Origin of the sequence: Massilia sp. MP_M2 (assembly GCF_039123635.1) — a bacterium.
GTDB lineage: Bacteria > Pseudomonadota > Gammaproteobacteria > Burkholderiales > Burkholderiaceae_D > Telluria.
In genome coordinates this window covers 1-57,671 of sequence record NZ_JBCHJF010000012.1, presented here as the reverse complement: position 1 = coordinate 57,671, position 57,671 = coordinate 1, and the positions used below count along the sequence as shown (strand labels likewise).

Here is a 57,671-nt window from a genome sequence, read left to right as displayed (position 1 = left end):
AGGCGTTGTTCCAGCAGGCGCGCGTGGTGACCCAGGCCGCGAAACCCGAACGTCGCAGCGGATCCGGCCAGCGTGTGGAGCATCGCCTGCAGCTCGCCTGCCGGCCCGGCCGGGTCGAACCCGGGCGCGCCGGCAGGTGCGAGCTCCTGCGACAACTCGGCCAGGCGCCCGAATGTGGATGGCAGGCGCGCCGCGAACTTGTCATTCAGTTCGGCCAGGCGGGAAAAGAATTGCTGGTCAGCCGGCTGCATCATGGTCGTGCCGGCCTTACTTGGTGCCAAAGATACGGTCACCAGCATCACCCAGCCCCGGGATGATGTAGGCATGTTCGTTCAGGTGCGAGTCCAGCGAGGCGACGTAGACCTTGACGTTTGGATGCGCGTCCTGCACCACCTGGATGCCTTCCGGCGCGGCAACCAGCGCCAGGAACAGAATCTGCTCGTCCTGCACGCCCCGCTTCTTGAGCACGTCGATCGCATGCACTGCCGAGTTGCCGGTGGCAATCATCGGATCGCACAGGATGAACGTGCGGTCGGTGGTGTCCGGCAAACGGACCATGTACTCGACCGGCTCATGCGTGGCGGGATCGCGGAACACGCCGATGTGCCCGACGCGCGCCGACGGCACCAATTCGAGCAGGCCGTCGCTCATGCCGATGCCGGCGCGCAGGATCGGCACCACCGCCAGCTTCTTGCCGGCGATGACCGGCGCATCGATCGTCACCAGCGGCGTGCGGATCTGGCGCGTCGTCAGCGGCAGGTCGCGCGTGATTTCGTAACCCATCAACAGCGTGATTTCACGCAGCAGTTCGCGGAACGTGCGCGTCGACGTGTCGTGCTCGCGCATGTGCGACAGCTTGTGCAGGATCAGCGGGTGGCTCAGGATGAAGAGGTTCGGGAAGCGCGGATCTTGGTTCATGGCGGGGCTCGACACGGTCGATAAAGCTTGAGAGCGAGCATTATCACAGGCACAACGCGGTTTGTCTCAGCTCGGGCCGAAATAATTCTCACTCGCTCGACCGGCCGGCTTTCTTGTCGATCTGGCACGCCAGGCGGCGCGCACACCCGGCCGCAGACCCCGAATGTGTCGCGATGACACAAATCTGGTTGCAATAAGGCATGAATTTTTCCAATAGATATTTTCTACTCGGCAATAATCGGCGACAATACGCACGTGACGGGCCCGCAAGGCACGGCGTCGACTGACGCGTGTACTGGCGCCTGAAAGTGCGCAGGCGCAGGCATGGCTGCGAACGCGCTGTAGCTTGCTCATTCTGATGCAGTACGGAATTTTTCAGTGATAGACTCGTCCGTGGTTTGTTCGCCCGGCACGGATAACAAGATGACATCGGCATGGCATGACCACGCCGCGAAACGAGAGCCCTGACCGACCATGCATACCCATCCTTTTGCAGCCTCCCTTTTGCCGACAGCGCACCTGCCGCCGGCGACGCTGCTCGACGGTCTGCTGGAAAGCGCGGGCGACGCGGTGTTCCGGGTCGCGCCCAGCGGCACGATCCGGGCGGCGGGCACCCGCGCCCAACGCCTGCATGGGTACGCGCCGGGCTGTTCGCTGGTCTCGCTCGTGCACGATGTCGACCAGGCGGCCTTGCGGCACGCCATCGACGGCGCCGCCACGGCGCAGGAAGCGGCGCTGGTCGAAGCCCGTTTTCGCAGCGGCGAGCGTGACGTCTGGTTCGAACTGCGTATTGCCCAGCTGACCACGGGCGACGATGCACAAATCCTCGTGATCGGGCGCGACATGTCGTCCCAGCACGCGACCGAGGAACGGCTGCGCCACATGGCGACCCACGACGCGCTGACCGAATTGCCGAACCGCCTGCTGCTGGCCGACCGCATCCGCGTGGTGATCTCCAATGCGCGCCGCTCGGGCCAGGGTTTTTCGGTCGTCGCGATCGGCATGGATGGGTTCAAGAAGGTCAACGACGGCCTGGGCCACCCGCTGGGCGACGCCGTGCTGCAGATGGCCGCCACGCGCCTGCGCCGGGTCTTGCGCGACAGCGATACGCTGGCACGCGTCGGCGGCGACGAATTCGTCGCCGTGCTGCCAGGCACGTTCAGCGAAGCCCAGATCAAGCTCGTGACCGGGCGCCTGCTGGCCACGCTGCAGTCGCCCTTCGAAACGGGTGGACACACGATCTACCTGGGCGCGTCGATTGGCGTCGCGGTGTACCCGGAGCACGCCGAAGACGAGGTGCGCCTGGTGACGCTCGCCGACGCTGCGCTGTCGCGCGCGAAGGAAACCGGCAAGGGCCGCACGGTGCTCTACAGCCCGCGCGACCAGGGCCCGCCCGCACACGACATCTCTCTTGAGGCGGCCATGTTCAAGGCCGTGCGCGAAGGCGAATTTCTGCTGTACTACCAGCCGATCGTCGACGCCCGCACGCGCGTCATCGAAGGTTTCGAGACCCTGATGCGCTGGAAACACCCGACGCTGGGCATGGTGCCGCCGGTGCGCTTCATCCCGATTGCCGAAAACAATGGCCTGATCAACCTGCTGGGCGCCTGGGCACTGAAGGCGGCCTGCATGCAGATCCGCCAGTTCCAGGAGGTGGCGGGCCGCGAGCTGTACATCTCGGTCAATATCAGCCCGCGCCAGTTTCGCAGCGACCGTTTTCTGGCGGAGCTCGACGACGCGCTGGCGATGTCCGGCGCCCAGGGCCACCAGCTGGTGCTGGAAATCACCGAAGGCACGCTGATGGTCGATCCGGCCCATGCCGAGGCGATCATGGAAAAAATGGTCGAGCGCAACGTGCGCATCGCAATCGACGATTTCGGCACCGGCTACTCGTCGCTGGCCTATCTGAAGCGCTTCCCGATCTCGGTGCTCAAGATCGACCGCGCATTCGTCAAGGACCTGCCCGGCTCGCAAAAGGATGCCGCCATCTGCAAGGTCGTGCTCGACCTGGCGCGGCACCTGAGCCTGGCGGTCGTGGCCGAGGGCGTCGAGACCGAAGACCAATTGACCTGGCTGGACGAACAGGGTTGCCACTATGTCCAGGGCTACCTGACCGGCAAGCCGATGCCGGCCAATGTGGCCGTCACGGCGCTCAAGGAAAACCTCTACACCGCTCTTCTGCCGGCCGACACCCGGACAGGGAAACCATGACCATACCAACCACCACCGCGCGCTCGGCGAAAGCCCAGGCCACCCTCGCCCTGCTGTGGGAACGCATCCGCCGCCAGGGCGACATGCCCGGTTTTACCAAAGCCATCAATGCCATCCTGGCCTCGATGCGCGGCGAAGACGAGCGCGATTTTTCGATGACGCAGACCGTCCTGTCCGACCCGGTGCTGACCCAGAAGGTCCTGCGCCTGGCCAACAGCAGCATGTACGCGGCCTTCGGCCAGCACGTCAACACGATTTCCAAGGCAGTGCTGGTATTGGGCACCGAAAGCATCGGCCATCTGGCGCTGGGCCTGAAACTGATCGAAGAGCTCGGCCGCAGCACGCCCGACACCGAGATCGCGCATATCGAGATGGAAAAAGCCGTGCTGGCCGGAATGGTGGCGCAGCAACTGGCCAGCGGCGCGCAGGTGCGCAATCCGGAAGAAGCCGTCGTGTGCTCGATCCTGCACTCGCTGGGCCGCATGATGATCACCTTCTACATGCCCGAGCGCTGGACCCTGATCCAGGCCGGGGCCGCGGGCGGCGACGACACGGCGGCGGCCCATGACGTGCTCGGGCTGCATCTCGAGGAACTCGGCCGCGCCACGGCCGCCCATTGGGGCCTGCCCGGCAACCTGGTGGCGGGCATGCGCCGCGTCGAACCGGGCGAACGGGGCGAAGGCTTCGCGCACGATGACTGGCTGGCGGCGCTGGGCACGATGTCGACCCGCGCCGCCGATGCGCTGTGGGCCGACGACGCCGCAGGCGCCGACAAGGTGGCCGAACTGGCCGAGCAGTTCGCGCCGATGCTGGGCATCTCCCCGGCCGGCATCCTGGCCTCGATCGACAAGGCCCGGAGCGCAGCGGCGGCCGATTTGTCGATCGCGCCATTGTCCCGGCCGGCCGAGAAACGGGCGCGCCTGGCTGCGGCCACGCGCGACCGCATCGCCGGCAACAAGATCCTGATGGGCGGCGTGGCCGACATGCGCGACGCGGACCTGAACGCGACCGCCGGCCAGATGATGTCGCTGGCGCTGGAAACCATGCACGAGGGATTGTCGTTCTCGCGCTCGTTCGCCTTCGTGCGCAACCGGCGCGAAGGGCGCTACGCGGCGCGCCTGGCGCTGGGCCAACATGCCAAGGCGCTGCAGCCAAGCCTGGTCTTCGACGACACTTACGAGGCGAACGTGTTCCACGCAGCGCTGGTAAGCGACCGGGTGATCTTCATCGAGAACGCGCACGACGCCAAGTTCACAGCCAAGCTGCCCGGCTGGTGGAAAGGCACGCTGTCGGAAGCGCGCTGCTTCATCGTGATTCCGCTGTGCGCGCACGGCCAGCCGGCCGGCTTCATTTACGGCGACTGGGACGACACCTACCCACAGGTGATCCTGAGCCAGACCGAGTTTGCCTTGCTCAACGAGCTGCGCGCACTGGTCGTGCGCACGATCGAGCGGCGCCACCAGATGGACGCGATCGCGACCCGCGCCTGAGCGGGGCGCGCTCGCCGCTGGTTACGTCAAGCGGGGCGTGGCCACCCGCACGTCCCCGCACTGCGCGCGGTGCATCAGCGCATGGTCAATCAGGACCAGCGCCAGCATCGCTTCGGCAATGGGCGTTGCGCGGATGCCCACGCACGGATCGTGGCGACCAAACGTTTCCACCAGCGCCGGATTGCCTTCCTTGTCGATCGAGCGGCGCGGCACGCGGATTGATGAGGTCGGCTTGATCGCCAGCGACACCGTGATGTCCTGCCCCGTCGAGATCCCGCCCAGCACGCCACCGGCATGGTTGCCGATGAACCCTTCTTGCGTCAGCTCGTCACCATGCACCGAGCCGCGCTGCGCCACCGAAGCGAAGCCGGCGCCGATTTCCACGCCCTTGACGGCATTGATGCCCATCATGGCGTAGGCAATGTCGGCGTCGAGCTTGTCGTAGATCGGCTGGCCCCAGCCGACCGGCACGCCACGCGCGACGACGTCGATGCGCGCGCCGATCGAGTCGCCATCGCGGCGCAACGCGTCCATCGCGGCTTCCATGCGCGCCAGCAGTTCGGCGTCGCCCGTGGCGGCAAAGAACGGATTGGCGTGCACGTGTTCCCAGCCCTCGAACGGGACGTCGATGTCGCCCAGCGCGCGCATGCAGCCCAGAAGCTCGGTCCCGTATTGCTCGCGCAGCCACTTTCTGGCAACGGCGCCCGCACCGACCACGGGCGCGGTCAGGCGCGCCGACGAACGCCCGCCCCCGCGCGGATCGCGCACGCCATACTTGTGCCAGTAGGTGTAATCGGCATGCCCGGGACGGAAGCTCTCGGCGATATTGCCGTAATCCTTGCTGCGCTGGTCTTCGTTGCGGATCAGCAGCGCGATCGGCGTGCCCGTCGTGACGCCCTGGTAGACGCCGGACAGGATCTCGACCCGGTCGGGCTCCTGGCGCTGCGTGACGTGGCGCGACGTGCCGGGCTTGCGGCGGTCGAGATCAGTCTGGATATCGGCTTCGGACAACGCCATGCCGGGTGGGCAGCCATCGATGACGCAACCGATCGCGGGACCGTGCGACTCGCCGAACGTGGTGACAGAAAACAGCTTGCCAAATGTATTGCCGGACATGGGTATGGAGGGGTGCGGTTTGATCGAAATGGCATTTTAACAGGCGATCACGCCAGCAGAAACCGACAATCTTCAATCGACCCTCGCCAAAAAATTGCTATCAGGCTATATTTATCAAATTACATCCACCGCTGCGCAATTGCCGATTTCCTTTCCCAATTACAAATGCCTATATACTCGACGTATACATGCCAAGCCCCTCTGGAGACGTAGTACATGCCAGCTTCGACGCCACCGTCCGGACCATCGCAGGATCAGCTCTTGATGGATGACCTTGTCTTCGCCGACGAAGTCGACGTTACCGTCAGCCTACTGCCGCCGTGGCGCATTCTCGTCGTCGACGACGATGCCGATGTCCATTCGACGACCACCTTCGCACTGGACAACGTCACCATGCAGGGCCGCCCCCTGACCTTCCTGCACGCCTACTCGGCCGCCGAAGCATTCGCACTGCTGGGCCGGGAAAGCGATATCGCCGTCATCCTGCTGGACGTCGTGATGGAGCGGGCCGACGCCGGCTTGCACCTGGTGCGCCGCATCCGCGACGAACTGGACCTGCATGACGTGCGCATCATCCTGCGCACCGGCCAGCCCGGTTACGCGCCCGAGATGGAGGCCATCCGTGGCTACGACATCAACGATTACCGCACCAAGTCGGAACTGACTCGTACCAAGCTCTACACTGCAGTAGCCGCCGCCATCCGCTCGTACGAGCAACTCTGCGCGCTCGAAGCGAACCGGGTCGGCATGGAACGCATCGTCGCGGCCTGTGCCCGGTTGATGGCGCTGCACGGCGTGCGCGATGTGGCGTATGGCGTCCTGGCCCAGGCCGCCGAGCTGGTCGGGCATCCCGTCGACGGCGTGCTGTGCACGCGCGAATTTGGTGACGGCACGGGCGCCGGCGCATTCGGCCCGCTGAGGGTGGTGGCCGCCTGCGGCGCCAGCCGCGACCTCGATGGCTGCGAGCTCGGCGCGCAGTACGGGGATCCCCACGTGACCCGCCTCGCGCTGGCGGCCGAGCGCACGCTGGCGCGGCGCACCTGGACGACCGACGACGGCATGCTGACCTTGTTTTTCCCCGGTAAGGCCGGGCGCGATTTCGTGGCCTGCCTGCCGCTCGCACGCGCGGTCAGCGACGTCGAGACACGCTTGCTGAAGGTCTTTTGCGGCATGGTGGCCGTCAGCCTGGACAATTGCGAACTGGTCACCGACCTGAACAAGTCAGCGTTCCACGATCCGCTGACCGGCCTGCCCAACCGCACGCGCATGATCGAACTGATCGACGCCAGGCTGGCCGCCGGGCCCGGCCCCGACCACGACGCCGTGCTGGCCCTGGTCGACATCGACCACTTCGCCGAAACCAACGACGCACTCGGTCACCGCTTCGGCGACCTGCTGCTGGCCGCCGTCGCCCGGCGCCTGGGCACGCGTCTGGCGCCCGGCCCCGCGTCCGGCCCCGCGTCCGGCCTCCAACCGTCCCTCAGCATCGGGCGCATCGGCGGCGACATCTTTTGCGTACTGGGCAGTGCCGAACTGGTGCAGCCGGCCACGCTGCAGACGCTGTTTCTCGATGCGTTCCACATCGACGGGCAGGACGTGCAGGTATCGTCGACGCTGGGCCTGGTTTGCCTGCGTGAGCACGATGGCAGCGGCGCCGATGCGCTCAAGGATGGCGACATCGCGCTCAAGCGCGCCAAGCTGCAGCAGCGCACCGGTCACTGTTATTTTTCGCGCAGCATGGGCATCGAGATTCGTGAGCGGGTGCGCATGATGCATGCGCTGCGCAGCGGCTTCCAGCGCGGCGAACTGTTTCTTGATTACCAGCCGCAGATCGACCTGGTCACCAACCGCGCCACCGGCGCTGAAGCGCTGCTGCGCTGGCGCCAGCAGGACGGCCAGTTGGTCCCGCCCGACCGCTTCATCCCGATTGCCGAGTACTCGGGCCTGATCGTCGAAATCGGCGAATGGGTGCTGCGCCAGGCCTGCACCGAACTGCTGCGCCTGCGCGCAGCCGGCCACACGGCCTTCACGATGTCGGTCAATGTCTCGCAGGTGCAGTTGCGGCACCCGCACTTTCTCGACATGCTGCGCCGCGCGCTCGACGATACGGGCGCGCCGCCCGACTTCATCGAGCTGGAAATCACGGAGTCGATGGCAATGGAAGAGCCGGCCGCGCTGGTCGAAAAACTGGCGCACGTCAAGCACACCGGCGTATCGATCGCGATCGACGATTTCGGGACCGGCTTTTCATCGCTGTCGCATCTGCAGCGGCTGCAGGTGGACCGGCTTAAGATCGATCGCACTTTCGTCACCGAGATTACCGGCTCGGCGCGCGGGGGCAGCATCGCGCAGATGGTCGTGCAGCTGGGCCGCAACCTGGGCCTGTCGGTGATTGCAGAAGGGGTGGAGGACGAGCGCCAGGCGCAGATCCTGCGCCAGCTTGGGTGTCCGCTGGCGCAGGGCTTCCTGTACTCGCGGCCGTTGTCGCCCGAGGCGCTGCTGGCCTGGCTGGCCGACAGACCGGTCACGCGCGCTGCGTGACCGTTGGCATGGTCAGTCCGGGGCGTTCTGCTCGGCTGGCCAGTCGCGGATATAGGCCTTGAGCATGCGATTTTCGAAGCTTTGCGCTTCCAGCACCGCGCGTGCCACGTCATAGAACGAGATGACGCCCAACAGCGTGCGTGCATCCATCACTGGCAGATAGCGTGCGTGCTTCTCGAGCATGATGCGGCGCACTTCGTTGACCTCGGTGTCCGGCGTGACGGTGATCGGGCTGTCGTCCATGTGACGACGCACCGTGCCGGCGCCCACCGCGCCGCCATTGGCATGCAGTGCCTTGAGCACTTCGCGGAACGTCAGCATGCCCACCAGATCGCCGTATTCCATCACGACGAGCGAGCCGATATCGTTCTCGGACATCGTGGTTACGGCCTCGACCAAAGGCTGGTCGGGCGTCACGGTGTACAGGATATTGCCCTTCACTTGCAGGATTTCCGAAACTTTCATGCTGGCCACCCCCGCGCGGTCAATACTGCTGTTGGATAAATTTGTATAAGGCATAACGCCGACTGTAGCCTATGCCCGCTAAAAAATCCAGCATTGCGCCATCTCATGGTGCGCAGGGGGCGGCAGAATGGTGCAGTGCAGATTGCACAACGATCCAGTGCTGCTACGATGCGCCTGCTCTCATTGCAACCCTAGTGCAACCCTATTGCAACCCTACTCCAACCAAATTCCAACCATCACGACAGGCGACCTGACATGCAACTCGAGATCGGCGGCCATACCGCCTATTGCCATACTGGCGACAGCGCATTCGACGCGGCGCTGCCCACGGTCGTGCTGGTGCACGGCGCACTGAACGACCACTCGGTGTGGGTGCAGCAAAGCCGGGCGCTGGCCGCGCGCGGGTTCGCCGTGCTGGCGCCCGATCTGCCCGGCCATGGGCGCAGCACAGGCCCTGCCCTGCGCTCGGTCGAGGCGCTGGCCGACTGGCTGCTGGCATTGCTGGATGCGGCGGGCGTGGGACGTGCCCTGCTTGCCGGGCACAGCATGGGTTCGCTGGTCGTGCTGGAAGCGACGCAGCGGGCACCGCAGCGCGCCACCGGCCTGGCCTTGCTGGGCGCCACGTTTCCGATGAAGGTGGCCGACGCCCTGCTCGCCACTGCGCTGGAAGATCAGCAGGCCGCCATCGACATGGTCGTGACCTGGTCGCATGCGGCATCAAGCGACCCGTCGGTTGCCGACGCGGCGCGTGTTCTGATGCGGCGACTGGCAGCCGGCAGCGACGAAGCGTTGCTGCACACCGATCTGGCCGCGTGCAATGCGTACGGCAATGGCATGACTGCGGCTGCGGCAGTCACCTGTCCGGTCGTGTTCGTGCAGGGGACGCAGGACAAGATGACGCCGCCGCGCAAGGCCGGGTTGCTGACCGACGCGATTGCGCATGCATCGATCGTCACGGTCGAGTCGGGCCACGCGATGATGCAGGAAGCGCCCGAAGCGGTATCCGGCGCGCTGCTGGCGCAGGCGGAACGACTGATCAAGTGACCGGCTCGGCAACCGCGTCGGCGTCGGCGTCGCCGGCGTCGCCAAAATGCGCGCGCAGGGTTTCGCCCAGCCCGGCCTCGACCGCCTCTTCGACCTGGCGCGCCAGCTCGCCGGTGTCGAGCGACAGGGCGGTATCGGGGCTGGCCTCTTCTTCGCGCTGCACGGCTTCCTCCACCGCGTAGTCGAACACGAACAGGCGGTACACATCAGCCAGGCGCAACGTGTCCGGGTCGGCCAGCAACACCCAGTGCTCCTGGCTGGCGCGCTTGGTATGGCGCCAGCTGATTTTTGCAGGCGCCTGGTCATGCACCCGCCCCACCCAGCCCTCGGCCACCATTTTGCGCAACAGGCGCGCCAGTTCGTCGTAGCCGATGCGCGTGTGATGGCGGATGGTGCTGCCGGACACGAGCGCCGTGCCACTGAGCCTGGCGCTGCCGTGCAAGACCTTCAGCACCGACATGGCGTCGACGAAGGCGCCGCCGGGCGCCGCCTGATACCACCAGCGCTCGTACTTCACCACCGGCAACGCTGCGGTCAGCAAGGCGCCCACCAGCGTGATCATCCAGGTGACATAGATCCAGACCAGGAACAACGGCAGCGCAGCCAACGCGCCATAGATCAGCGCGTAGGTCGGAAACTGCCGAATGAACAGGCCGAATACGCGCTTGGCGACCTCGAATGCAATGGCGGCCGCCAGCGCACCCCAGAACGCGTCGCGCCAGGCAACATGGCGGTTCGGCACCGCGACGTACAGCAGTGTGTAGCCGCCCGTCGTCGCGGCAATCGAGGCGAGGGTGAACGCCAGCGTCGCCAGTACGCTGGCATCGCGCTCCAGCCCGCCGGTGAGGTACACCAGCTGCGAGGTGAAACTGAGCGACGCGCCGAACAGGATCGGGCCCAGCGTGAGCAGCGCCCAGTACACCAGCAGGCGCTGGGTCCAGGGACGCGGCTGGCGCACGCCCCAGATCTGGTTGAAGACGCGCTCGATCAGGCTCATCGTCGCGGCCGTCGTGAAGAGCAGCGCCACGGCGCCCAGCGCCGACAGGCCCTTGGCCTTGCTGGCAAACTGGGTCAGGTTGCCGCTGATCGTGCTGGCAATCGCCGGCGGCATCAGGTTCTGCACGAACCACGCGTCGACCATCGTGCGCACCTGGCCAAACGTCGGGAACATCGTAAAAATGGCCAGGACAATCGTGAGCAGCGGCACCAGCGCCAGCGTGGTGGTGAAGGTCAGGCTGCCGGCAACCTGCGGCAGGCGCTCTTCGCGCAGGCGGCGCAGCGCGAACCGCACCAGATCCTTCGCCTCGCCCCGCGTCAGGCCGCGCTCGAGACTGCCGTCGGCGCTGTCGGCGCCAAGCTGGGAAGGATGCTGGGGAGGATGGTGCGGCGGTTGGTTCGGCATGGCCATGGAGATACCCGATTCAGGCCGCGAATTGGGCGTCAACCCGGGCATGTCACTTCAACAAAGCGCACTATAATACCAAGGATGAACACGATCCCTTTGAGCATCCTGGTTTTGTACTACTCCCGCCACGGCGCCACGCGCAAGCTGGCAGAACTGATCGCCCAGGGCGTGGACAGCGTCCCCGGCGCCGAGGCGCGCCTGCGCACCGTGCCGTCGGTGTCGTCGGTGGCCGAAGCCACCGCACCGTCGATCCCGGACGATGGCGCGCCGTATGTCGACGCCGACGACCTGGCCGAATGCGCGGGCCTGGCGCTGGGCTCGCCCACGCGCTTTGGCAATATGGCCTCGAGCATGAAGTACTTCCTCGACGGCACGGCCGCCGAATGGGTCAACGGCACGCTGTCGGGCAAGCCGGCGGTCGTGTTCACGTCCACCGGCAGCCTGCACGGCGGGCAAGAAGCAACGCTGCTGTCGATGATGATTCCCCTGCTGCACCACGGCATGCTCCTGATGGGCTTGCCGTACACGCACCCTGAACTGATGAATACCGCCAGCGGCGGCAGCCCGTACGGCGCCACCCACTGGGCCGGCGTCGATGGAAAGCGCGCCATCACCGAGGACGAGCGCGCCTTGTCGATCGCGCTCGGTCGCCGCCTGGCAATGGCGGCGCTTAAACTGCACGAAGGTCAATAATGGGCAAAGGCAGAGTCTTTCATATCGGCGCCGTACTCAGCCTGGTCTGGCTGATCGGCTGGCTGGTGGCATGGGAAGCGTTCGTGGCGCCCCTCCAGCCGGGCAGCTGGCTGCTGGCCCTGAAAGCGCTGCCGCTGCTGCTGCCGCTGCGCGGCGTGATCAAGCGCGATCTGTATACGCTGCAATGGTCGTCGATGCTGATCCTGATTTACTTTGCCGAAGGCGCCGTGCGGGCCTGGGCCGATACCAACCCGCTGTCGCGCCAGATGGCCATCGGCGAAGTCGTCCTGGTGGTCGCGTTCTACGCCTGCGCGCTGCTCTATCTGCGCCCGTTCAAGAAGGACGCGCAGCGCATGGCCAAAGAATTGCTGGACAAGGTCAAAGTCCCGCATGGCTGACCTGCCAGCGGACGCCTTCCTGCAGCAACTGCGCGCCACCGTGGGGGGCGAGCACGTCATCACGGGTGATGCCGACATGGCGGGCTATCTGGCCGACTGGCGCGGCCGCTACCGTGGCCGCGCGCGCGCCGTCGTGCTGCCGCTGGACACCGACGAGGCCGCCGCCGTCGTGCGCCTGTGCGCCGGCGCCGGTGTCCCCATCGTCCCGCAAGGCGGCCGCACGGGCCTGGTCATGGGCAGCGTGCCCGATACGTCCGGCGAGGCCATCGTGCTGTCGCTGCGCCGCCTGAACCGCATCCGCGCCATTGATCCGGCCAACCGCACCATGACGGTCGAGGCCGGCTGCATCCTGGCTGATATCCAGGCCGCCGCGGCAGCGGCGGGCATGCTGTATCCGCTGTCGCTCGCCGCCGAAGGGTCGTGCACGATTGGCGGCAACCTGTCGACCAATGCCGGCGGCACTGCCGTGCTGCGCTACGGCAACACGCGCGACCTGTGCCTGGGTCTGGAAGTCGTCAACGCGCAGGGCGCCGTGTGGGATGGTCTGCGCGGCCTGCGCAAGGACAACACGGGCTACGCGCTGCGCGACCTGTTCATCGGCGCCGAAGGCACGCTGGGGGTCATCACGGCGGCCGTCCTGAAACTGTTTCCCGCCCCGCGCGGCATGCTCACGGCCCTCGTCGCGCTGGACTCGCCGCGCCAGGCGCTTGCGCTGCTGAACCTGCTGCAAGCGCGCTGCGGGGCGGCGCTGACCGGTTTCGAGCTGATCTCGGCCGTGTGCATGGACCTGGTCGCGCAACAATTCCCCGCGCTGCCGCAGCCATTCGCCACCCGCCATCCGCAGTATGCACTGGTGGAATTGTCGAGCAATGAATCCGAAGCGCATGTGCAGGCGCTGCTCGAGTCGGGCATCGGCGCCGCGCTCGAGGCCGGCATCGCACGCGACGCCGTCGTGGCCACGTCCAGTCAGCAAGCGCTCGGCCTGTGGCGCCTGCGCGAACACATCCCGCTGGCGCAGGCGGCGGCCGGCAAGAACATCAAGCACGATATCTCGTTGCCGGTCTCGACGATTCCCGATTTTATTGCGCATACCGACGCCGCGCTCGAGCGCGCGTTTCCCGGCTGCGTGCTGGTCACGTTCGGCCACCTGGGCGATGGCAACTTGCATTACAACGTCGCGCCGCCGCCTGGTGTCGCGCACGAAACGTTCCTGCTGCAACAAGAGAGCGTCAACCGCATCGTGCACGACGCGGTGGTGGCGTTTGCCGGCTCGATCTCGGCCGAGCACGGCATCGGCGCGCTGAAACGCGCCGAACTGGCGCGCACCAAGTCGACGGTCGAACTTGGCATGATGCGTGCCATCAAAGCCGCACTCGACCCGCTGGGCATCATGAATCCCGGGAAAATACTATGACCGGGAGCCTGCCATGCGTTGCTTGTGGTGTCTTGTGTTTGGTGCGACGTGCTGCGCCGTGTGCCCGCCAGCCACGGCCGGTGCGGTCTACAAATGTCATGAAGGTATGCACGTGATCTACGCCGACCGACCCTGTGCTGGCGCCGGCGCCCCGCTCGCGCTGCCGCCCACCCCAGCGCCCGATCCGATGCAGGCCACGCGCCTGGCGGCGGCCCGCGCAGCACTTACGGCCATCGACCGGACTCGGGCAGCGCAGGCTGAACGTGACGCCCATGAATTCGAACGTGCCGGGCGCGCCGCGCTGGCCCTGCGCAAGCGCTGCGACAAGCTGCGCCTGCAGGCGCGCTGGGCCGACGAAGACCTGGCCAGGAGCAGCGATGCGGCAAAAGCCATCGCGCGCGTCAAGGCGCGCCGCCAGGCCGAAGCACTGGCGGTCGAATGCCCGGGTTGAGCCGGCTCACGCGCTGGCTGCTGCTCGGCGAGTGGCGTGCGCACCCGGTGCGCGCGCTGGTGGCGATTGCCGCCATTGCCGTTGGCGTGTCGATGGGCTTTGCCATCCACCTGATCAACGCTGCTGCGTTCAATGAATTCTCGGCCGCCGTCAAGAGCCTGTCGGGCCAGGCCGACATCCAGGTCCAGGGGCGCGAACTGCTGTTCGACGAAGCGGTGTACCCGCGCCTGGCCAGCCACCCGGACGTTGCGGTGGCCGCGCCCATTCTCGAGGTGCAGGCCGGTGTGCCGGGTCAGGACAGCCCACTGCGCATCATCGGCATCGACGCCTTCCGCGCCGGCTTCATCTCGCCCGACCTGACCGGTGTGCCAGGCGAAGGCCGCATGCTTGATGTGCTGGCCGACGATGCGCTGTTCCTGTCGCCCGCCGCCGAAGCGTGGCTAAGCAAGCGGCGCGGCGACACGCTCAATCTGCGCGCCGGCACCGGCGTCATCACGCTGCGCGTGGCCGGCCCGGTGCAGCGGGCGCGCAGCGGCCAGCGCCTGGCCGTGATGGACATCGGCGCGCTGCAGTGGCGCCTGGAACGCGTGGGCAAGCTCTCGCGCGTGGACCTCAAGCTGCGCAGCGGCGTCGACCGCGCCGCATTCCAGCGCGCGCTGAGCGCCGATCTCGAGCGCACCTGGCCGGGGCGCTTCACGGTCGGCCAGCCGAACGACGCCGACCAGGAAAGCCGCACATCGAACATGAGCCGCGCCTACCGCGTCAATCTGACGGTGCTGGCGCTGGTCGCACTGTTTACGGGCGCCTTCCTCGTGTTCTCGACCCAGGCACTGTCGGTCATGCGCCGGCGCAGCCAGTTCGCGCTGCTGCGCGTGCTGGGATTCGAACGGGGCCAGCTGCTGCGCCAGGTACTCCTCGAAGGCGCAAGCCTGGGCGTGGCCGGCAGCCTGCTGGGCATCGGTGCCGGCTACGCGCTGGCCGCGGCCGCCCTGCATTATTTTGGCGGCGACCTGGGCGCCGGCTACTTCCCCGGCATTCGTCCGCAAGTGGCGTTCACGCCCGGCGCGGCCGTCGTCTTCTTCGCGCTTGGCCTGGGTGTGGCCTTGCTCGGTTGCCTGGCGCCGGCGTGGGAAGCGGCGCGCGCGCGCCCGGCCGTGGCGATCAAGTCCGGCGCCGACGAAGCGCCGCTGTCGCGCCTGGCGCGTGTCTGGCCGTCGCTCGCCTGCCTGATGCTGGCCGCGCTGTTCGCGTTCGCGCCGCCCGTGTTCGAACTGCCGCTGTTCGGCTATCTGGCGATCGCGCTGCTGCTGGTCGGCGGCATCGGCCTGATGCCGCGCTTTGCCGCCGTCACGTTCCGCGCGCTCGAAGCGTTGCTGGCCAAAAAGCGCCGGCCCATGCCGGTGCTGGCGCTGTCACTGGGGCGCCTGGCCAATGCGCCGGGCCAGGCCTCGATTGCGCTGGGTGGCATCCTGGCCAGTTTCAGCCTGATGGTGGCGATGGGGATCATGGTGTCCAGCTTCCGGGTCTCGGTCGACGACTGGATGGGCCACATCCTGCCCGCCGACCTGTATGTGCGCACGGTCGATTCCGGCGCCACCGGTTACCTGAGCCCGGCGCAGCAGGCTGCCTTGACTGCGCTGCCAGGCGTGCAGAAGATCCAGTTCCTGCGCACGCGGCGCGTGTCGCTCTCGCCCGAGCGTCCGCCGATCGTCGTCATCGCGCGCGACATCGACGTGCGCGATCCGGCGCGCCTGCTGTATCTGGTGGGTTCCAGCGCGCCGATACCCGCCGGCGCGCGACCGGCCTGGGTGTCCGAGGCGCTGCTCGACCTGTACGGCGCGCGCGTCGGCCAGACCCTGCGCCTGCCGCTGGGCGGCGTCGAAAAGCCGTTCTTTGTCGCTGGCGCCTGGCGCGATTACGCCAACCAAAGCGGCTCGGTCGTCATCCAGCTGGCCGATTACCGCCAGTTGACAGGCGAAGGCGCGGTGACCGACGCGGCGCTGTGGACAGCCGATGGGGTCGACGCGGCCACGCTGGAAACCCGCTTGCGCACGCTGCCCTTCGGCGCGGCGCTCACCTTCATGCGCCCGGGCGACATCCGCGCGGCGAGCCTGAAAATTTTCGACCGCAGTTTCGCAGTAACGTATTTACTGGAGGCGATCGCGATCGCGATCGGACTATCGGGTATCGCTGCCAGTTTTTCGGCCCAGACTTTGGCACGGGCCCGGGAATTCGGTATGCTGCGCCACGTCGGCGTCACGCGGCGCCAGGTCTTGCAGTTGCTCGCCTTCGAAGGCGGCCTGCTCACGGGCCTGGGCGTCATTGCCGGTTTCGTGCTCGGGCTGGTCATCAGCCTGATCCTGGTGTTCGTGATCAACCCGCAGTCGTTCCACTGGACCATGGGCCTGCACCTGCCCTGGCCATTGCTGGGCAGTGTGGCCGCGGTGCTGGTCGCCGCGTCCGTCGCCACCGCGCTCGTGTCGGGCCGCCAGGCCTTGTCGGGCGGTCCGGTGCGCGCTGTCAGAGAGGATTGGTAATGCGTTTCATCTTAAGTATATTGCTGTCGCTGCTGGCGCTGTCGGCGCGGGCCGAACCGCCCGTGTTTGCCCCTGTGACGCCTGGCGCGGCGCTGGCGTTCCCACGCGATTATGGCGCCCATCCCGAGTTTCGCACCGAGTGGTGGTACGTCACCGGCTGGGTCGAGACGCCTGACAAGCGCCCGCTCGGTTTCCAGGTCACGTTCTTTCGCAGCCGCACGGGCGTGGATGGCGCCAACCCCAGCCACTTCACGCCGCGCCAGCTGGTGATCGGCCATGCGGCGCTGTCCGATCCGTCGGTCGGGCGCCTGGTACACGACCAGCGCAGCGCGCGCGAAGGCTTCGGCCTGGCCTGGGCCCGCCCCGGCAACACCGACCTGAAGCTGGACGACTGGCGCATGGTGCGTGACAACGACGGCAACTACCGCGTGACCATCCGCTCGAACCAGCTGACGCTCGAACTGCGCCTGCGCCCCACGCAGCCGGTCCTGGCACAAGGCCAGGGCGGCTATTCGCGCAAGGGCCCCAGCGCGCAGCACGCCAGCTACTACTACAGCGAACCGCAACTGGCCGTCACGGGCAGCGTGGGGCGCGGCGGCATGGCCGCCACGGTGGTGACCGGAAGCGCCTGGCTCGATCACGAATGGTCGAGCGAAGCCTTGCAACCCGAGGCCGTCGGCTGGGACTGGGTTGGTGCCAACCTCGACGACGGCGGCGCGCTGATGGCTTTCCAGGTCCGCGACCGCCAAGGTGGTAAGCTATGGGCGCACGCCACCCGGCGCGACAAAGCGGGCAAGGTCACGCACTACGCGCCGGAACAGATCACGTTCACGCCGCAAACGCTATGGACGTCACCGCGTACGCAGGCGACCTACCCGATTGCCACCACGATCACCACTGGCGAGCTGGTATGGCAGATTGCGCCGCTGCAGAACGACCAGGAACTCGATTCGCGCCGCTCGACGGGCGCCGTGTACTGGGAAGGCGCGGTCACGATCCAGCAAAACGGCCGCCGCGTCGGCCGCGGCTACCTTGAAATGACCGGCTATGTGCAGCCGATGAAATTATAAGAATCCCACGAAGACACGATGACGACGCGTACCACCAGCTCCACCGCCTCCCCCGACGCAGACACTTCCCGCAAGAGCAGCCTCTCGACCCTCAAGGGTTTGACGCCGTTCATGGCGCCCTACCGGCGCCAGTTCATCCTGGCCGGCATCGCGCTGCTGTTCGCGGCCGGCGCCACGCTGGCCATCCCGGCGGCCTTCAAGCAGATGATCGACCTGGGGTTCGGCGCATCGGCCACCGCGCGCGGCATCGAGAACGTCAATGCCACCTTCCTGGCGCTGTTCGGCGTGGCCGCCGTGCTGGCGGTGGCCACGGCCGCGCGCTTCTACATGGTCTCGTGGCTCGGTGAGCGGGTGACGGCCGATATCCGCAGCGCCGTGTATCGCCACGTGGTGCGCCAGAGTCCCGAATTTTTCGAGACCACGCGCACCGGCGAAGTGCTGTCGCGCCTGACCACCGACACGACGCTGATCCAGGCGATCGTCGGCACCAGCATTTCTCTCGCGCTGCGCAACACGCTGCTGTTCATCGGTGGCCTGGTGATGCTGTTCATCACGAGCCCGCGCCTGACGTCCATCATCCTGGGCCTCCTGGTGCTGGTCGTGCTGCCGATCGTGCTGTTCGGCCGCCGCGTACGCAAGCTCTCGCGCGATTCGCAGGACCGCATCGCCGATGCATCGGCCGTTGCCGGTGAAATCCTCAATGCCATGCCCACCGTGCAGGCGTTCACGCGCGAAGGCTACGAAGCCGGGCGCTTTGGCGTCGAAGTCGAAAGCGCGTTCACCACCGCCATGCGCCGCATCCGCGCACGCGCGACACTGACGCTGCTGGCGATCGTGCTGATCTTCGGGGCAATCGTGTTCGTGCTCTGGTTGGGCGCGCACGCCGTGATTGCCGGCACCATGACCGGGGGCGAGCTGGGGCAGTTCATCCTCTATGCCGGCATCGTCGCCGGCTCGGTCGGGGCCTTGTCCGAAGTCATGGGCGACGCCCAGCGCGCCGCCGGCGCCACCGAGCGCCTGCTCGAACTCTTGGCCGCGCGCTCGGACATCCAGGACCCGCTGCACCCGGCCACCCTGCCCGCGCGCACCGCCAACGGCGCCCGCGTCACGCTCGATCAGGTGACCTTCGCCTACCCGTCGCGCCTGCAGGAGGCGGCGCTGTCGCACCTGGCACTCGAGATCCGACCCGGCGAAACGGTGGCCGTGGTCGGCCCGTCCGGCGCCGGCAAGACCACGCTGTTCCAGCTGCTGCTGCGCTTTTATGATCCGCAATCCGGGAGCATCCGCCTCGACGGCGTCGACGTGCGCGACCTGACGCTGCAGACGCTGCGGGGCGCGGTCGGCATCGTGCCGCAGGATACGGTCGTGTTCTCGCTCGACGCGATGGAAAACATCCGCTACGGCCGCCCCGACGCCACCGACGATGAAGTGATCGCAGCAGCGCGCATGGCAGCGGCCCACGAATTCATCGAGCGCCTGCCGGAAGGCTACCGCTCGTTCCTGGGCGAGCGCGGCGTGCGCCTGTCAGGTGGTCAGCGCCAGCGCATTGCCATCGCGCGCGCGTTGCTGAAGAACCCGCCGCTGCTGCTGCTCGACGAAGCCACCAGTGCACTGGACGCCGAATCCGAACGCCTCGTGCAGCGCGCGCTCGAAGCTGCCATGATTGGCCGCACCACGATCGTCATCGCCCACCGCCTGGCCACCGTGCAGCGTGCCGACCGTATCGTCGTGCTCGATGGCGGCAGGATCGTCGAGATGGGCACGCACCACGAGCTGGTCGCCCTGCGCGGCGTGTACGCCAATCTGGCTGCGCTGCAATTCCAGGCGCATGCGCCGGTTGCCGCGTGACGATGGCGTGACGGCGCCCTGCGCGCTGTCCTGCGCGCTGATCCGGGCTGCACCAATGATCGTTTCCATTACCACATGCGCCGGCTGATCCCGGCGCAATCATGGCGGAGTGCGCAACGATCCCGTGAATTTCCGTCACATTCCGTTGCGATGTTGCATCACGGCACCACAACGACTGCCAAAAATCACTAATTCTTTCCGCATGAAAAGTTTGAGCGAGTATGATCCGAGGTTATACCTTCCATCATCACTCAACTATCATGAGCAACCAAAAATATAGTTTGGCCAGCTGGAATGTCGGCACCCGCATCAGTGTTGTCACGTTCGCCCTGACAGGTGTCATCCTCGCTGTCCTGATCGGTACGATCACGCTCTCCACGTCCACCATGCTGAAAGAGCGCGCCATGCAAGGCGTGACCAGCGAACTCAAGGGCGTCGCCAATACCGTCGAACTGTTCAACAAGACCGTCTCGAGCCAGGCCGTCAGCTTCGGCCGCATCTTCAAAGCCGGCCTGCCAGGCGAATACACGCTCGATGAAGCGGCCACCGTGGACATCGGCGGGCGCCAGGTGCCCACGCTGAGCCTGGACGGCAAGCCGTTGAACCTCGACTTTGCCTTACCGGACAGCTTTACCGAGCGCACTGGCGCCAACGCCACCGTGTTCGCCGTCGCCGGCGACGACTTCGTGCGCGTGACGACCTCGGTCAAGAAGGAAAACGGCGAACGCGCCGTCGGCACCGCCCTCGACAAGACCGTACCGGCCTACGGCGCGCTGCGTGAAGGCCGTACCTACGTGGGTCTGGTCACCCTGTTCGGCAAGCAGTTCATCACCCAGTACGAGCCGGTGCGCGACGCCGCCGGCAAGGTCGTCGGCGCACTCTACGTGGGCGTCAACATCAGCAAGGACATCGCCTTCCTGAAGGAGCGCATCAATGCGATCAAGGTTGGCGACAGCGGCTACTTCTACGTGCTGTCGGCAGCACCCGGCAAGACTTACGGCGACCTGCTCGTGCATCCGAAGAGCGAAGGCAAGAATATCCTCGACAGCAAGTCGGCCGACGGTCACGAGTTCGTCAAGGAAATGCTGGAGAAGAAGGAAGGCACCGTCCGCTACGACTGGCAAAACCCGGGCGAATCCGGCGCGCGCGAGAAATTCGCGGCGTACACGTACATGAAGGACTGGAATTGGGTCATCGCCGGTGGCACGTATATCGACGAGATCACTGCCGCCGCGACCGAACTGCGCAACCGCTTCATCCTGTTCGGCATTGCTGCCCTGGCCGTACTGGCAACGCTGCTGTACCTGCTGGTGCGCGCGACCGTGACACGCCCGCTGGCCGCCGTCGAAGAAGTGGCCCGCCGCATCGCCAGCGGCGACCTGACTGCCCGGATCGCGCCGCGCAACCACGATGAGATCGGTCGCCTGACGGTGGCGATCAACGATATCGGCGAGAACCTCTCGGGCGTGGTCGGCAAGGTACGCGACGGCGCCGAGCACATTGCCGCCGCCTCGCAGCAGATCTCGACCGGCAACCTCGACCTGTGCAACCGCACCGAAGAACAGGCGGCCAGCCTGGCCACCACGGCCTCGTCGATGGACGAGCTGACCACGACCGTGCGCCAGAATGCGGACAATGCGCGCCAGGCCAATGAATTTGCCCGCACCGCATCAAGCGTTGCGCAAAAAGGCGGCGACACGGTCTCGCAAGTGGTCGCCCGCATGGATTCGATCACGGTCGCGTCGCGCAAGATTTCGGACATCACGAGCGTCATCGATGGCATCGCGTTCCAGACCAATATCCTGGCACTGAACGCTGCCGTCGAAGCGGCGCGCGCAGGCGAACAGGGTCGCGGCTTTGCTGTCGTGGCGTCCGAAGTGCGCAACCTGGCGCAGCGCTCGGCTGCAGCGGCCAAGGAAATCAAGGGCCTGATCGACGCATCGAACCACGAAGTCGGCGCCGGCAGCGCGCTGGTGGCGCAAGCCGGCACCACGATGCAGGAAGTGCTCACGAGCGTGCAGCGCGTCACCGCCATCATGGCCGAAATCAGCAACGCCAGCCAGGAGCAGACCCAGGGCATCGAGGAAGTCAACCGCGCCGTGGTCGAGATGGACACGACCACGCAGCAGAACGCCGCACTGGTCGAAGAAGCCAGCGCCGCAGCGCAGGCGATGCACGAGCAGGCCGATGCACTCGCCCGCGCGGTGCGCAGCTTCCGCCTGATCGAAGACGGCCCGGCCCCGGGTGGCAACGCGCTCGCAGCGGCGCCGCGCCGCCCGGCACTGACCCACGGCTGATCCCCGGCCTTGCGCCCGGCTATCCCGCCGGGCGCTTCCTTTGCCTACCCGGCGCGGTGTAGAGTAGCGTTCCTTCCTCCCGGAGAACGCCTTGTCAGACACCGCCCTGCAGCGTCGCTGCCACACCATCTTCCCGGGCCATCGCCTGCGCCGTCCTGCGGAACATTTTGCAGCGATGGCCGCCTGGTGCGAGCAGCACGACATCGATCACGACGTCTATGGCAATGGTGACCTGATCCAATCGTTTGAAGCGAAGGTGGCCGCCACGCTGGGATTCGAGGCCGCGGTGTTCTGCGTCAGCGGCACGATGGCGCAGGTAACCGCGCTGCGCCTGGCCTGCCTGGAGCGCGCCAGCCGCCTGGTGGCGCTGCATCCGACCTCCCACATCTTCGTCCACGAACGCGCCAACTACCAGCTGCTGGACCATTTCCAGGCGCTGCCCGTGGGCGACCGGCACCGGCCATGGTCGGCCGCCGATCTGCTGGCGCTGCCGGACCGCCTGGGCGCTGTGGGCCTCGAGATCCCGATGCGGGAGATCGGCGGGCAGCTCTCGCCGTGGGACGAACTCGAGGCGATCAAGCGCGGCTGCCGTGAGCGTGGAATCCACCTGCACATGGACGGCGCGCGCCTGTGGGAAGCGGCGGCCGGCTATGGCCGCAGCGCGGCGCAGATCGCGGCCGGCTTCGATTCGGTGTATGTCTCACTGTACAAGGGCCTGGGCGGCCTGGGTGGTGCCATGCTTGCCGGCAGCCACGAGTTCGTCGAGCGCTGCGCCGAGTGGTTCCGGCGCCAGGGCGGCAACGTGGTCCACCGCTCGCCGTACGTGGTGGCGGGGGCGATGGACTTCGACGCGCGCCTGGCGGCCATGCCCGACTATTTCAGGCGCACGCAGTTCCTGTGTGCGGCGCTGCGCGCGCACCCGGCAATTCGCGTCAATCCGGCCGCGCCGCAGGCCAATATGCTGCATCTGCATCTGCCCGTATCGCGCGACGCTGCACTGGCGATCCGCGACGCGCTGGCCATCGACGATGGTATCTGGCTGTTCAACCGCGCCGGCCACGGCGCGCTGCCAGACACCAGCGTCGTCGAGCTCTACGTGGGTGACAACCTGCTGGCGATGTCGGACACGGCGCTGCACCTGGCGCTGCAGCGCTTTGCCGACCGCCTGGCTGCGCCAGCGGCGACCGCCCCCGGCACCCCAGGCGCCCCCATCTGCACCGGATGATAGAATGACGGGTCGTACGATCCTCATACCACACCCGCAATGCGCCAATATCTCGACTTCATGCGCCATGTCCAGCAGCATGGCGCCACCAAAACCGACCGCACCGGCACCGGCACCCGCTCCGTGTTCGGCTACCAGATGCGCTTTGATTTGCAGGCCGGCTTTCCGCTCCTGACCACCAAGAAAGTGCACCTGAAGTCGATCATCCATGAGCTGATCTGGTTCCTGCAGGGCTCGACCAATATCGCGTACCTGAAAGAAAACGGCGTCTCGATCTGGGACGAATGGGCCGATGCCGACGGCAACCTGGGGCCGGTGTACGGCTACCAGTGGCGTAATTGGCCGACGCCCACCGGCGAACACATTGACCAGATCGCGCAGGTGCTCGAGCAGATCCGCACCACGCCCGATTCGCGCCGCATGATCGTCTCCGCGTGGAACGTGGCGGACGTGCCGTCGATGAAACTGCCGCCGTGCCACGCGCTGTTCCAGTTCTACGTGGCCGATGGCAAGCTGTCGTGCCAGTTGTACCAGCGCAGCGCCGATATCTTCCTGGGCGTGCCATTCAATATCGCCTCGTATGCGATCCTGACCCACATGATGGCCCAGCAGGCAGGCCTCGAGGTCGGCGACTTCATCTGGACCGGCGGCGATTGCCACCTGTACGCCAACCACATGGAGCAGGTCGACCTGCAACTGTCGCGCGACCTGCGCGCCCTGCCCCAACTGGTCATCAAGCGTAAGCCGGACTCGCTGTTCGACTACCGCTTCGAGGATTTCGAGATCACCGGGTATGACCCGCATCCGGGGATCAAGGCGCCGGTGGCTGTCTGACGGCGGCCGGCTTCTCAGGCCGGCGCTACGCCGCCTGCCATGACTGCAACCTGACGGGATCGACATGACATTTCCACCGAGCGCGATGATGCTGCGCCTGCTTGCGCCGCTGGCCTGTACGGCACTGGCAGCCTGCGATGTATCCGTTCCCGCCACGGGCGTGCACGGCGCGTTGTCCCATGCAGCACCAACAGGCGGTAACAATCTGGCCATTGCGGAATCAAGCAGCGCCATCCGTGCGTCCGTGCATGCCGCCACGGTGGCACATGCGAGCGCGGCAAGAGCAACCACTGGCGCGGCTGCGCGCCCCGCGCCCTTTGGCAGTTATCTGCGCCCGTACGCGGCCACGTCCCTATGGAACGCGCGGCCAGTCAATCCGGCGTTTGGCACGTTCGTGATTCCCAAGTCCAGCTACTCCCCTACCGTGGCTTCGGGCGCCTATTCGACGGGTGTCTTCCTTGCGTCGGCCACAGACAAGCCGATGACGATCGTCGGGCCCGGCTCCACCGCCACGCACACGGTGGGTGTTGCCGACCCCGACAGCACTGGCAACCGCGTGATTACCATTCCCCGCTGGCCTGCGGGCGTGTTGCCTGCCTCGGGTACCGATGGCCACGCCGATATCGTCGACCCCGAGACGAAGATCATCCACTCGTTCTGGCAATTGAAGCAGAAGGATGGGCGCTGGACGGCTGCCCTGTATTCGTGGAGCAAGCTATCCGGCCTCGGTTGGGGTGATCCCGCGCATTACTATCAGGGCGCGCGTGCGGTTGGCATTCCTGCGTCGGCAGGCCTGATTCGCAAGCATGAAATCAAGGATGGCCTTGCCACCTACCCGCATGCGCTTGCGATGTCACTGACAAAGAACGGCCTGGCCAACGGTGTCAGCAGCCCTGCCTATATCTTTCCTGCCACGTCGGCCGACAACACGGCAGCGGCCAATACCGGCGCAATTCCACAGGGCGCGCTGCTGATGCTGCCACCGGGCTTCGACAGCAGCGCCATCACGAACCCTGATCTGAAGAAGATCGTCGAGACGCTCAAGTTGTACGGGGCCTATGTGGTCGACTACAACACGGGCACGCCGTTCGTGATCTATGCCGAAAACGACGCCGGTTTCAACCTGATGCCCAACGGCTGGGACAACCAGGTCGCCATCCAGCTCGACCTGATTCGTGCGCAGCTGCGTCAGGTAACGTCGGTACAGGGTTGGATCGATGGCAACGGCAACACGGCAACTGCGGCAATCAAGGCGCAACAGAACATGAATATTCTGTCGATGCGGGGTCCATGGTCGCGGCAATCGGGCACCGGCGCAGCATCCTATGACACGCTCGAACAACGCCTCGTGTTCGAACCGGCGAGCAGCAAAACGGTGCATGTCAATACCAGCAACGCTGGCCTGACCCGCGTGAGCTGGGCACTACCGCAACCAGGCGCGCACGTCGAACTGTCTGTCAGCGCCACTGGTGGCGCCACATTACGACTGCAGGTCCGCAGCAATGGCGTGATCACGCAAGAGACCCGCGATCTTGCGAACGGGCAGTCACAGCGGTTCGTGTGGCCGGCGAACGCCAAGTTGACGCTGACCGCGACGGGCGGTACCGGCGGCGCGTCGTCGGTCAAAGCGCTGCTGGTCAAGTCGCCCTGATGGCGCCGCCCTGCCGGGTGCCTGGCGCCTGGCGCAAACAGACGACGTGCATGCCGGCCTGACAGCCCAGAGCCGCGCCTGCATGCCATCGGGTGACTTGACCAGCATGCAGGCGAGCGCCATGACACCCATCAGCCCGGCGCGATTTTCCGGGCGATCATGCGCAGCTTTTTTGTTTTGTAACTGTTACTACGATAGTTCGCATTGGAATGCCGGGAATAGCCGTCGGCTGGTGCACTGCCTCTTTGATGGTCTGAACGAATTTCTTTTCGAGTACAAATGATTTGGAATAGTCTGCGCGGAAATACCGATCGTCGGCATCGCGACGGCGTGCAAACGTTGACAATGCCATCCAGAGATTACCGCCCAGCGAATCGCCGATGAGCGGCATATCCCCGAGATCGCCAACCACCTGGTAATCGACGGGCGCCGCGCAAATCAATTGCTCGGTATTCAAAATATTCAATCTACCGCTGACCTTCCAGATGTGCTCATTCGCTGTGATCAACTCGCTGTGATCAACTCGCTGGCGGGCAATCCTTCGTCAAACATTCTCCATTCGCCATATCCCTTGCGTCTGGATGGCGGGTAATCCGAGCCGCCCCCCATGCATTCGACGTTCTTGCAAGACGTGCGTTGCAGCGCATTGTTCAACGGCGACAAATCGGTGCCGGTGTTCTCACGAAAACACGATCCGAACGGCGACTTCTGGCGCCACCGCCCCGTAATACCGGCGTGCTTCGATCTCGTCGTTCATCCGGATGGCAGTGTCCATCCTCGTCGACCCGGCTCAAGCCCATCATTCGCTCTCGCGACCTCATTATTTAATGCCGCAAAAAATTCGCGCCCCGGTCACCTGACCCGTTCGAGCGAGGTCGTTGCATCAGCACTGGCTGTCAGTACCGTCAAGCACCTTCTGCGTAAAGACATTTGAATTGTTGCGACCGGTAGTAAAGAAAGGTGACCAATTCTCTTATTTAGAAGAAACACAATTGCTTGAAGTATCGAATTTTAATTAGGTCACTTTTAGCAGTATCACTTTTTTAATGCCCATAGCAAGAAGGGCAATCTTCCGTTGCAAATCTCCAAAGTTCGTGCATATAACTATTATTTGCCGTGTGGAATTCTTTTCCCTGCAGTAATATTCATGGCATCTAACGGGCTGAGAGCGAAGAGCCTGATACCGCGTCCGATACGCCCTGATTACTGAAGATAACCATATGACACTCTTTTCACGCGCGGTGACCGTCAAGGTCGTCTCCACTCTACTGTGCAGCTCGCTGGCGGCATGCGGCGGCGGCGCAGCCACCGATGCGGCGACCGCAGCATCAAGCGTGTCGAACATCGGCGTGCCTGTCGCTGCAGCGACGGCGCCCGCCGCCGACAACGGTGGCGCTGCCACACCCGCGCCTGCGCAAATCGCACCAACCGCCAGCGCCAGTCTGCCCGTCGCCCAATCGCTGCCATCCGCCGTCAGCGCGCCCGTGGCATCGTCCGCGATTCCATCCGTGCCATCCTCGGTGAGTCCACCTGAGCCAGCACCGGTGAGTCCATCCGTGGTTTCCTCGACGAGCCCGTCCGTGGCATCCCCGGTGAGTCCAGCCGTGGCGCCATCCACGAGCCCATCGGTGGCGACCTCGACGAGCCCATCCGTGGTGCCACCGACCACGCCTGCTGCGGCACAGTCGACGCCGTCGGCTGCTCGAGATGACGTGTTCGGCACGTATCTGCGTCCGTATGCCGCTGATTCGCTGTGGAACTCGCGCCCGCTCAACCCGGTGTTCGGCACATTCGTGATTCCGAAGTCGAGCTATTTCCCGACTGTGGCCTCCGGCGCCTACTCGACCGGGGTCTTCCTCGCCTCGGCGACCGACGCACCGATGACCATCGTCGGCCCGGGCTCGACCGCCACCAACACCGTCGGCGTTGCGGACCCCGACAGTGGCACGAACCGCGTCATTACCCTGCCGCGCTGGCCTGCCGCGGTGTTGCCGGCCTCCGGCACGGATGGTCACGCCGATATCGTCGATCCGATCACGAATATCGTCCATTCCTTCTGGCAGCTGAAGCAGAAGGATGGACGCTGGACTGCGGCGATGTACTCATGGAGCAGGCTGGGCGGAACTGGCTGGGGCGATCCTTCGCACTATTACCAGGGCGCGCGCGCGGTCGGCATTCCTGCATCGGCCGGCCTGATCCGCAAGCATGAAATCAAGGATGGCCTGGCCGCTTACCCGCATGCGCTCGCCATGTCGCTAACCTTCAACGGCCTGGCCAACGGTGCCAGCCACCCCGCCTACGTATTTCCTGCCACGGCGGCGGACAATTCGGCGTCCGCCAATACCGGCGCGATCCCGCAAGGCTCGCTGCTGATGCTGCCACCGAACTTCGACAGCAGTGCGATCGTCAACCCCGACCTGCGCAAGATCGTGGAAACGCTCAAGCTGTATGGCGCTTACGTCGTTGACCGCAATACAGGGACGCCATTCGTGATTTACGTCGAAAACGAAGCGGACTTCAACCTGATGCCGAAAGGCTGGGACAATACGATTGCCGACCAGCTCGACAAAATCCGCGCCGGCCTGCGGCAGGTGACCTCGGCGCAAGCCTGGGTCAACGGCAAGGGCGACATGATGTATGCACGCAATGCGCCGCAGCAGAACATGAACATCGTCTCGATGCGCGGCGGTTGGTATAGGCAGTCCGGCACGGGCACGGCCGCCTATGACCCGATCACGCAACAATTCTCGTTTGGTGCAACGACGACCAAGACGGTCTACGTGAATGCCAATAACACCGGTTTGACGCCGGTGAAGTGGGCCAAGCCGCAAGCGGGGACGTATGTCAACTTCACGGTGCGCGCTACCGGTGGCGCGAGACTGCGACTGCAAGTAAAATCGGGCAACACGTTCTCGCATGACACATGGGACCTGGTCGATGGGAAATCAGTGCGCATCCTGTGGCCAGCCAATGCGTCGATCGTGTTGATTGCGTCCAGCGGCACGAATGGTCCATCGTCCGTCAACGCCACACTCGTTCCGACGAGCTGATCGCGTCGCTGTTCCCAACGCCAAGCCGCGCCAGGTGCGCGGCTTTTTTGCGTCCATGCCCCTCAACGACCGATACGGCGGCCCCCAACCGATGAGCGTGCCATGGCGTTTTGGCCGCCGTCAGGGCGCACCGCACGTGTTCGTTACGGTTCATGCATCTGAAATTTCGCTTATGATATTGCTATTGATCACAACCGTGGCACACAGCGCATTCAGCCTCACGGCTGCCGGTGTTGCCACCCGGTGGCGTTCGACGTAGCAAGCCGCCGTGTCCAGCCTCGCATACCCCTGCTATCCAATTTAGGAAAACTTCTCTTGATCCATGCGTTTTCGATCGCCCTGCTCGTGTTGCTGTGTATCATATTGGTGCCAGTCACGGTCCTGCTGGCCCAGTCACTGCTGGCGTGGCGTCCCGTGCGCAGTGCAGCATCGGTGCCTGGGCCGCGCCCGAGCATTGCCGTGCTGATTCCTGCCCACAATGAAGAAGTGGGCTTGCTGGCCACGCTGGCGAGCCTGCAGCCGCAGCTCAGCGCCAGCGACCGCATCCTGGTCGTTGCCGACAATTGCTCCGATCGAACCGCCGCGGTAGCCCGCCAGGCCGGCGCCAACGTCATCGAGCGCAGCCACGCGCAACTGCGCGGCAAAGGCTACGCCCTGGACTTTGGCGTCAAGGCACTGGCCGACGCGCCACCAGACGTGGTCGTGATTGTCGATGCCGACTGCATCGTTGGCGAAGGCGCCATTGCGCGCCTGGCGATGCTGGCGGCCCAACATCACCGCCCGGTGCAGGCGCTGTACCTGATGCACACGCCAGCCGGTAGCGGCCCGCTGAAAAAGATTGCCGAATTCGCCTGGATCGTGAAGAACAAGGTGCGACCGCTGGGCTGGTTCCGGCTGGGCTGGCCATGCCAGCTCATGGGCACCGGCATGGCGTTTCCGTGGCAAACGATTCGCTCCGCCCACCTGGCGACCGGCCACATCGTCGAAGACATGAAGCTCGGACTCGACCTGGCGCTGGCTGGCAGCGCGCCAATGTTCTGTCCGCACGCTCTCGTATACAGTTACTTCCCGACCAGCGCCGAAGGCGTGCAAAGCCAGCGCACGCGCTGGGAGCATGGCCATCTGAGCGTCATTGCCAGCGCCGCCCCGGCTGCGCTTCTCGGTGCGCTGCGCCGTCGCAGCGCCAGCCTGTTCGCGTTTGGCCTGGACCTGTGCGTGCCGCCGCTCGCGCTGCTGGTGCTGCTGGCATGCGCGCTGACGGGGCTGAGCTTGCTGCTTGCGCTGGCCGGCGGCCCGATTGCGCCGCTGCTGTTGGGCCTCTTGGCAGGCGGGGCGCTCGGCGTGGCGATCCTGCTGGCCTGGTGGCGCTTTGGCCGCGCAGTGCTGAGCGGTAAAGAACTGGCACTCGCTGCTGTGTATGTCCTGGCGAAAATACCGTTGTATGTCCGCTTCCTGTTCCGTCGTCAAGTTTCCTGGGTGAGGTCAAAACGTGACAGTGAATAATCCCGCGCCGACCCGGCCCGACCGTAGGCACGTCATCACCGACTTCACGCGCCCCGTCTATTGCGTGCTGGGCTTGCCGTTCGACGCGCTCGACATGCAGCAAACCGTCGACTTGCTATTGGCCCGCGCCGGCAATGCCGAGCGCTGCTTTTTCTCGACGCCCAACCTGAACTTCCTGATTACCAGCCAACAGGACCCGGTATTTCGCGACTCGGTGCTGCGCTCGTCGCTGTCGCTGGCCGATGGCATGCCCGTCGTGTGGCTCGCAAGATTGCTGGGTTTGCCATTCACGGCCCGGGTCGCGGGGGCAACCGTGTTCGAGCGCCTGCGCGACCAGCGCACCATGCCGGTCAGCGTGTTTTTCTTCGGTGGGCCCGATGGCGTGGCGCAGCAAGCCGCCGACGTGCTCAATGCCGGCGAGGGCCGCATGCGCTGCGTGGGCGCGTATTCGCCAGGCTTCGGGACACTGGAAGAGATGAGCACGCCAGCCATCATCGAGCGCATCAACGCAAGCCACGCCGACCTGCTCGTGGTGTCGCTTGGCGCCAAGCGTGGTCAGGCGTGGATCGAACACAATCTGCGCGCGCTGGACACGCCGCTGGTCAGCCATCTGGGCGCGGTCGTCAACTTCGTCGCAGGCACGGTCAGCCGCGCGCCGGCTCTTGTGGGCCGACTCGGCCTGGAATGGCTGTGGCGCATCAAGGAAGAACCGGCGCTGTGGCGGCGCTACTGGGGCGACGGCGTGGCGCTGGTGCGACTGCTCACCACCCGGGCGCTGCCTGCCGCACTGGACGCCCGACGCCTGCGCGCGGCGGGTGCTGTGCCAGTACTGCATGAAAGCGACGATGGCGGGCGTTACACAGTGACCCTCGGCGGCGCCTGGCGACTTGCAGCGCTTGGCGAACTGCGCCTGGCGCTCGCACGCGCCACGGCGCGGCCACGCCGGATACACGTCGCGCTGCGGGACGATTGCAGTCTCGACAGTGCCGCGCTTGGTCTGTTGCTGCTGCTGTATGGCCACCAGAGCAAAACAGGGAATGCCCTGAGCGTGGACGCGGCAAGCGCGTCACTGCGCCGCACGATGCGTTTGCAGAATGTCGAATTCCTGCTTCAGGGGCTGCCCGGGAACACCGGGACTGCAGCGACCGGCGCGGATTTTGCAGCGCAACGATAGCAAGCCTGCGCCAGGTGCCGGCAACCCTTGTTTTTCACACTGATTGGATCGTGCAGCATGGATTGGCTCGTATTGTCGCCGTTCGTTAAGACTACTTACCCCGGCTGGTTGATGCCCTTCATCGATCCGGCCAAACACCGTACCCGGCAGGTGCCGGCCGACTACGATCACGACCGCTCGCGCGCGGTGTCCTCGGGACGCCAGTGGCTCGATTACCTGCGCCACGGCTGGCGCGGTTTCAGGCAGACGTTCAACACGAAACCGACCGGCATCGTCACGGCGTTCCCGCAGCTGGCGGTGATCGTCGCACTGCTCAAGACGCTCAGCGGCCGCAAGAACGTGCCGTTGATCGCCTGGTGCTTCAACCTGGCACAACCCTACGGCGGCATCAAGGGCAAGCTGGCGCGCTTTTGCCTGCCCGCAGTGGACCTGTTCGTCGTCCATTCGCGCGCCGAGATCGACATTTACAGCACCTGGCTGCGGCTGCCGCGCGAACGCTTCGTCTTCGTGCCCCTCAGCGCTGAACTACGGGATACCGACACCTGGCTTGATCAGGGCGATGACCCCTACATCGTTGCCCTGGGCACGGCCAACCGCGACTATGCATTGCTCGCCGAAGCTGCCGGTCAGCTGGGCTATAAAACCATCATCGTGGCCGGCACGCACGCCACCGCCCACATCCAGCCGCCGCCCTGTGTGAGCTTGCGTTCCAACCTGACACTGGCAGAGTGCCACCAGCTGGCGCTGCACTCGCGCATCAACGTCATTCCGATCGCCGACGTGAACGCGCCCTCCGGCCAGGTCACGGTGATCGAATCGATGATGCGCGGCGTGCCGATGGTCGCCACTGCCTGCGCCGGCACCAGCGATTATATCGTCGATGGCGTCGATGGCATTCTGGTCGCCCCGAACGACGTCGCTGCGATGGTGACGGCGCTGCGCACAGTCTGGGAAGATGCCGCCCTGCGCGCTGCACTGTCGCGCAACGCGCGCCAGGCGTCGCTCGACAAATTCACCTTCCCGGCTGCTGCGGCGCGCCTGACGGCGCTGATGACGCAACTGGCCGATCGACGGGCACGCCCCTATTGACCGATTGTCCCCGCTGACACCCAGGCCCGGCGCACATTGGCTGCCGGCGCCTGCCGTCGGTGGCCCGGACCGACACTTCACCGCGCTTTAACCGGAGACCTTATTGATCGCTTATTTACTGCTGGCGCACGGCAACCCCGCCCATCTGCAACGCTTGATTGCACGCCTGCGCTCAGATGGAACGGCATTCTTCATCCACGTTGACCAGAAAGCCAACGCGCGCGCGTTCGCCCATCTGGCTCTTGACGACGTGACGCTGATGCCTGAACCGGTTGCCGTGCACTGGGGCGACTACTCCCAGGTGGAAGCGATTCTGCTGTTGATGAAAACGGCACTGGCAGCGGGCCCCTTCACACGCTTCGTCCTGCTCAGCGGCGTGGATTATCCGTTGAAGCCGACCGCCGCCATCAACGCTTTCTTTGCCGCGCAGCCCGACGCCGAATACATCAACCTCGTGCCAATGCCCTGCGCCGCGGCCGGCAAACCGCTGGCGCGCTTGACGTCGTACACGCTGCGCCCGACATTGTCTGCCCTGCACCGCCTGACACTGCGTGTGCTGCTCAAAGCCCGCATCATCCCGCGCCAGCGCGATCACGCGCGTGCACTGGGTGCATTAACCCCGTATGGCGGCTCCACCTGGTGGGCACTGACGCGGGGCGCGTGCGACTACCTCGTCGATTACGTGGCGCGCAACCCGGGACTGGTGCGGTTTTTCAAAGGGACCCAATACGCCGACGAGACGTTCTTGCAGACGATCCTGGGAAACTCGCCATTCATGGCGAACGTCAGGCGCAACCTGACGTATACCGACTGGAGCGGCGGCGGTGCCAGCCCGGCCAATATGTCGGCAAAACACGTGGATTATTTTCGGGCCAATACGCAATTTGGCGCCGGCGACATCTACGGCAGCGGTCCGATGATCTTCGCGCGCAAATTCGGTGACAGCGACGCTGCGCTGTTACAGGCCATGGACACTCACCTGTCACACGCTGCGTACGACCGACCGATTGAACCAGTGAACCAGTGAACCAGTGAACCATTGAGCCACATGACAACTGCAGCGCAGAGCGTGAAACCGGTATGGGAGAAGATTTGTTGAATACGAAGTCCTCGATAGAAAACCGCAGTGAAAAATACCCGGTCCCCGTCTTCGCCATGGGTGACCATATTCCGAAGCTGATACATCAATGCTTTTTCGGTGCGCGTACATTTACCGAAGAGCTGGCCAACAATGTTGAGCGCATCAAGGCGCTCAATCCAGGCTGGACGCACATCCGGTACGCCGAGCCCATGATGAAGAAATTTATCCTGGAAAATTACGGCGCTACGATCCTGCGGTATTACGAGCGGATCAATCCAAACTACGGCGCGGCGCGCGCCGACCTTTTTCGCTATCTGCTGCTGTATAAAGTCGGCGGCGCCTATCTCGACATCAAGAGCACGATGACGCGCCCATTCGACGATTTCATCGCGCCGTCGGATCGGTATCTGTTGGGGCAATGGGACGACCCGGACAATCTGGACCGTCTAGGCTGGGGCATGCACAAGGAAATCGCGCATGTCGCCAAGGGCGAGTATCAGCAATGGCACATTATCTGCGCGCCGGGCCACCCGTTCCTGCGCGCCGTGATCCTGTCAGTGCTGGCCAATATCGATCGCTATCTGCCATGGCGAAACGACACGGGTGCCCATGGCACGTTCAGGCTGACCGGGCCGGTTGCCTACACACTGGCCATTCATCGGTTGACCACGACGCAGCCCTATCGACTCATCGATAGCCGCGACAGTGGCCTGGTGTATTCGATCCTGGACCAGCGCAGCCACGCCAAGCTGTTTACGTCCCATTATTACCGGCTGACCGAATCAATCGTCAAGCTCAGTCCATTCTGGACCGTCGTCGGCCGGCTGCGCCATTTCAGGGAGCAATCGAAGGCGCGGATCAAGCGCCAGGTGAAGATACTGATCGGTCGCCAGGCTTAGGGTAGCAGTGGAACCGCGCTAGCGGATAGAGCTGGCCAGCGACATCCTGAACTTGCCAGCGCGGATCTTCTGCAGCGCGAATCTGGCATGTTTTGAACGCAGCATGACGCTCATATCCCTGAGCGTCAGCCGGATCTGATCGTAGCCCGCCAGTGAATAGAGCAAGCCAGCGAGATCGTCACGCTGGCAATGCTTTTGATAAAACAGGTGCGCAGCCCGGATGATTTTTTCCGACGACTTCTTGGTGATCCGCTCGAACTCGTGCGAAATATCCATGATGTAGGTGTTGGCCTGAATGCTGTACGCCGGGCCACCGGTCTTGATCAAGCGAACCCACATATCCCAATCCTGCCACGCCGGCATGGCGGGATCGAAGCCGCCCGCATCCTTCATGCGCTGCGGCGTCGTGAATACCTGATTGCCGACGGCGTTCGATTGCACGATCTGTTCGGCGGATACCGACACTTCGGTGTCCCACAATGCAACGTTGTCGCCGGCATTGACGATGCGCCGGTCGAACAGGCACGAGAAACTCACACCCTTCTCCTGCTGGCTTCGCCACTCTGCCAGAAAGGTGGCCAGTCGGTGCGGCAGAAAAATATCATCGTCATCCAGGCCGGTGATGAATTCTCCGTGGGCCACTTGAATGGCCTGATTGCGCGCCGCACAGGCGCCGACCGATGTCTCATTGTGAATCAGTGCGATCGAGATGTTTTCGTCCAGGCCATTCACATAGTCGCAGGTGCCATCGTCGGAACCGTCGGACACGATAATGAGTTCGATCGGCCGATGGGTCTGCGACAACACGGAATTAACGGCGCGCTTCAACAGATCAAGGCGGTTCTTGGTGGGGATATAAACGGTAATCAGGTTTTCCATAGGAACGTCGTCGATCTCGATAAAGTGTAACAGCGCGGGACTGGCAGCATGTCGGGCACAATCACCCGGTTTTCATGCCAATCATTTGTTTGCAGCTCTGCACCACTGCTTTCGAAAACATCATGGTCAATGCCCCGTAGATCACGGCGCCGGTCAGCGTGACCATGATCAGGATCGTCTGCGGCGCATACCCGCCGCGCGACAGCACGTTGAACAATGGATAAATCACCGCGACCATCACCCCGGAGAACATCACGGGTTGCCAGATCACGCGCAGCAACGCTCCCAGGCTCGTATGCAATTCCCGCGTCGCGTAATAGAAATGGGGTAGCCCATTGAGAATATTGGCAATCAGATAGCAGGCAGCAACGCCCTCGATACCCCAGTTCACGCCGATGAAAAAGCTGCCGACCTGCAGGACCGAGCCCAGCAAACCCAGCCGCATCATCAGATCGGTGCGTCCCGTCGACATGAAGACGGAGCCGGTCGTGGAAATGAGCGATTGCAGAAAGCCGACCGGGGCCAGCCAGGCCAGAACGATGGGAACCTGCGCCCACTGCTTGCCCAGTGCGATGGCGACGAACGGCTCACGCAATACCCAGAGACCCGCCATCATGGGCGCGGTCAACGTGGCAATCATGGCCAGCGCGCGAAAATACAGCTGCGCCATCTTGTCCCGTTCGGCCTGCTGCCGGCTCATGACCGGAAACAGTGCCCGGCCGGCGACGTAGCTCATGCTTTGCAACGGGAACATCATGACTTTGTAGGCCTGGCCGTAAATACCCAACTGCACCGAGCCCAGTACGCGGCCGATCACCATGCTGTCCGCATTGCGCGCGAAAAAGTTGATGAAGTTAAAACCGGTCAGATTGCCGCTGAATCCCCACAAGGATCGCAGTTCGGAGGCGCTCCAGACCTTCTTCGGCCGCCATGGACTTGCCAGCCACAATTGCGTGGACGAGCACAACGCCGATACCACTGAATTCCACACCAGGCTGTACACGCCGTAGCCGAGAAGCGCAAGCGTGATCGCGACCGTCAGTCCGATGACCGACGACACGATCTCGATGCGCGCCAGCGTCTTGAAACCGGACCGGCGCTCCACCAGCGCTTGATGGACGGCACTCGCGCTGGTGATCGGAAACACGATCGACAACAGGCACAGTACCGGCGCCAGCCGGTCGATACGAAAGTACGCGGCCAGAAATGGCGATGCAAGTACGAGGGCGAGTGTCAGGAACAAGCCCATCGCCATGTTCAGCCAGAACACCGTGCTCGTTGTCTGGTCGGTCAGGTTTTCCTTTTGCACCACGGCGGCGCCAGTGCCCATGTCGCGCAGCAGAAACGCGAAATTGGTGGCGACGGTTGCCATGGCGAGCAAGCCGTATTCGGAAGGCGGCAGTAACCTCGACAGGATGGTCAGGGAAATGAGCTGCAAGATGATTCTTGAAGCCTGCGACAGCGTCAGCCATCGCGCATTGGACATTGCAGACATCAGGTGGTGGTTCTTTCTGCGGTAAAGCCGTAGGCGCCGATCATGGCCCGGATCTGGTTATCGTTCATCATTGCGCCCAGGTTGTCTTTCCACAGTGCGACCTCCTGTGTCCCTTCCCAGCAATGTATGTCTTGTTGATTGGGCACGCGCTTGAAGGTGGCGCCATTCGCCCCCGCCATCCACCAGAACCAGATATCGTCACCGCGCGGGCAATACGCCGTGAACGCCTCGACATTGAGTACTTCAGGTCCGAAGACATTTGGCGGGTACAGCACGCCGCCGATCCCGGTCGGGAAATTCAATTGGCTGGCTTCACGATTGGCGGTCTCGAACTCCCATTCGTTGTACGCAACGGGCAGCCCATCGGGGTTGAGTTTGATGCGATGCATGCGGTGCGCGATGACCTCGAGCTTGCCCGGAACGCGCGCCTGCACCAATTGCTCCAGCCAGTCGGGCCAATAATGGACGTCGTCGTCGGCAATGACGATCGGCGCGTTGCAGCCCTGCTGCAATAGCGGGATCATTTTCTTGTACGACTTCAGGTCGTCACAGGGGATGATTTCCAGCCCGGCCGCGCGCAGCCTGGTCACTGCCGGCGGCAGCGCTGCCATATCGGCGCGCGCTATCCACAGAATGATCCGATCGGCCACATGCGATTGCGACAGCAACGATTTCAGTGTCAGGTGCAAGGTGCCGAAACGTGGCGGGTAGGACGTCAGCGACACGATCACGCCGGCGCCGGAACGTTTGGCGCGACCATAGCGCCGGCCTCGGGCCAACCAGTCCAGTTCGATCTTGGCGTGCAGCGCCAGCATCTTCAAGCGCCAGCGCAGCTTGATGTAAATATCTCTTGTCCAGCTCATCATGAATCGTGTTCTCGGAGTGCCTTAAAATTGCGGTCTTGAGCGCGCGGGGCCGTCAAGCCATGGACTGGCGCATCAGTTGCGCCAGTTTCGCCGCTTCGGTGTCGACGGCGTGGCGCGCCAGCACGCGCTGGTGACCGGCCTCCCCCATCGCCTCGAGCTGTGCTGGCGCCGCCGTCAGGCAAGCCTCCAGTGCTGCAGCCAGCGCGTCCACGTCGCCCGCCGGGAACAGCCAGCCCGTCTCGCCCTGGCGCACCAGTTCGGGAATGCCGGCGATATAGGTGGTCAGCACCGGGCGGCGCAATGCCATCGCTTCCATGACCACGACGGGCAAGCCTTCGGCAAAGCTTGGCAAGACCATGGCGCGCGCCGCCAGCATTTCTTCGCGCACCTGGTCGCCGTTGATCCACCCGGTAATGCTGATGTAGCTGCCCAGATTGTTCGCGGCAATCAACGCCTCGAGCTCGGGGCGCATTTCACCGTCACCGGCCAGCACCAGATGGATCGGGATCCCTTTGGCGACCACGGCCTGGACCGCGCGCACCAGCAGCATCTGGCCCTTCTGTTCACACAAACGGCCCACGCACACCAGGCGCGGCGCAGCCGGGCTCGGCCGCGGCGGCACGGCATGAAAGCCCGGATCGATCCCGCAATGAACCACCTGCACCTTGGCCCAGTCCGCGTAAGCGGCCCAGCGGAACAATTGGCTGCGGCCGAACGAGCTGACGGCGACCACGAAGGCCGAACGGCGAATCTTTTCGCCCAGCCACAATAGTTCAGGCTTGTCGAATTCTTCAGGCCCATGCACCGTGAAGCTGTAGGCCGGGCCACCAAGCACCCTCGCGAGCATCGCTACTTCGGTGGAATTGGTGCCAAAGTGCGCATGCAGGTGACGCGCGCCATGCGCTGCCATCCACGGCACGATCCTGCAGGCTTCTGCCAGGTAGATCAGGTGCAGCGGCAGCGGGCGGTCTGCGCGCAGGCCGATCTTGCAGGCCAGGCCCAGCGCCCTGGCAAACCGGCCAGGGCGCTTGACGGCCATGCGCAGCACGTCCATGGCCATTGCCAGCGCGCCGTCCTGCAGCACATAGCGCGTCAGGGCGCGCTCACGCACGTCGTCCTCGTCGCGCAGCTCGTCTTTCCAGCCGCGCACGGCCAGGCGCTGCACCTTGTAACCCTGGCGCTCCAGCGCCAGGATTTCGCGTCGGATGAAACTGTGACTGATTTTGGGGTACTGGTTCACCAGGTAGGCGATGTTCATACTTTTCCTTCATGATTGCCGGGTAGGCTCGACCTGCCTGCCCTGTGGCGTGCTGCGCCGGCTCTGGCCGTGCTTGCCCTGGCAGTCGCGTGCAGGTTCACCAGCGCGCACGCGCCGCCGACGACAAACCACAGGTACCAATTGAACACCAGGTAACGGAACATATTGTCCGAGAACGACACGATCAGGTACTGGACCACGATGGCCAGCATCAGGAACCCGGACACCGGATCGATGCGGGCCAGTGCGCGCAGCGTGCCCAGGACACGGGCGTACAGCCACAGGTAGCACAGCACGCCAACGATGCCCATCTCGAACAGGAACTGCACATACACGTTGTGGGCGTCCCACCGGATCGTGCGGTCGCCCGGGAAGAAGGTGCCGACGTGGTAGCCGAAGCCGTCGAGCCCATAGCCCAGGAGCAGGCGCTGCGTTTCCATCCAGCCGATCGCCGATTCCCACAGCAGCACGCGCCAGGCGAACGAGTTGAGCTGCGCATTGCGCATGACTTCATTACCCTGCCCCAGGTCCATCAGGCGTTCGTTTACCGATGGGACGAACAGCAGCAGCGGCAGCAACAGCAGGTACAGCAGGTAGCTGCGCTTGAACACCAGCGCGTACAGCACGAACACGAGGAAACAGGCGAGCCAGGCGCTGCGGGTCTGCGTCAACAGCAGCTGGACCAGCAGCACAGGCATATAGACGCAGACCGCGATGCGGCCACGCGGGGTGATGTTGTACAGCGAACTCTTGAGCATGTACAGGCACAGCACCAGCACCAGTGTCAGGTAGAACGCCAGCACGTTGGGATGCGAGAACGTCGACTGCAGGCGAAAGCCGCCGTCACGCATGTGCAGCGCGACATCGACGAGCGCATACAGCGTGGGCAGCAGCGACGAATACAGCACCAGGCGGATCGCCTTGTTGAAGTCGTCGTTCGTGCGCACCATGTAGATCGCGATGATGAAGATCGCGAAATTCGACAGCATGCCCAGATACATCTTCAGCGCATTGGTCTTTTCATACGACAGCACCAGACCCACGCTCATCATCACGAGAAACGGCAACCAGTAGCGGGCCAGTTTGCCCGGAAAATCGCGCGGCTTTTCCATCACCATCATGCAGGCGATGATGATCACGAACAGGTTGATCAGCCCGCCAATGCCCATGCGAACGTTGCCGATCCCGAACTGCGTCGATTCCAGCACCATGTCGCCGACGGACCGAAACAGCAGGATCAGCAGCACCAGCTTTTTATAGTCGTAGATCAACAGCACGCCCAGCAGCAGCAAGGCAGGCAAGGCCGCAAGGCGGCCAAACGCATACCCCATGCTGTCGCCAAACGCGGGAATCACGGCCCCGACGGCCAGGCTGAGAACGACCAGGGCCAGTGTGGTCCAGGTCGAGACCCCGAATGGCTGCCGCAGCCAGTCAAGCATTTGCGCTGATCTGTTCAACATGCCTTGCTACCACTAGACCAGTTCAGGCGCGACGCGGATGCGGCGCTTGCCCGGATACTGGCGCACGAGCCAGCCACGCACTGCGTGCCACTCACCGGTTTCCGTGATATCGCCGGAACGGAAGCGGTTGTAGCGCCACAGCAGCGAAGCCCAGTTACGGGTCGAAATCGCCTTGCGATAGCGCAGTTCGCGTTCGATCTCGGGCGACGCGCCGAACACCTTGCGCACGCTGTGCGCCATGTTCTCGAATTCGGCGTCGAAGTTGCGCTTGCCACCGACGTCCATCAGGATGCCGCCGTGATTACAGAACGGCGCCGGATCGAACCATGGCAGGTTGTGCATCGTGCAGAACGAGCGCGTCAGCGAGCGCGAAATCGCCAGCGAGACTTCCATCTGTTCCGTAAAACTGGTGATGCTGACGTTTTTGCCATGCCAGCGGTACTTGAGCAGTTTCTGTGGCAGATTGGTCACCTTCCCCAGGATGGCCAGTTGGCCGAACAGGAAGTAGTCTTCCGCCAGCGACGGCACATCGATGCGCTCGTTCTCGGGCAGGATTTTCAGAATATCGACGCCGTAGCGCACACCCATCTTCTGGACCGGGTCAAACCGCAGTGTCGAGGCTGGATGCGACACCGGATTACGGAACAGACTGGCGGCACCGATGCGGGCGGTGCCTACCGGCAGAAGAAGATCCTCGAGCTTGTTACCGGCGGCGTCAATGACGTCGGCCTGGCCGCTGACGACGATGCATTCGGGCTGCGCCTCGAACGCGGCCAGCGTCAGCGCCATGCGGTCCGGCAAGCAAATGTCATCGGCGTCGTGCCGCATGATGAACTCGCAGTCGGCGATGTCGATGCCACAATTTAACAGGCCAGACAAGCCTTTCGCCTGCGGGAACGAATGCACCTCGATGCGCGAATCGCGCGCACGATAGGCCTGGGCCATTTCAACGCTGCCATCGGTCGAACCGTGATCGAGCACCAGAAGGCGCCAGTCGGTATAGGTCTGCGCGATGACACTGTCGATCGCTTCCGCCAGGTAGTCCTTGCCGTTTTTTACCGGCAGTAAAATATCAATTCGTGCCATTCTTTACCTTAGTGAGAGCTGATTCTTGTTCGCCACGCATGGCGGGCTGACGCCCTGCCGCCATGGCGTCGATCGCATCGAGCAGGGGCGCAGATGCCTGGGAAAACTTGCGCGCAAACAGCACCTGGCGCCGCTCGCCGGGACTGTTCTTATACTGCGACGCGTAGACGACCGGTCCCTCGAACTGCGACAGATAACTGGCGTCGAGCATGTCGGGCCCGGTTTTGCCGGGCGTCCAGCGGGTGAATGTGAGGCTGTGGCTGATGCGTGGCCGGAACCGCGAATTCCACAGGATGTACTGAAAATAGAATTCATCGGGACAATCGACCAACTTGCAGTACCGGTACACTTGCGGCGCGCTTGCCGTCACATCCAGCACATGCCGCACGGCGGCGTCGCTCAGGCACCACCACTGCGACCCGGTCACCAGGTCGCCTGTCAACACCTTGCGGTAGTCGCGTAGCGGCAGTACGCGATTGAGAAAATGCTGCAGCGGCCAGCGATAGCGCCCCAGTGGTTTGCTCTTGCGGATCGACACGCGTGCGATACGCTCCAGCGTTTTGCCGTACGTCGTATCGGGCAGCGCAAACGTCTCGATGAACTCGGTGTCGCCATGCGCAGCGAAAAACGCCTCGATATACGCGGGCGTGTGCAGCGGATAGCAGGCGCCGCTCAGCAAGACGTAACGGTCAAAGCGCCCCGCCTCGGCCGTCGCGCTCTGCATGAGTTCGAGCGTCGCCTTCACCAGCGAAATATCGCCCCAGGCGCCATTCACACGACGCTTGCAGAACGTAACGGCCGGCACCAGTCCGGCAAACGCGTTCAGATCGGCTTTCGCATCGATGTGCACGAAGAATGCAGCGCCAGGCGCGGTCAAATGCTCCACCAGGCGCTGCAAATGCGCCGGCTGGTCGTGCGCGAGGATCAGATACGCAATTCGCACGCTCAACCCTGCACCATGCCCATCAACGCGCAGCGTGGCACAGGATGCGTCGGCGCCAGATGGCGCTGGCGGTGGATAAAAAGGCGGCTCGTCATCATCGATCAGTACTCGTTGAGCACGGTTCCCACCAGATGCACCTGCGCATCGGTCAACAGGTCCACCAGGTCGCGCATTTTCTTGTAGTGACTATGATTTTTGTGCGCCACGATCACGGCGGCGCCGGCGCGGCTGGCAACCACCTGGGCGTCGGCATACTCGGCACCGGCCGGGGTATCGATCAGGATCACGTCGTAATTGGCGCCCAGTTCGCGCAGCAGGCGGCCAAATGCCGGTGAGCCAAGCAGCTCGGACGGGTTTGGCGGCAGCGCGCCGGCAGTCAGGACCGACAAATCGACCAGCGCCGGAACGCGCTGGATCGCCTCGTGCCCGCTACGCCCGGCCAGCACGCCCGACAGGCCGGCGCGGTTTTCCAGACCAAACAGCGCGTGTTGCCGTGGCGCGCGCAGGTCGGCATCGATCAGCAAGGTGCGCTGATGCTGATGCGAAAACACGACGGCCAGATTGGCGGCCAGGAAGCTGCGGCCATCGCCCGATTGGGCGCTGGTGATCGCCAGTGCGCGGCGCTCGTCGCCCGTCTCGAACCAGCGCCACAGCAAAGCGTTGCGCAGCGCGCGCAGCGATTCGACGCGCGCGGTAAACGGCTCGTAAGCGGCAACCACCTCGTCGCTGATGGCACTCTGACCGGCCAGCAGATACGGATAATCGTACTGGCGCGACAGAGCCAGTTCGATGTCGGCGGCGGTCAACAGGCCCATCTCGACAGCGGCATCGCCAAAGCGCAGATTGCGTTCGATCGAGGCACGCATCACCTTGTCGGCGTCGGCCACCGACAGGCGCCCGTTGCGGATCAGGATGGCGCCAATCGAATCGTGCGACTGGTGGCTGGCGGCGCGCTCGCCACGTGCGGAATGGCCCGTCATTGCGACGGCGGGGGTAGTGGAATTCATCGTGGACGCTCCATGCTGGTCAATATGCTGATGCGCCATTACGTTGGCAGCGTCATGTTGCCCGTGCCCTTGGCGCCGGGCGGCTTCGAAAACGGCTTCTTGGTCCTGGACGACACGCGGGGCTTCTGGATCACGCCCAGCATCGGCAGGCCGAACGCATCGACCAGGTGCGAGGCCGAACGGATCCGCTGGTCCAGCAATTCCAGCACCAGGACAGCGCCCAGGCCCAGGATCGTTCCGGCGATGATCGCCAGCACGATGTTGAGCGACACGCGCGGACCGGCCGGCTGCAGCGGTGGTGTGGCAGCGCTCAGCACCGCGATATCGGCCTGTTTCGATTCGCCTTCCAGGCTGATCGTGTTCAGGCGCTGGCTGGCCGATTCGTAGGCGCGACGGGCGTTTTCCGCCTCGTTGGTCAGCAGGTTGAATTCGTCGCGGGCGCCGTTCAGGGATTGCACGCGGTTCTTCTGCGCTGCCACGGCCGCGCGCAGTTCGCCTTCACGGCGCTCGCTGATGTCGGCCGAGGCCACCACGCTGCTGGACGAATTACGCTTTTGCTGTTCCAGGTTCGAGCGCAGCTTGGCCACTTCAGACTCGGCCGCCTTGTACTGCGGGTGGTTGGACGACAGGCGCTGCGAGATGTCGGCAAACCTGGCTTCGGCCAGCGACAGGCTCGTTTGCAGGTTCTGCACCACCGGATTGTTCATCACGTCGGGCGAACTGTTGGTATTGCCCTGGACCTGGCTGCGGCGCGAGGCAGCATCCATGCTCTGGCTCTGCACGACCACCAGCTGGCTCGACAACTCGTTCAGGCGCGCCGTCTCGACGTCCAGGCGGTTGTCGGCACTGTAGATATTGTTGTCCTTCTGGTACTTCGACAGCCGCGCTTGCGCGAGCTCGTAGCGGTTGCGCAGGGTCTTGCTCTGGGCCGTGATATAGCTGCTGGCGCGCTGCACCGGATCGGTCTTGAGCTGGACGCTGACATCGAGGTAGGCGTTGGCGAACGCATTGGCTGCCTTCGACACGAATTGCGGGTCCGTGCCACGGACGTTAATCGTCAGCACGCTGCTTTCGCGCGCCGGCACCACGTCCACATTGCCCCGCAGCGAATCGGCCAGCCACTCGCGCAGCGTACCGCCGTTGCCACCGGTGGCATTCTGGAACCGCGCCTGCACGTCTGGCGCATTGGCCAGCCCCAGATCGTCGACGACCTTCAGCGCGACGCTCTTGCTCTTGATGATGTCGACCTGGGTCGCGATATAGCCGGGCATCAGCTGCGCTGGGGCGCTCAGGCCGGTGACCGGATCGACGCCCTTGTAATTGACGACCATCGCCACGGTGGCGACGTATTTTTTAGGCTGCATCAGGCTGAAGACGACGGCGGCGAGCACCGTCACGCCGAGCGCGAGCAGCACGATCTTGTAGCGTGCGCGCAGGGCGAGTAACAACAGGCTTGGGTTCATGGTTGGCTTTCAATAAGGTGCAATGGCGCTGCTACCCGCGACGCTGTGTCGACAGGGCGACGGCGCATGGTCAGAACAGGCTTTCCTTGACGTACACGACGTCGTCGGGCTGGAGCAGATCGTCGCCCTTCACACTGATGATCTGCATCTTGCCGCTCGCGTCGCGACGCTTGACGCGAAGGCCGCGCTCGGTACCGCGGGGAGTCAGACCGCCGCCGGCCGAGAGCGCCTGCAGCACCGTCATCTGGCGCTCGAGACGCAGCATGCCCGGCCGCTGCACTTCGCCATAGATGTAGAAACGGGGCGCGCGCTCGACGAAGATGACGTCGCCACCCTGCAGATCGAAGTTGCCCGCCATGTCAGCGGTGCGCATCACCTCGGCCGTATCCAGCGCATCCTTCATGACCTTGCCGTTACGCGTACGCACGACAGTAACGATATCGCCACCGTTGGTGTCGATGCCGCCCGCCAGTGCCAGCATGTCGAGTACGCTACGGCGACCATCGATCGCATAGCGCCCTGCTTTCTTGACCTGGCCAAGCACCGACACCTGCTGACTCGTCAGTGCAGTGATCAACAGGTTCACCTGGGGCTTTTTCACGAAGTTGCCGCGCTCGAGCATGCTGGCAATTTTCGCTTCTGCCGCCGCACTCGACAGACCGGCAACGGCGACCTGGCCGACCAGCGGCATCGTGATGAAGCCCGATTCGCTCACGCGTGTCTCCACCGCCAGATCGGGGTTCCCGAACACCGAAATCTTGACGACGTCCCCGCCGCCCAGCACCAGCTCATCGGCGTGTGCACTCCCCATGTTCCATGCCAGCAAGATGGCAAAGATACCAAGCAAGATTTGTTTCATGTTAAATTCATTCCATTCACAAAGTGTCAATAGTGCAATTCAAATCAATCATTCGTGACGGCGACAGCGCATAACGCCGGTGCAGTCCATTCCGTGCCGCATCTCAGTTAAATTGCAATGTGGCGTTGATGGATCCGCCATTTGCCTTGTAGCTATTGGTTCCTGCGGCCAGGCTGCCCGAGCGCTGCTCCTGGAACGCCCGCGCCTTGATGGTGATATTGCGCAGTGGCTTGTACACGAGTGCCAATGACCTCGTGTCACGGCTGTCGCTGGCCAGATCGGACACGACGACCGGCGTAGCTGCCCCACCGAACGGCTTGAATTCGCGCTGTTCGTGGCGCACGTCCAGCTCGGCCTGGATTTTTGCCGAGAATTCCCAGGTCACAAGCGCACTGGCGCCATTTGCCAGTGCACTGCCGATCAGCGCGCCGTCGATGGCGGCAAATTCGCGCCAGGCCTGGCCGGTGACTTTGACGCGCCCTGCCGGCGTATAGTTGACGATCAGCCGCGCATTGGTGCCGCTGTCGTCGCGCGACGCCTGGCCCATCTGCTTGCGCTGGACCCAGCCGCCGAGAAACAGCACTTGCGTACTCCCCGTCGCCAGCCACAGGACATTGAGCTTCGCTTCGTCCTGGTCATAGCCGTTGATCATGCTGCCCGTGCTGCCGACCGTGAGCCAGTTCGGATACTTGCCTTCCAGCCGGCGCAACTGGAAACCGGCCGTGCTGCCGCTGCGTGCCAGATAGTCAAAGCCCGCTACCCACGCATCCTCGGTGCGGTCGCTGGCGCGCTGCGAGGCCAGCTCGTAGGCGTATTCTTCCTTCGACACTTCGCCACGCAACTGCCAGCTTGGGTGGAACCGATACCGGCCGTCTGCGTACTGCTTCTTGCTCACCCGCAGATTGCGCTGGACAACGTCGAAATCCGCAAACGATGCCAGCTCCTGCCGGTAATAGCCACCGATATGCCCGTCGAAACGCGATGCGACAAACCAGTGCCAGTCGGCGCGAAGGTCCTTGCGGAGATAGTCCAGCTGGCTGTTACGGTCAAACTTCACGGACGAAAAGTCTGCGAACGCGGTGATCAACTGGCGACTGACGGGGCGCTCGAAGCGCACACCGCCACCGGCGCTGCGGTAGGTGTCGCCGCGCGCCGCCGACCGGGTCGTCTCGTCGTTGGACGAGCGGAACAGGTTGTCGTCATGCTCGACGCCGGCACTGACAAACGGCCGAAGGGTGCTAGCCAACGCGGGCATGCTGGACAAGGAACAGACCAGCGCCACGCACCCTGCCCTGGTCAGACTCGCGCAAAGGCGGCTGGCCGGCAGCCGGAGGAGCGACCCCGTTGCGAGAGAGCCAGTGTGACGTTCGCAGCTTGGCAGTAAGTACAAGAAGAATCCAATCACAAATAATATTTTTAACGCTTCTTCATGCTCGCTTGCAACACACGCACGCCGTACATTTCTTGCATCAGGCAATCAAGACAATCTCAACCACATCGGTAAACATGTCTTTTTATCAGGAGAAGTTGCAATTCTAATACATCACCCCGTAAACACGCGTTCGTTACGCGCGCTTGAAATGGCATGTCGGGGGCAGTGCGATGGCAATCCGGGCGACGGAGCTGGCGCCGGGAGCGGCGCGTACTCCGGGGATCTCAATATGCGGTCTTGTGGAACCATACTGAAAACGCGGTCATGACAAGGATCTTCATGTCCAGCATCAGCGACCAGTGCTCGATGTAATGCAGATCGTGCTCGACGCGGCGCTGCATCTTGTCCAGCGTATCCGTCTCGCCCCGGAATCCGTTCACCTGCGCCCAGCCGGTGATACCCGGCTTGACGTTATGGCGAGCGTAGTATTCCGAAATGATCGCGCCGAATTCCAGGTTGTGCTTGATCGCATGGGGCCGCGGACCGACGATCGACATATGGCCCAGCAACACGTTGAACAGCTGCGGCAATTCGTCCAGGCTGCTGCGGCGCAGGAAGCCACCGATGCGTGTGACCCGACTGTCATGGCGCGTCGCCTGCTTGACCTCGCCACTGGCGCAGTCGTCCACCTTCATCGAGCGGAATTTCCAGACTTCAAATTCCTGGTTGTTGAAACCATGGCGCCGCTGCTTGAAAATCACCGGACCAGGGCTGTCGAGCTTGACGGCGAGAGCGATGATTGCCAGCACCGGGCTGACCAGGGCCAGCAGGATGCTGGAAATCACGAGATCTTCGGCCCGCTTCAGACGGCCCATCTGCTCACCAATGCGGCTGTTGGCAATGGTCAACACCGGTACGCCTGCAAGCCGCTCCATATTAATGGATGGGAATTGCCAGACGACGTTGTTCGGCACCAGGTCGATCCTGACGGGCACGGTGCGCAGCTTCGTGAGCAGGGCCTCGACCCGCTCCGTTGCCAGCCAGGGTAGCGCTACCACGACACGATCAACGGGATTGCCGCGAATGTAATCGAGCATCGTGCACGTGGAACCGAGCATGTGCGGGAGCAGCGACGATGGAATGCCCCGCTCGACGCGGTCGTCGAACACGCCCAGCACCCGGATGTTGGCGTGCCCGCTGCGCTTGATCTCATTAATGATGAGTTCGGCGCGCTCATTGGCGCCAACGATGATGATCGACTCGTCGAGCATGTTTGCCGTGCGCGCCCGGTAGATGAGGCGTGTGAGAATCACGCGGTTCGCCAGCAGCAGCACAAACCAGGCACAGGCACTGGTGGCGACCCAGACGCGCGAATACCCCGACAGCGTACCGGACAGGTAGCCGACGATCATGATCAGGGAAATACCGCCGAAGAAGCCCAGACCCAGCTTGCTCACGAGCGAGTTCAGCGACAGGATCTCGCGCTCGCGGTAGGCCTGCGCGCAGTGAAGCGACACGATGATGACGAGCGTGCTCAGATAGATGAACAGGTGGCCGGCCGTCGACAGCCTGGCGTCGAGGCCAAAGCGCACGAAGAAGCCACCGAAGCCTGCCACCAGCAGGACGACGACATCGGAGACTTTGAGAAGATTGATGAAGAACGGCAGCCAGTATCTGGCCGAGGATTGTGCGCTGCCCTTTTTCAGCAGTGAACCAAGGTCGCCAGCGGCATCCGGCGATCGATGTTTATCGTGTTCGCCTACAACGGCAGCAGGGTCGAAGTTTTTCATCGTGACAGATCCAATCATCATGAATTGAATAAGGTGCGCAAATTTCCAACGCCAGGCTCGCCATCATGTGAGCCCCCGGCGGGAACGCTTGCGACTACGACAAAGCGCGATGGCCTGGTTGTGCAGGTAGCTCTACGGCTACCGAACATCGCCCCTTATGCGTGCCGCAGAAGCTGGATTTGCTTCCCTATCCAATTGTTTGCTGCAGCGCCGCGCAACGCGTACTACTCAAAAAGAAAAAATGAAACCGACTTCATCAAGGAATAATGCAAGAATTATCTTTGCATCACTTGATGCACATCAATAACATAAATAGACTATATGCTAATTGAGCTCTAAAGTCAGTAGTTTTGACGCGGCGCAGCAAAATATATAAATTACAACTAGCAACGCAAATTTCCGCGTCGCAAGCAGCACTCTTATCGTTATTGTGTTGCCGTTTTCTGCATAAGTTCCGAATGGTCGATGGACGCTTGTCACTCGCAGTTTTACATGCACCGAGCAGCTATTTCCGACCGGAATCAATCCAGCGGTCACCTTACCCCGGCCAACGGGGACGGTACATACTGCTTACTTTTTATTACCGTTTCGCGTGCTGCGGCGCACAGTTGCTCTGCCCGTCAGCGAGAACACCCCTGTCGACGTCGCCACCGCCGTTGGGTGAGCTGCCCTGTTGTCGGTACCGCGCAAACCTTGCCGGTTGCTGCACCTGCTGTCGATAAAATGTATAAATATTGGTATCATGCAAGTTCTTGATTCCTCAGACCCCACAGGACCCCCAGATGCCAGCTCCCAATGCCGCGACCATCGCGCGCCCTCTGCCATGACCGCGCATCTGACCCTGGTAGTGGCTATTGACCGTGACAATGGCATCGGCATCGATAACCGCATGCCATGGCATCTGCCGCACGATCTGGCGCACTTCAAGCGCGTCACGCTTGGCAAACCCGTGCTCATGGGCCGCAAGACGTTCGACTCGATCGGCCGTCCCTTGCCGGGCAGGCGCAATATCGTCATTACCCGGAATGCCGACTGGTCACACGACGGCGTCGAGCGTGCCGCATCGCTGGAAGCGGCCATCGCGCTACTGGACGGCGCCCCGGCCAGCATCATCGGCGGCGCGCAGATCTTCGATGCCGCGCTCGAGCTGGCCGACACCATGATCGTCACGCACATCGATCACCGCTTCACCTGCGACACGTTCTTCCCGCCGATCGACCCTGCCGTGTGGGTAGAAACCGCGCGCGACGCGCAGCACCAGCCGCAACAAGCCGACGAACCCGGGTTCGATTACGCCTACGTCACCTACCAACGCAGCGCCGGCAAAGGCGCGCCATGAGCGACGTGTCTCGCGCCCCTGGTTCGCGTGGCGGCGACGGCTTTGCCGGCCGCATTGCCGTCCTGATCGCGGTGCTGGCCACGGTGGGCACGCTGTTTGCCTTCCTCGGCAGCTCGGCGCACAACGACGCCAGCCTGTTCAAGACGACGGCAGCGATGGAAAAAACCAGCGCCGCCAACGCGTGGGCCCATTACCAGGCCAAGTCGAGCCGCCAGAACCTGGCCGAACTGGCGGCCACGCTGCCCGGCGTCGACGCTGGCCGCTACACCCAGCAGGCCGAGCGCTATCGCGTCGAGAAAGTCGTCATCCGCAAGGAGGCCGAGCGCTGGGAAGCGTCTTCAAGCGACTGGAACCGGCGCTCCGAAGAAGCGCTGCACCGCCAGCGCCAGTGGTCTGCAGCGTCGGTGGCACAGCAGATCGCGATTTCGCTGGCCGCAGTCACGCTGCTGGCGCGCCGCACGTGGCTCCTGACCCTGACCGGCGCCGTTGCCACCTTCGGCATCACGCTGGGCCTGTTCGCGTTCCTGGAGGGCACAACGACCGCGTTGTCGCCCGTCCCGCTGGGCGCGGCGCTGGCCGCCGCGCTGCTGACCGAGGGGTGCCGGCGCGCCGGGCGCCGCCTGGATAGCTAGGGTGCGACACCGATCCGCGTGAGTGGTTAATCTTGCAAATGAGGCAGCTGAGAAGCTGCCAAAAAACCTGGCAAAAAAACCTGCACCGGAACCCGCAATTTCTGCGAAAATCCGCTACTCATTTTCTACGGTGCCGTGCGCGGCGGCCCTGCACCACTTCGGAATGATCCGATGTGGCGCGGCTGCTGCCCACGGCGCTTCGCTTTGGAGCTGTCCATGAAATTTCGTTTCCCCATCGTCATCATCGACGAGGACTTCCGCTCGGAGAACACCTCCGGCCTCGGCATTCGCGCGCTCGCGGCGGCGATGGAACAAGAAGGCATGGAGGTCGTTGGCGTGACCAGCTATGGCGACCTGTCCCAGTTCGCCCAGCAGCAGTCGCGCGCATCGGCATTTGTCCTGTCGATCGATGACGAGGAATTCGGCAGCGGCTCGCTCGAAGACACCGATTCGGCGCTGGTCGGCCTGCGCGCCTTCGTCAAGGAAATCCGCCACAAGAACGCGGACATCCCGATCTACATCTATGGCGAAACGCGCACCAGCCGCCACATTCCGAACGATGTGCTCAAGGAGCTGCACGGCTTCATCCACATGTTCGAAGACACGCCCGAATTCGTCGCGCGCCACATCATCCGCGAAGCCAAGTCGTATCTGGACAGCCTGGCGCCGCCGTTCTTCCGCGCGCTGGTGAACTACGCCTACGATGGTTCGTACTCGTGGCATTGCCCTGGCCACTCGGGCGGCGTGGCATTCCTGAAGTCGCCGATCGGCCAGATGTTCCACCAGTTCTTTGGCGAGAACATGCTGCGCGCCGACGTCTGCAATGCGGTCGAAGAACTCGGCCAGCTGCTCGATCACACGGGTCCGATCGCCAAGTCCGAACGCAACGCCGCGCGCATCTACGGCGCCGACCATTGCTACTTCGTGACCAACGGCACCTCGACCTCGAACAAGATGGTCTGGCACTCGACCGTGGCGCCGGGCGACATCGTCGTCGTCGACCGCAATTGCCACAAGTCGATCCTGCACTCGATCATCATGTGCGGCGCGATTCCTGTGTTCCTGATGCCGACCCGGAACAACCTGGGCATCATCGGTCCGATTCCGCTGTCCGAGTTCACGCCCGAATCGATCGCCCGCAAGATCGAAGCCAATCCGTTCGCCCGTGACGCCGTCAACAAGAAGCCGCGCATCCTGACCATCACCCAGTCGACCTACGACGGCGTGGTCTACAACGTCGAGACGCTGCGTGAAATGCTCGACGGTAAAATCGACACACTGCACTTCGACGAAGCGTGGCTGCCGCATGCCACGTTCCACGACTTCTACAAGAATATGCACGCGATCGGCCAGAACCGTCCGCGCGCGAAAGAGTCGATGATCTTCTCGACCCAGTCGACGCACAAACTGCTTGCAGGTTTGTCGCAGGCGTCGCAAGTGCTGGTGCGCGAATCGCAGTCGGTCAAGCTCGACCAGGATGCCTTCAACGAAGCGTACCTGATGCACACCTCGACCTCGCCGCAGTACTCGATCATCGCCTCGTGCGACGTCGCCGCCGCGATGATGGAAGCGCCAGGCGGCACTGCCCTGGTCGAAGAGTCGATCCTGGAAGCGCTGGACTTTCGCCGCGCGATGAAGAAGGTCGATGCCGACTTTGGCACCGACTGGTGGTTCCAGGTCTGGGGCCCGGACAAATTCTCGGAAGAAGGCATCGGCACGCAGGACGACTGGATGATCCGCGCCGAAGAATCGTGGCACGGTTTTGGCGACCTGGCTCCGGGCTTCAATATGCTCGACCCGATCAAGGCGACCATCGTCACGCCGGGCCTGAATCTGTCGGGTCAGTTCGGCGAGACCGGCATCCCGGCCTCGATCGTCACCAAGTACCTGGCCGAGCACGGCGTCATCATCGAGAAGTGCGGGCTGTATTCGTTCTTCATCATGTTTACGATCGGGATCACCAAGGGCCGCTGGAACACGCTCGTCACGGCGCTGCAGCAGTTCAAGGACGACTACGACCGCAACGCGCAGATGTGGCGCGCGATGCCGCAGTTCGCCGCGGCCAATCCGCGCTACGAAATGCACGGCCTGCGCGACCTGTGCACCGAGATCCACACGTTCTACAAGTCGTATGATGTGGCGCGCCTGACGACCGAGATGTACCTGTCGGACATGATCCCGGCGATGAAGCCGTCGGACGCGTTCGCGCACATGGCGCACCGCAAGATCGATCGCGTGGCAATCGACGAGCTCGAAGGCCGCATCACGGCAATCCTGCTCACGCCCTACCCGCCAGGCATTCCGCTCCTGATCCCGGGCGAACGGTTCAACCGCACGATCGTCGACTACCTGCGCTTCGCACGTGACTTCAACGAGCGCTTCCCGGGCTTCGAGACCGATGTGCACGGCCTGGTCAAGCGCGAGGTCGATGGCAAGCGCGGTTACTTCGTCGACTGCGTGCGGCAGGACGACTAAGCGTCAAGGCACGACCTCATTGCTGCCAGAATTCATTGAGGTCGTCCATGTAGTCCGCGTTCGGATAGAGCGGCTGCTTCGGTGGCCGCGTCGGCATCGGGAAGCCGTGTTTTGTGGTCCATGCGCGGATGTCCGGTATCACCCCGGGCTTTTCACCCGCCGGACATTCGTGCAGGCAGAGCCAGGTTTTGCCCTGGCGTCCGATCACCGGCTTAGGAGGATCTTCGAAGCGCGACCAGCCGGTGAGCGCGCCAATATAGGCGCCGCGCGAAGCGTACGAAGTGACGTCGATGTAGGGCTGGTCACGGTCATAGAGCTGGGCAGTCCATTCGCGGCAGCCAAAATTACCTATATAGTTTTCCACGTCCCAACCGGCCACGTAGCGGCGGTTATCCTCGGAGCTGCAAACCGCCGGAGAGAACGTTACGTCACCAGGAATTCCCTGTGCCCAGTACGCGAAATGATAAGCTTCCGGTTGATCTGTCTGAGTTCCCACCAAATCCAACTCGTATAATTTTGTTATTTTGGCTGTCAATTTCCCCAGGGATCCTTTCTGATTGGTAACTTGGCCTTTTGAATCGAAAGTCAGAAGAACGACGCCAATTTCCCGTGCGTTCGGAACGGCAAACGTGGCATTTGGAACGAACAATGCGCGAGCACTTAGATAGTCTTTATGCTTGCCCCGAGCACGCTGTTGTGAGTTAAATTTTCGGGATTGCACGACGCCACTTCGCAAAGTCGATGCCTCATCGACCAGTAACACGTAGCGGACTTCCCAACGTCGTTCAAGCCAGTTCTGTGTTACGAGTGAAGCACCTGCAGCCGACGGCGGCACGAAAAAAAGGCAGAGTATCGCCATGCCATATATCGCAATCTGGTTGTTCATAGGATCTTCGGTTCGCGGACAGTAATGTGGAGATGATTGTTATGTAAGCGTTCGTTCGGGTTTGAGCGCCGCTGCTCATTGGGGACCGCCGCAATCTTGTCTGTCGTATCGGCATCCATATACCACGGATCGAAGAGCTGTTTGACGGATCCATTTCGGCCTAACAGGTCGCGCAGCGTGCGAATCAGGCCGGGCTCGTGGAGATTGCGCTCAGCATTCCACGCCCTTCGTGCAAGGTCTTCTTGGTTTCGCAGAGAGTTAATTCGGGCATCTGCATTGGCCAACTCCAGCGCCGATTGCTCTTCATTGCCAGATGCGCGACTGCGCGCGATTCGGATCCGCTGCTCACCCTCTAATAACGCTGCCCTAGCTTCCTGATGCTCCCGCCATAGCACCTTCTCACGCGCACTGACATTGCCATTCTTCGCCGCCGAACCGTTCGTCAACGATGCGCGATTGAGAAAAACGCTTTCCCCGCCGCCTTCGAGATAAGTAATGTCGAGACCCAGGCCGGCCCGGTGCGCGATCGACCCCAGGCTGGGCCGCCAGCCCGACGTCACAGCCACCGACGTCACGCCGGCGGCGTGTGCTTCCGTGAGCAGCGCAGCAAACGCGCACGGGTGGGTACGCGGCAGGATGCCGGTAAGCCAGGGACAGTGTGTGGTGTTATCGCGGACATTGCCCTGCATTTAATCGCGAAACACGACCCGCAGCGTCAGCGAGGGATTGGTGTCGCTCGCGGCGAATTTCACACTCAGTTCCGGGCGCGGCAGGCCGACGTAGATGCTGCGTACTGCAGCCCGGATCACCGGGGCAGTGTCGGCCGGCAGCAGCGCGTCTGCCTCAGCGGACGTGTAAAGGTGGGATATCTGCATCCAGATATCCCCGGTGAGCGCCGCGTCGTAGACTTGCAACCGCTTGCCCGGCGTGGCGCCTTGGCGGCAGGCCGGCGCGCGCAGCGTGGCCAACTCGTGACCGATGCGCCCTTTTTTCTCGACGATGTTCACCTGTACATCGTCGCGTCCGACCTCCAGCGCGTACACCGGATTGCTGCGGTGCGCCGGGTGCACATCGCTGTTGAGAAAGAGCGCAACCTTGCTGCCGGGGTTGACGAGCAGATCGATCGTGCGCTTGCCGCGCAGCGCGCCGGGCTTGTCTGCATATTCGGGCAGAACCTGGCCGTCGATCGACACCACGTAGGGCAAGACCAGCGTCGCGCTGGTCGCGCGGGTGTCGAACTGGTAGCTGACCTTGCATTTCGACCCAACCCGGACGGTCGTCACGGTGCCTTGAGGTGAAAGAGTGCAGCGTGCATCTGGGGTGGCGTCGGTCATTTATGCACCGTCGTCGACGCTACGCTTCTTCGACCGTGCCGTCGATTTCCCAATGCAGCTTGACCGACGCTGGGTCATGGCCGGCCACGCGCTCGGTGAAGCCATCGGCATCCGTCACGCCGCGCCGAACTGCACCATCCGGCAACTCGATACGGTATGGCAGGCCAGGGACCGGCTTGCCGCTGTCCTCGTCAACGGCGCGAAACGTGCCGAAGTTCGCTGCGGCCGGTGCCGTGGCGGCGTGGATCGGCGCTGCCGCTGCAGTGGCGGCTTCGGACTGGTCGTCGATCATCAAAAAGCCCTTCGTCGTCGTGGCAATCAGGACAGCGCCGCACGCGGTTTTCATGCCCTCCACTGCTGTCCCGATCCCGGCGTGGGTATGGAATGCAAGGCCCTCCACGATCGGAAACTTCCCTTTGCACAGAGGACATTGCGTCATGTGCCCCTTGGACGCGATCGGTCGCCCCTGTGCAGTTGAATGCAGATTGCCTTCCAGGACGACACCACCGTGGGAAGTGGGGTCGCCCTTGCAGATCACCGCGCGCATGGCCATTGGTTGCCCCTAATTGTCGTTACGAAACTTCGACTTTAGATGCCTGGTTCGCGCGGTGGTTGAGCCTGCGCAAGACGGTGATGCCGCCACTCAAACGTTCGGCACAGGCCGACTTCATTGCTGCCAGAATTCATTGAGGTCGTCCATATAGTCCGCGTTCGGATAGAGCGGCTGCTTCGATGGCCGCGTCGGCATCGGGAAGCCGTGTTTTGTGGTCCATGCACGGATATCCGGTATCACCCCGGGCTTTTCACCCGCAGGGCATTCGTGCAGGCAGAGCCAGGTCGTGCCGTGGCGTCCGATCACCGGTTTGGGCGGATCTTCGAAGCGCGACCAACCGGTCAGTGAACCAATGAAAGTGCCGTGCGTGGCATATGAGGTCACGTCGATATACGGCTGGGCGCGGTCGTACAGCTGGGCAGTCCATTCGCGACAGCCGAAATTGCCGGTGTAACTGTCGATGTTCCAGCCGGTCTCGTAACGACGAAAATCGTCCGAGCTGCAAGCGGCCGGGGAAAAAGTGACGTCGCCCGGTATCCCCTGCGACCAGTAGCCGAAATGATAAGGGTTTGGGTCAGGAATATCGTTGTGAATCAGGACCAGCCGATCAAGGCGAGTCCTTTTCGCTGACATGCTGCTGAGCGCACCTTTCTGATTTGTCACTCGACCAACTGCGTCGAACGTCAGCAAGATAATGCCGACAGACCGCGAGCCGGGGACAGCGAAAATGACCGTGGGCGTGAGCAACGCGTCGGCGCTGAGATAGATTTTTCCTTTCCCGCGCGCTGCCTGTTGGGCATTAAATTTTTTTGAATGCGCTATTCCGATCTGCATACGAGGCGCCTCTTCGGCGAATAACACATAGCGGATTTCCCAAGGCCGTTCCAGCCAAGCTTCCGATTCTGGATCAGCAGCGTTTGTAGTTGTCGCGGGTACGGAGAGAGCAAATATAGCAATGATCCAGGCCAGAATCTGATTTTTCATAGTATCTTCGGCTCGCGAACAGTAATGTGAAGATGGTTGTTATGGAGGCGTTCGTTCGGGTTTGTGCGCCGTTGCTCATTGGGAACGGGAGCAACCTTGTCTGTCGTGTCGGCGTCCATATACCATGGATCGAACAATTGTTTTACGGACGCGTTCTGGCTCAGCCGGTCTCGCAACTTGCGGATCAGGACCGGCTCGTGCTTGTTGCGTTCCTGATCCCATTCCTGCCGCGCGGCACGTTCACCATCCTGAGCCACCTCGAATCGAGACTCGGCCTGCGCAAGATCCCGTGCCAACTGCGCCGTATTGCCGGGTTCGCGATTGCGCGCAAGTCTACCTTGTTTTTCATCCCGCTCACGGTCGCTCTTCACCAGCGCCGCCTTTGCATCCTGATGCTCGCGCCACAAGACTTTCTCGCGCGCACTGACATTGCCATTGCCCGCTGCCGAGCCATTCGTCAACGATGCACGATTGAGAAAAACGGCTTGTCCACCGCCTTCGAGATAGGTGATGTCGAGACCCAGGCCGGCCCGGTGCGCGATCGACCCCAGGCTGGGCCGCCAGCCCGACGTCACAGCCACCGACG

At 63.5% G+C, this 57,671-nt stretch carries 49 protein-coding genes (1 of these 49 running past the window's edge); 25 read left to right on the top strand and 24 right to left on the bottom strand.

What is annotated here, in order from left to right:
- Window positions 1-254, bottom strand: the 5' portion of a protein-coding gene (locus RCH14_RS21335) for an Hpt domain-containing protein (RefSeq protein ID WP_343028107.1). The gene continues 112 nt to the left of window position 1, outside the view; 254 of the gene's 366 nt are visible here — the first part of the coding sequence; the start codon lies at window positions 252-254; its stop codon lies beyond the left edge, outside the window.
- Between the two features lie 13 nt (window positions 255-267).
- Window positions 268-918, bottom strand: a complete 651-nt coding sequence (gene upp / locus RCH14_RS21330) for a uracil phosphoribosyltransferase (protein ID WP_343028106.1) — start codon at window positions 916-918, stop codon at window positions 268-270.
- 474 nt (window positions 919-1,392) lie between these two features.
- On the opposite strand from upp, the gene RCH14_RS21325 reads away from it, so the two are divergent.
- Together RCH14_RS21325 and RCH14_RS21320 are read left to right on the top strand one after the other, a co-directional pair.
- On the top strand, window positions 1,393-3,129 hold the full coding sequence (locus RCH14_RS21325) for an EAL domain-containing protein (RefSeq protein WP_343028105.1): 1,737 nt from the start codon (window positions 1,393-1,395) through the stop codon (window positions 3,127-3,129).
- Window positions 3,126-4,619 (top strand): HDOD domain-containing protein, encoded by a 1,494-nt coding sequence (locus tag RCH14_RS21320; RefSeq protein ID WP_343028104.1) that lies wholly within the window; start codon window positions 3,126-3,128, stop codon window positions 4,617-4,619. The genes RCH14_RS21325 and RCH14_RS21320 overlap by 4 nt, the downstream gene beginning before the upstream one ends.
- Before the next feature lie 21 nt (window positions 4,620-4,640).
- On the opposite strand, the gene aroC is transcribed toward RCH14_RS21320, so the two are convergent.
- A complete protein-coding gene (gene aroC, locus RCH14_RS21315; protein ID WP_343028103.1) occupies window positions 4,641-5,735 on the bottom strand; it encodes a chorismate synthase in 1,095 nt (364 codons plus the stop codon).
- A 264-nt stretch (window positions 5,736-5,999) separates the two neighbouring features.
- On the opposite strand from aroC, the gene RCH14_RS21310 reads away from it, so the two are divergent.
- Window positions 6,000-8,276, top strand: coding sequence for an EAL domain-containing protein (locus RCH14_RS21310; protein ID WP_343028102.1), 2,277 nt, complete (start codon window positions 6,000-6,002; stop codon window positions 8,274-8,276).
- A 12-nt stretch (window positions 8,277-8,288) separates the two neighbouring features.
- Here RCH14_RS21310 and RCH14_RS21305 read toward each other — a convergent pair whose 3' ends face one another.
- Window positions 8,289-8,741, bottom strand: coding sequence for a CBS domain-containing protein (locus RCH14_RS21305; RefSeq protein WP_343028101.1), 453 nt, complete (start codon window positions 8,739-8,741; stop codon window positions 8,289-8,291).
- A gap of 255 nt (window positions 8,742-8,996) precedes the next feature.
- Between RCH14_RS21305 and RCH14_RS21300 the strand changes: the two genes are divergently transcribed.
- Window positions 8,997-9,785 (top strand): alpha/beta hydrolase, encoded by a 789-nt coding sequence (locus RCH14_RS21300; protein WP_343028100.1) that lies wholly within the window; start codon window positions 8,997-8,999, stop codon window positions 9,783-9,785.
- Here RCH14_RS21300 and RCH14_RS21295 read toward each other — a convergent pair.
- The gene (locus RCH14_RS21295) at window positions 9,778-11,193 is read right to left on the bottom strand and encodes a YihY family inner membrane protein (RefSeq protein ID WP_343028099.1); all 1,416 of its coding nucleotides are present in this window, start codon (window positions 11,191-11,193) and stop codon (window positions 9,778-9,780) included. The genes RCH14_RS21300 and RCH14_RS21295 overlap by 8 nt on opposite strands.
- Window positions 11,194-11,271: 78 nt before the next feature.
- On the opposite strand from RCH14_RS21295, the gene wrbA reads away from it, so the two are divergent.
- From wrbA to RCH14_RS21240, 11 genes are all read left to right on the top strand, one after another.
- Window positions 11,272-11,883, top strand: a complete 612-nt coding sequence (wrbA, locus tag RCH14_RS21290) for an NAD(P)H:quinone oxidoreductase (protein ID WP_343028098.1) — start codon at window positions 11,272-11,274, stop codon at window positions 11,881-11,883.
- The gene (locus RCH14_RS21285) at window positions 11,883-12,281 is read left to right on the top strand and encodes a DUF2069 domain-containing protein (protein ID WP_343028097.1); all 399 of its coding nucleotides are present in this window, start codon (window positions 11,883-11,885) and stop codon (window positions 12,279-12,281) included. The genes wrbA and RCH14_RS21285 overlap by 1 nt, the downstream gene beginning before the upstream one ends.
- Entirely contained in the window at window positions 12,274-13,695 is a 1,422-nt protein-coding gene (locus tag RCH14_RS21280; RefSeq protein ID WP_343028096.1) for an FAD-binding oxidoreductase, read from the top strand. Before RCH14_RS21285 ends, RCH14_RS21280 begins: the two co-directional genes overlap by 8 nt.
- 106 nt (window positions 13,696-13,801) lie before the next feature.
- Complete coding sequence (locus RCH14_RS21275) at window positions 13,802-14,146, top strand: DUF4124 domain-containing protein (RefSeq protein WP_343028095.1); 345 nt, start codon at window positions 13,802-13,804, stop codon at window positions 14,144-14,146.
- On the top strand, window positions 14,134-16,683 hold the full coding sequence (locus RCH14_RS21270) for an ABC transporter permease (protein WP_343028094.1): 2,550 nt from the start codon (window positions 14,134-14,136) through the stop codon (window positions 16,681-16,683). Before RCH14_RS21275 ends, RCH14_RS21270 begins: the two co-directional genes overlap by 13 nt.
- Complete coding sequence (locus tag RCH14_RS21265; protein WP_343028093.1) at window positions 16,683-17,753, top strand: carotenoid 1,2-hydratase; 1,071 nt, start codon at window positions 16,683-16,685, stop codon at window positions 17,751-17,753. The genes RCH14_RS21270 and RCH14_RS21265 overlap by 1 nt, the downstream gene beginning before the upstream one ends.
- Before the next feature lie 18 nt (window positions 17,754-17,771).
- Window positions 17,772-19,601: an ABC transporter transmembrane domain-containing protein gene (locus RCH14_RS21260; protein WP_343028092.1), complete on the top strand. Its 1,830-nt coding sequence runs from the start codon at window positions 17,772-17,774 to the stop codon at window positions 19,599-19,601.
- A 260-nt stretch (window positions 19,602-19,861) separates the two neighbouring features.
- Complete coding sequence (locus tag RCH14_RS21255; RefSeq protein WP_343028091.1) at window positions 19,862-21,898, top strand: Cache 3/Cache 2 fusion domain-containing protein; 2,037 nt, start codon at window positions 19,862-19,864, stop codon at window positions 21,896-21,898.
- Between the two features lie 91 nt (window positions 21,899-21,989).
- Entirely contained in the window at window positions 21,990-23,123 is a 1,134-nt protein-coding gene (locus tag RCH14_RS21250; RefSeq protein ID WP_343028090.1) for a beta-eliminating lyase-related protein, read from the top strand.
- Between the two features lie 39 nt (window positions 23,124-23,162).
- Window positions 23,163-23,957, top strand: a complete 795-nt coding sequence (locus tag RCH14_RS21245; RefSeq protein ID WP_343028089.1) for a thymidylate synthase — start codon at window positions 23,163-23,165, stop codon at window positions 23,955-23,957.
- 64 nt (window positions 23,958-24,021) lie between these two features.
- Window positions 24,022-25,608, top strand: a complete 1,587-nt coding sequence (locus RCH14_RS21240) for an Atrophin-1 multi-domain protein (protein WP_343028088.1) — start codon at window positions 24,022-24,024, stop codon at window positions 25,606-25,608.
- A gap of 157 nt (window positions 25,609-25,765) precedes the next feature.
- On the opposite strand, the gene RCH14_RS21235 is transcribed toward RCH14_RS21240, so the two are convergent.
- Window positions 25,766-26,116 carry a hypothetical protein gene (locus RCH14_RS21235; RefSeq protein WP_343028087.1) on the bottom strand — a complete coding sequence of 117 codons (351 nt, stop codon included), beginning with the start codon at window positions 26,114-26,116 and terminating at the stop codon, window positions 25,766-25,768.
- Window positions 26,117-26,215: 99 nt separating this feature from the next.
- On the opposite strand from RCH14_RS21235, the gene RCH14_RS21230 reads away from it, so the two are divergent.
- The 7 genes from RCH14_RS21230 to RCH14_RS21200 all read left to right on the top strand — a co-directional run bounded on the left by RCH14_RS21230 (window position 26,216) and on the right by RCH14_RS21200 (window position 34,404).
- Window positions 26,216-26,542, top strand: coding sequence for a hypothetical protein (locus RCH14_RS21230; RefSeq protein ID WP_343028086.1), 327 nt, complete (start codon window positions 26,216-26,218; stop codon window positions 26,540-26,542).
- 286 nt (window positions 26,543-26,828) lie between these two features.
- Window positions 26,829-28,658, top strand: coding sequence for an Atrophin-1 multi-domain protein (locus RCH14_RS21225; RefSeq protein ID WP_343028085.1), 1,830 nt, complete (start codon window positions 26,829-26,831; stop codon window positions 28,656-28,658).
- 315 nt (window positions 28,659-28,973) lie between these two features.
- Window positions 28,974-30,161: a glycosyltransferase family 2 protein gene (locus RCH14_RS21220; protein WP_343028084.1), complete on the top strand. Its 1,188-nt coding sequence runs from the start codon at window positions 28,974-28,976 to the stop codon at window positions 30,159-30,161.
- Window positions 30,148-31,335 carry a WecB/TagA/CpsF family glycosyltransferase gene (locus RCH14_RS21215; protein ID WP_343028083.1) on the top strand — a complete coding sequence of 396 codons (1,188 nt, stop codon included), beginning with the start codon at window positions 30,148-30,150 and terminating at the stop codon, window positions 31,333-31,335. Before RCH14_RS21220 ends, RCH14_RS21215 begins: the two co-directional genes overlap by 14 nt.
- Before the next feature lie 57 nt (window positions 31,336-31,392).
- Window positions 31,393-32,424, top strand: coding sequence for a glycosyltransferase family 4 protein (locus RCH14_RS21210; protein WP_343028082.1), 1,032 nt, complete (start codon window positions 31,393-31,395; stop codon window positions 32,422-32,424).
- A gap of 103 nt (window positions 32,425-32,527) precedes the next feature.
- A complete protein-coding gene (locus RCH14_RS21205) occupies window positions 32,528-33,451 on the top strand; it encodes a beta-1,6-N-acetylglucosaminyltransferase (RefSeq protein ID WP_343028081.1) in 924 nt (307 codons plus the stop codon).
- A gap of 53 nt (window positions 33,452-33,504) precedes the next feature.
- Window positions 33,505-34,404, top strand: a complete 900-nt coding sequence (locus RCH14_RS21200) for a glycosyltransferase (RefSeq protein WP_343028080.1) — start codon at window positions 33,505-33,507, stop codon at window positions 34,402-34,404.
- Between the two features lie 18 nt (window positions 34,405-34,422).
- Here the strand turns inward: RCH14_RS21200 and RCH14_RS21195 are convergent, their stop codons facing one another.
- From RCH14_RS21195 to RCH14_RS21140, 12 genes are all read right to left on the bottom strand, one after another.
- Complete coding sequence (locus RCH14_RS21195; RefSeq protein ID WP_343028079.1) at window positions 34,423-35,283, bottom strand: glycosyltransferase; 861 nt, start codon at window positions 35,281-35,283, stop codon at window positions 34,423-34,425.
- A gap of 61 nt (window positions 35,284-35,344) precedes the next feature.
- Window positions 35,345-36,769, bottom strand: coding sequence for an MOP flippase family protein (locus RCH14_RS21190; RefSeq protein WP_343028078.1), 1,425 nt, complete (start codon window positions 36,767-36,769; stop codon window positions 35,345-35,347).
- Window positions 36,770-36,777: 8 nt separating this feature from the next.
- Window positions 36,778-37,644, bottom strand: a complete 867-nt coding sequence (locus RCH14_RS21185; RefSeq protein WP_343028077.1) for a hypothetical protein — start codon at window positions 37,642-37,644, stop codon at window positions 36,778-36,780.
- 52 nt (window positions 37,645-37,696) lie between these two features.
- On the bottom strand, window positions 37,697-38,902 hold the full coding sequence (locus RCH14_RS21180) for a glycosyltransferase family 4 protein (RefSeq protein WP_343028076.1): 1,206 nt from the start codon (window positions 38,900-38,902) through the stop codon (window positions 37,697-37,699).
- Window positions 38,899-40,341: an O-antigen ligase family protein gene (locus RCH14_RS21175; RefSeq protein WP_343028075.1), complete on the bottom strand. Its 1,443-nt coding sequence runs from the start codon at window positions 40,339-40,341 to the stop codon at window positions 38,899-38,901. The genes RCH14_RS21180 and RCH14_RS21175 overlap by 4 nt, the downstream gene beginning before the upstream one ends.
- A gap of 33 nt (window positions 40,342-40,374) precedes the next feature.
- Window positions 40,375-41,448 (bottom strand): glycosyltransferase family A protein, encoded by a 1,074-nt coding sequence (locus tag RCH14_RS21170; RefSeq protein WP_343028074.1) that lies wholly within the window; start codon window positions 41,446-41,448, stop codon window positions 40,375-40,377.
- Entirely contained in the window at window positions 41,435-42,391 is a 957-nt protein-coding gene (locus RCH14_RS21165; protein ID WP_343028073.1) for a beta-1,6-N-acetylglucosaminyltransferase, read from the bottom strand. Before RCH14_RS21165 ends, RCH14_RS21170 begins: the two co-directional genes overlap by 14 nt.
- Window positions 42,392-42,492: 101 nt before the next feature.
- Window positions 42,493-43,398 carry a chain length determinant protein tyrosine kinase EpsG gene (gene epsG, locus RCH14_RS21160; RefSeq protein WP_343028072.1) on the bottom strand — a complete coding sequence of 302 codons (906 nt, stop codon included), beginning with the start codon at window positions 43,396-43,398 and terminating at the stop codon, window positions 42,493-42,495.
- Window positions 43,399-43,436: 38 nt separating this feature from the next.
- Window positions 43,437-44,861, bottom strand: a complete 1,425-nt coding sequence (epsF, locus tag RCH14_RS21155) for a chain length determinant protein EpsF (RefSeq protein ID WP_343028071.1) — start codon at window positions 44,859-44,861, stop codon at window positions 43,437-43,439.
- A gap of 70 nt (window positions 44,862-44,931) precedes the next feature.
- Window positions 44,932-45,720: a polysaccharide export protein EpsE gene (gene epsE / locus RCH14_RS21150; RefSeq protein ID WP_343028070.1), complete on the bottom strand. Its 789-nt coding sequence runs from the start codon at window positions 45,718-45,720 to the stop codon at window positions 44,932-44,934.
- A 103-nt stretch (window positions 45,721-45,823) separates the two neighbouring features.
- The gene (gene epsL / locus RCH14_RS21145; protein ID WP_343028069.1) at window positions 45,824-47,002 is read right to left on the bottom strand and encodes an XrtB/PEP-CTERM-associated polysaccharide biosynthesis outer membrane protein EpsL; all 1,179 of its coding nucleotides are present in this window, start codon (window positions 47,000-47,002) and stop codon (window positions 45,824-45,826) included.
- Window positions 47,003-47,376: 374 nt separating this feature from the next.
- A complete protein-coding gene (locus RCH14_RS21140) occupies window positions 47,377-48,882 on the bottom strand; it encodes an undecaprenyl-phosphate glucose phosphotransferase (protein ID WP_343028068.1) in 1,506 nt (501 codons plus the stop codon).
- 823 nt (window positions 48,883-49,705) lie between these two features.
- Here RCH14_RS21140 and RCH14_RS21135 point away from each other — a divergent pair.
- From RCH14_RS21135 to RCH14_RS21125, 3 genes are all read left to right on the top strand, one after another.
- Window positions 49,706-50,221 (top strand): dihydrofolate reductase, encoded by a 516-nt coding sequence (locus RCH14_RS21135; protein ID WP_343028067.1) that lies wholly within the window; start codon window positions 49,706-49,708, stop codon window positions 50,219-50,221.
- Window positions 50,218-50,853 carry a DUF4337 domain-containing protein gene (locus tag RCH14_RS21130; protein WP_343028066.1) on the top strand — a complete coding sequence of 212 codons (636 nt, stop codon included), beginning with the start codon at window positions 50,218-50,220 and terminating at the stop codon, window positions 50,851-50,853. The genes RCH14_RS21135 and RCH14_RS21130 overlap by 4 nt, the downstream gene beginning before the upstream one ends.
- Window positions 50,854-51,069: 216 nt before the next feature.
- On the top strand, window positions 51,070-53,328 hold the full coding sequence (locus tag RCH14_RS21125) for an arginine/lysine/ornithine decarboxylase (RefSeq protein WP_343028065.1): 2,259 nt from the start codon (window positions 51,070-51,072) through the stop codon (window positions 53,326-53,328).
- Between the two features lie 16 nt (window positions 53,329-53,344).
- Here the strand turns inward: RCH14_RS21125 and RCH14_RS21120 are convergent, their stop codons facing one another.
- The 6 genes from RCH14_RS21120 to RCH14_RS21095 form a co-directional block, all read right to left on the bottom strand.
- Window positions 53,345-54,214: a hypothetical protein gene (locus RCH14_RS21120; protein ID WP_343028064.1), complete on the bottom strand. Its 870-nt coding sequence runs from the start codon at window positions 54,212-54,214 to the stop codon at window positions 53,345-53,347.
- Window positions 54,211-54,903: a hypothetical protein gene (locus tag RCH14_RS21115; protein WP_343028063.1), complete on the bottom strand. Its 693-nt coding sequence runs from the start codon at window positions 54,901-54,903 to the stop codon at window positions 54,211-54,213. The genes RCH14_RS21120 and RCH14_RS21115 overlap by 4 nt, the downstream gene beginning before the upstream one ends.
- Window positions 54,904-55,548, bottom strand: coding sequence for a hypothetical protein (locus RCH14_RS21110; protein ID WP_343028062.1), 645 nt, complete (start codon window positions 55,546-55,548; stop codon window positions 54,904-54,906). It lies immediately after the preceding gene.
- A 19-nt stretch (window positions 55,549-55,567) separates the two neighbouring features.
- Window positions 55,568-56,095: a PAAR domain-containing protein gene (locus RCH14_RS21105; protein ID WP_343028214.1), complete on the bottom strand. Its 528-nt coding sequence runs from the start codon at window positions 56,093-56,095 to the stop codon at window positions 55,568-55,570.
- Window positions 56,096-56,215: 120 nt separating this feature from the next.
- The gene (locus tag RCH14_RS21100) at window positions 56,216-57,085 is read right to left on the bottom strand and encodes a hypothetical protein (RefSeq protein ID WP_343028061.1); all 870 of its coding nucleotides are present in this window, start codon (window positions 57,083-57,085) and stop codon (window positions 56,216-56,218) included.
- The coding region (locus tag RCH14_RS21095; protein WP_343028060.1) for a hypothetical protein at window positions 57,082-57,671 on the bottom strand (590 nt) is incomplete at its 5' end. The genes RCH14_RS21095 and RCH14_RS21100, both read right to left, overlap by 4 nt.

Bases quoted from the DNA above. Each gene is read 5' to 3' on its own strand.
- upp (WP_343028106.1), bottom strand. From the start codon at position 918: ATGAACCAAGATCCGCGCTTCCCGAACCTCTTCATCCTGAGCCACCCG.
- RCH14_RS21325 (WP_343028105.1), top strand. From the start codon at position 1,393: ATGCATACCCATCCTTTTGCAGCCTCCCTTTTGCCGACAGCGCACCTG.
- RCH14_RS21320 (WP_343028104.1), top strand. From the start codon at position 3,126: ATGACCATACCAACCACCACCGCGCGCTCGGCGAAAGCCCAGGCCACC.
- aroC (WP_343028103.1), bottom strand. From the start codon at position 5,735: ATGTCCGGCAATACATTTGGCAAGCTGTTTTCTGTCACCACGTTCGGC.
- RCH14_RS21310 (WP_343028102.1), top strand. From the start codon at position 6,000: ATGGATGACCTTGTCTTCGCCGACGAAGTCGACGTTACCGTCAGCCTA.
- RCH14_RS21305 (WP_343028101.1), bottom strand. From the start codon at position 8,741: ATGAAAGTTTCGGAAATCCTGCAAGTGAAGGGCAATATCCTGTACACC.
- RCH14_RS21300 (WP_343028100.1), top strand. From the start codon at position 8,997: ATGCAACTCGAGATCGGCGGCCATACCGCCTATTGCCATACTGGCGAC.
- RCH14_RS21295 (WP_343028099.1), bottom strand. From the start codon at position 11,193: ATGGCCATGCCGAACCAACCGCCGCACCATCCTCCCCAGCATCCTTCC.
- wrbA (WP_343028098.1), top strand. From the start codon at position 11,272: ATGAACACGATCCCTTTGAGCATCCTGGTTTTGTACTACTCCCGCCAC.
- RCH14_RS21285 (WP_343028097.1), top strand. From the start codon at position 11,883: ATGGGCAAAGGCAGAGTCTTTCATATCGGCGCCGTACTCAGCCTGGTC.
- RCH14_RS21280 (WP_343028096.1), top strand. From the start codon at position 12,274: ATGGCTGACCTGCCAGCGGACGCCTTCCTGCAGCAACTGCGCGCCACC.
- RCH14_RS21275 (WP_343028095.1), top strand. From the start codon at position 13,802: ATGCACGTGATCTACGCCGACCGACCCTGTGCTGGCGCCGGCGCCCCG.
- RCH14_RS21270 (WP_343028094.1), top strand. From the start codon at position 14,134: ATGCCCGGGTTGAGCCGGCTCACGCGCTGGCTGCTGCTCGGCGAGTGG.
- RCH14_RS21265 (WP_343028093.1), top strand. From the start codon at position 16,683: ATGCGTTTCATCTTAAGTATATTGCTGTCGCTGCTGGCGCTGTCGGCG.
- RCH14_RS21260 (WP_343028092.1), top strand. From the start codon at position 17,772: ATGACGACGCGTACCACCAGCTCCACCGCCTCCCCCGACGCAGACACT.
- RCH14_RS21255 (WP_343028091.1), top strand. From the start codon at position 19,862: ATGAGCAACCAAAAATATAGTTTGGCCAGCTGGAATGTCGGCACCCGC.
- RCH14_RS21245 (WP_343028089.1), top strand. From the start codon at position 23,163: ATGCGCCAATATCTCGACTTCATGCGCCATGTCCAGCAGCATGGCGCC.
- RCH14_RS21240 (WP_343028088.1), top strand. From the start codon at position 24,022: ATGACATTTCCACCGAGCGCGATGATGCTGCGCCTGCTTGCGCCGCTG.
- RCH14_RS21230 (WP_343028086.1), top strand. From the start codon at position 26,216: ATGCATTCGACGTTCTTGCAAGACGTGCGTTGCAGCGCATTGTTCAAC.
- RCH14_RS21225 (WP_343028085.1), top strand. From the start codon at position 26,829: ATGACACTCTTTTCACGCGCGGTGACCGTCAAGGTCGTCTCCACTCTA.
- RCH14_RS21210 (WP_343028082.1), top strand. From the start codon at position 31,393: ATGGATTGGCTCGTATTGTCGCCGTTCGTTAAGACTACTTACCCCGGC.
- RCH14_RS21200 (WP_343028080.1), top strand. From the start codon at position 33,505: ATGGGAGAAGATTTGTTGAATACGAAGTCCTCGATAGAAAACCGCAGT.
- RCH14_RS21195 (WP_343028079.1), bottom strand. From the start codon at position 35,283: ATGGAAAACCTGATTACCGTTTATATCCCCACCAAGAACCGCCTTGAT.
- RCH14_RS21190 (WP_343028078.1), bottom strand. From the start codon at position 36,769: ATGTCCAATGCGCGATGGCTGACGCTGTCGCAGGCTTCAAGAATCATC.
- RCH14_RS21185 (WP_343028077.1), bottom strand. From the start codon at position 37,644: ATGATGAGCTGGACAAGAGATATTTACATCAAGCTGCGCTGGCGCTTG.
- RCH14_RS21180 (WP_343028076.1), bottom strand. From the start codon at position 38,902: ATGAACATCGCCTACCTGGTGAACCAGTACCCCAAAATCAGTCACAGT.
- RCH14_RS21175 (WP_343028075.1), bottom strand. From the start codon at position 40,341: ATGCTTGACTGGCTGCGGCAGCCATTCGGGGTCTCGACCTGGACCACA.
- RCH14_RS21170 (WP_343028074.1), bottom strand. From the start codon at position 41,448: ATGGCACGAATTGATATTTTACTGCCGGTAAAAAACGGCAAGGACTAC.
- epsG (WP_343028072.1), bottom strand. From the start codon at position 43,398: ATGAATTCCACTACCCCCGCCGTCGCAATGACGGGCCATTCCGCACGT.
- epsF (WP_343028071.1), bottom strand. From the start codon at position 44,861: ATGAACCCAAGCCTGTTGTTACTCGCCCTGCGCGCACGCTACAAGATC.
- epsE (WP_343028070.1), bottom strand. From the start codon at position 45,720: ATGAAACAAATCTTGCTTGGTATCTTTGCCATCTTGCTGGCATGGAAC.
- RCH14_RS21140 (WP_343028068.1), bottom strand. From the start codon at position 48,882: ATGAAAAACTTCGACCCTGCTGCCGTTGTAGGCGAACACGATAAACAT.
- RCH14_RS21135 (WP_343028067.1), top strand. From the start codon at position 49,706: ATGACCGCGCATCTGACCCTGGTAGTGGCTATTGACCGTGACAATGGC.
- RCH14_RS21130 (WP_343028066.1), top strand. From the start codon at position 50,218: ATGAGCGACGTGTCTCGCGCCCCTGGTTCGCGTGGCGGCGACGGCTTT.
- RCH14_RS21125 (WP_343028065.1), top strand. From the start codon at position 51,070: ATGAAATTTCGTTTCCCCATCGTCATCATCGACGAGGACTTCCGCTCG.
- RCH14_RS21120 (WP_343028064.1), bottom strand. From the start codon at position 54,214: ATGAACAACCAGATTGCGATATATGGCATGGCGATACTCTGCCTTTTT.
- RCH14_RS21115 (WP_343028063.1), bottom strand. From the start codon at position 54,903: ATGCAGGGCAATGTCCGCGATAACACCACACACTGTCCCTGGCTTACC.
- RCH14_RS21110 (WP_343028062.1), bottom strand. From the start codon at position 55,548: ATGACCGACGCCACCCCAGATGCACGCTGCACTCTTTCACCTCAAGGC.
- RCH14_RS21105 (WP_343028214.1), bottom strand. From the start codon at position 56,095: ATGCGCGCGGTGATCTGCAAGGGCGACCCCACTTCCCACGGTGGTGTC.
- RCH14_RS21100 (WP_343028061.1), bottom strand. From the start codon at position 57,085: ATGAAAAATCAGATTCTGGCCTGGATCATTGCTATATTTGCTCTCTCC.